Genomic DNA, 57,671 nt, shown 5'->3' on the forward strand with positions numbered 1-57,671 from the left:
TATGCATAATTGATGTTCAGTTTTAGGATAAACTGCTTGTATTGCTTCTGACATGCCTGTTAAATTATCACTACAAGCAATCAAAATATCATTTAAGCCTCGATTTTTCATTTCTGTAAAATTAGCTAGTCAAAATTTAGAACCTTCATTTTCACTAATTCATAAACCTAAAACATCTTTTTTGCCTTCTAAATCCACTCCTAATGCTATATAAACTGATTTGTTAATAATGCGTTTATCTTGCCGTACTTTAACTACTATACAATCAAAATAAACAATAGAATAAATACTTTCTAATGGTCGATTTTGCCACGCCTTGACATCATCTATCACATCATCAGTAATTTGACTAATAACACTTTCACTAATATCTGCACCATGATATAACTCTTGCAACTGCATTCTAATATCTGATAAAGTCATTCCTTTGGCATATAGTGAAAGAACTTGTTGATCAAAGCCATCAAATCTTCTCTGTCTTTTTGCAACTATTACAGGAGTAAAATCACTATTACGATCTCTTGGTACATTAATTTCAATTTTACCTTGTTGAGTTATTAATTTTTTTGAACTTATACCATTACGAGCATTTTCACTATTACTATGTTGATTTTTTTCATACCCTAAATAATTTTGCATTTCAGAATTTAACATCTTTTCTACTAATCTTTTTGTTAATTCTTTATATAATCCTCCTTCTTTAAATACTGTTGTTAAATCTTCAGTATTTTCTAGTAATAAATCTACTGCTTTTGATATTGGATCATTATTATTAATACTTTGTTTTTTAGCCATCTGTAACTCACTCTTTCTAGTCATTTAATTATATTTACTAGAATTAATTAAACATAGTTATTTTTGTAAGTTACACAGATTACTAAACATTACCAGTTAACATGAATAAAAAATATTCTAAGTTATTTTCACCAATCAAAATTAAAAATTTTGTTTTTGATAATCGGTTTGTGCTTTCACCAATTACCTTAAATGTTTCTAGTTATGATGGTTTTGCTAGTAAAGAAGATATTGATTATGCTCTTAAAAGAGCTCATAGTGCATACTTAGCGATATCTAGTGCTGCTTATATTAATTTAGAGGGACAAATTTTTGAATTTGGTTTTTCTGCTGCTAATGACGAACATATTGATTCATTAAAACAAGTTGCTAATGCTATGAAATCAAAAGGTGCAAAAACTATTTTACAGTTAGCACATTCAGGTCGTTTTTCTATAATTAGTTTAAATCGTTTAGGTTATGTAGTTGGACCTTCTAAACAATCTTTTATGTATCCTTTTCCACATGAAGTTCAAGAACTGAGTATTAAGCAAATCAAAGAATTAATTAAAGATTATCAAAAAGCTACCTTAAGGGCTATTGAAGCTGGTTTTGATGGTGTCGAAATTTCTTCAGCACAAAAACTTTTAATTCAAGCTTTTTTTCAGTAATTAGTAATCAAAGAAATGACATTTATGGTAATCAAAATTTAGAAAATCGTTCACGTTTGGGATTAGAAATTTTACAAGCAGTAAGAGAAACAATTGATAAGCATGCTAGTGAAAATTTTATTTTAGGATATCGAGCTACAGCTGAAGAAACTAGAGGTCAAGAAATAGGTTATCCAATTGAAGATTTTTTACAATTCATGGATCAAGTATTAATAAACATTAAAATTAATTATTTAGCACTAGCTAGTTGGGGAAGAAATATATAGCTAACTAAAGTAATGTTTACTCATATATTGAAAAACAAAATCAATAGCTTTTTTAATATTTGGTCAATAATTTGGTAATATTTTTCTTATATAGCTAACTAAAGTAATGTTTACTCATATCTTGAAAAACAAAATCAATCGCTTTTTTAATATTTGGTCAATAATTTGGTAATATTTTTCTTATATTATGTTTTATAGCAAATCAAAAATGTTCAATTGGATTTAAATTAGGAGAATATGGCGGAAGAAATAATAGTTTGCATCCAGCATTTTCAATTAATTGTTGTGTTAATTTAGATTTATGAAACGTTGCATTATCTAAAACTATAATTTGTCCACGCTTTAATACTGGAATTAGTTTATTTTTAACATATGATTCAAAAATTTTACTATTGCAATGTCCTTCAAATGCTCATAAGGCTTTTAATTTACCTTTATTTAGTGAACCAATTATACTCATTCTCTTTATTTTATATGCGGGTTTATTATCAAATAATCTTTTACCTTTTTCAGATCAACCATATTTATAAAATTCATTATCATCAATTCCAGATTCATCAATATATACTAAATCTTCATTCATTATTTTAGCTATTTCTTTTAAAAAATCTTCTTGTTTATTTTTATCTCTTTGTTCATATAGAAAAGTTTTTTTATATGTATAATTTAGTTTTTTAAAATAGTTATAAACTGTTTCTTTAGTCATATTTCCAAATTTATCAATTACTTTTTGAACTGTAACATCTTTATTTTCTGCTAAATAATTTTTTAATTCATCTAAATCCTTTATTTTGTGGCTATGTCCTTTTTGATAATTCAAAATTGGTTTTATATGCCCAGTTTCTTTTTTTCTTTTTCTTCATAAAAATAAAGTCTTTCTAGTGATATTGAACACTTTACAAATTTCTTTAATTTTCATATTTTTACTTTCATAAGCTTCTATTACTTTTCTTCGTAAGTCTTCACTGTATGGTTTTGGCATAATTTAATCTTCCTAATCTATTTTAATTATTGCTGAATTGTACTTTTAAATTCAAAAACTGTTTAAATTACATATTATTATTTTACATTATTTATGAGTAAATATTACTTTAGTTAGCTATATATAAATATAAAGTTCAATCTCAGGGGAAATATTTTAATCAATTAGTGAATAAAGTTGTTTATCAACACATTAATCAACGTATTCCTGTTATTGTGAGTGATGGTATAAATAATCCTGATAAATGTTTAGAAGCCTTAGAATATGGGGATATGATAGGATTATCTTCTGTTTTTGTAGCCGAACCTGATTTTGTTAGAAAAATAAAAACTATGCAAATTGATAAAATTAATTTACATATTACTGAAAAAGATATTGAAAAATTAGTTATTCCTAAAGCTGCTTTTAAGGAAATGGTTAAACTTATGGATTATGGTGAAAGTTTACCTAAAGATACTAGGGATGAGTTAAGAAAGTTAGAAAATAATTATTCAACTAAAAATTAATATTTTGTTTAGAAAAAGGTAATAAAAATATGAAACAAAAATGAAAAATTAAAACTATTAATGAGTTAACTATTTTATAATATGAGGTCATTATAAATTCAGTAACGGAACTTCCTTTTAAAAATAAATATTGAGATAATAAGGAAAAGGGAATTTATGTCGATATTTTATCAGATGAACCATTATTTGCATCATCAGATAAATGTAATTTTGGTCATGGCTGACCAAGTTTTACAAGACCAATCAGTGAAATAGTTATCCTTAAAAAGGAAGATAACACTAACCTAATATTGCAGCGTACTGAAGTACGTTCTAAAAAAACTGATATTCATTTAGGGCATGTTTTTAAGGATGGTCCACAAAAAGAAGGCGGTTTACGCTATTGTATTAATTCAGCAGCTTTACGTTTTATTCCATTATCAGAAATGATTACAGAAGGATATGAAGAATATTTATCTTAGAACCTGTTTAGAATCTTTTTAATAAAACTGAAATAAAGGAAAGAACAACCATTTGTAAACTAGTATTTAGTTTTCTTTCACAATTTTTTCATAATCTTCTGTATTTTTCTAATCAAGCAAAGCTTCGTTCTACAATTCATCTTTTTGGTAATACTACAAAAGTATGTAGTTCATTGCGTTTTATAATTTCAACATTTGCATTTATGATTGTTTTGATTTCAGAAGCAAATTTTTCACCAGTATAACCAGCATCTACTATTATTTTTTGAACTGCAGAAAGATTTTCTTTTTCATTTTCAATCATTATTATAGCGCTATTACGATCTGTTTTTTCTGCTGTGGTTATGTAAATTGCATGTGGTAAACCTTGAGAATCAACAATAATATGACGCTTTATTCCTGAAATCTTTTTACCAGCATCATAACCTTTATTTTCAGTAGTATCTGTATTTTTAACACTTTGCGAATCAATTATACAAAAACTAGTTTGTTCTTTGCGATTATTGTTGATACGAACTTTTTTAACCAATTTTTTTTAAAATTAATTGCCATACACTAGCTTCTTTACCGTTATTTTTACTTCAAATTTGAAAATAATAATATACAGTTTGTCATTTTGGAAAATTTTTTGGTAGCATTCTTCATTGACAACCACTTTTTAATACATATAAAATTGCACAAAATACTTCATATAAATCTAAACTTCTTGGTTTTGTTTTCTTTTTGCTATTTTCTAAAATTGATTTTATGTTCTCAAATTGTTCTTTGGTGACATGACTTGGATAATTTTTATGCATAATATATACCTCTGATTTTAAAATATATAATCATTTTACATTATTTTCGAAAAGATTCTAAACAGGTTCTAAGACTGTAAAAAATAATATTGGTACACCATGTCAGTCACTATTATTAAACAAAATTTTATTATTTAAAGTTCCCCCACCAATAAAATCAACTATAACCTAAAATTGATTTAATAATCATAAAATTGGTTGAATAAATACAACATATAAAATTGCTGACATTGCTTCAATTACAGCTTTTACAAAATCATTTGCTGTTAAATTGGTTTGTAAAACTACATCATTTAAAATTGGATTTAAAACCCCCATATAAACATCTGGATGAAAAAAATGTCATACAGCAATAATTACAGCAAGTATAATAACTAACAAGAAAAAGATTGGTAAAAAAGATATGGCAAAAATAATTCCAATTTTTTGGATTATTTTTTGAATTATTCAAACTAATTCTTGAGAACTATTATCTTTTTTATATTTTTGAGATTTTTTACTTTTAAAATTAAAAGGTAAAGGTGATTTATTTTTTTCTTTTTGATTTTTGAAAAACATTTTATATTCCTATTGTTGTAAGAACCTGTTTAGAATCTTTTCGAAAATAATGTAAAATGATTATATATAGCTAACTAAAGTAATATTTACTCATAAATAATGTAAAATAATAATATGTAATTTAAACAGTTTTTGAATTTAAAAGTACAATTCAGCAATAATTAAAATAGATTAGGAAGATTAAATTATGCCAAAACCATACAGTGAAGACTTACGAAGAAAAGTAATAGAAGCTTATAAAAGTAAAAATATGAAAATTAAAGAAATTTGTAAAGTGTTCAATATCACTAGAAAGACTTTATTTTTATGAAGAAAAAGAAAAAAAGAAACTAGGCATATAAAACCAATTTTGAATTATCAAAAAGGACATAGCCACAAAATAAAGGATTTAGATGAATTAAAAAATTATTTAGCAGAAAATAAAGATGTTACAGTTCAAAAAGTAATTGATAAATTTGGAAATATGACTAGACTTACTGCATAACTAGTTAACTTTTCATTTTTTTGTTATTATTAAAATAAAATTTGAATAGTTAAGGATAAATTTTATGACATATTTTGAATTAAAAGATAAACCGGATCAATATTTTCGTAAAATAGTTGGTATTAATAAACTAGTTTTTAATGAAATTTTAAATATTTTATTAGATCATCAAAATCTAAAAAATACCACTGGTGGAAGGCCATATAAAATGTCAATAGAAGATAGACTAGTAATGACTTTAAGATATTTATATGAAAATCGTACATATCATAGTATTGGTGCTGAGTATGATATGGTTGATACTACTGCTTTACGAAATATTCGTTCAATTGAAGACATTTTAATAAATAATAATAAGTTTAATAATTTAACAAATAAAAATATTTTTTTAAAAAGAAGAATTCAAAAATAAAATTTTGATAATTGATGTAACAGAAGTAGAAACAGAACGACCAAAATATAATCAAAAAGATTGATTTTCTGGCAAAAAATGAATGCATACTGTTAAGTTTCAAACCATAATTAATGCACATACTAATGAAATTTTAAATATTTTTCCTGATACTGGTAAAAATCATGATTTTAAAACTTTTAAAAATTCAAAGTTAGAATTTTTGTCAGAAACTGTAATTCTTGCAGATAAAGGTTATCAAGGTTTACAAAAAATTCATAGTAATACATTTTTACCCATTAAAACTAGTAAAAATAATCCTAAAACAAGTAAAATTAAAATTTTTAATAAGATTATTAATAAAACTCGCAGAAAAATTGAACATGTTTTTGCATTTTTAAAATGTTTTAAAATTATTGGTTATAAATTTAGAAAAGCTAGAAAACGAATATTTTTAAGATTTAATTTAATTGCAGGATTTTATAATTTATCATTAAAACTTAAAAACGTTATGCAGTAAGTCTACTAAAGAAACAGTTTATAACTATTTTAAAAAACTAAATTATATAGCTAACTAAAGTAATATTTACTCATAAATAATGTAAAATAATAATATGTAATTTAAACAGTTTTTGAATTTAAAAGTACAATTCAGCAATAATTAAAATAGATTAGGAAGATTAAATTATGCCAAAACCATACAGTGAAGACTTACGAAGAAAAGTAATAGAAGCTTATGAAAGTAAAAATATGAAAATTAAAGAAATTTGTAAAGTGTTCAATATCACTAGAAAGACTTTATTTTTATGAAGAAAAAGAAAAAAAGAAACTGGGCATATAAAACCAATTTTGAATTATCAAAAAGGACATAGCCACAAAATAAAGGATTTAGATGAATTAAAAAATTATTTAGCAGAAAATAAAGATGTTACAGTTCAAAAAGTAATTGATAAATTTGGAAATATGACTAAAGAAACAGTTTATAACTATTTTAAAAAACTAAATTATACATATAAAAAAAACTTTTCTATATGAACAAAGAGATAAAAATAAACAAGAAGATTTTTTAAAAGAAATATAGCTAACTAAAGTAATATTTACTCATAAATAATGTAAAATAATAATATGTAATTTAAACAGTTTTTGAATTTAAAAGTACAATTCAGCAATAATTAAAATAGATTAGGAAGATTAAATTATGCCAAAACCATACAGTGAAGACTTACGAAGAAAAGTAATAGAAGCTTATGAAAGTAAAAATATGAAAATTAAAGAAATTTGTAAAGTGTTCAATATCACTAGAAAGACTTTATTTTTATGAAGAAAAAGAAAAAAAGAAACTGGGCATATAAAACCAATTTTGAATTATCAAAAAGGACATAGCCACAAAATAAAGGATTTAGATGAATTAAAAAATTATTTAGCAGAAAATAAAGATGTTACAGTTCAAAAAGTAATTGATAAATTTGGAAATATGACTAAAGAAACAGTTTATAACTATTTTAAAAAACTAAATTATACATATAAAAAAACTTTTCTATATGAACAAAGAGATAAAAATAAACAAGAAGATTTTTTAAAAGAAATAGCTAAAATAATGAATGAAGATTTAGTATATATTGATGAATCTGGAATTGATGATAATGAATTTTATAAATATGGTTGATCTGAAAAAGGTAAAAGATTATTTGATAATAAACCCGCATATAAAATAAAGAGAATGAGTATAATTGGTTCACTAAATAAAGGTAAATTAAAAGCCTTATGAGCATTTGAAGGACATTGCAATAGTAAAATTTTTGAATCATATGTTAAAAATAAACTAATTCCAGTATTAAAGCGTGGACAAATTATAGTTTTAGATAATGCAACGTTTCATAAATCTAAATTAACACAACAATTAATTGAAAATGCTGGATGCAAACTATTATTTCTTCCGCCATATTCTCCTAATTTAAATCCAATTGAACATTTTTGATTTGCTATAAAACATAATATAAGAAAAATATTACCAAATTATTGACCAAATATTAAAAAAGCTATTGATTTTGTTTTTCAAGATATGAGTAAACATTACTTTAGTTAGCTATATATCGTTGATTAAAACGTTTTGGTTTTTATTCACAAAAAACTATTAAGAAAAAACATTTGAGATATGAAGTAAAAGAAACTGGATTATTGCAGACTGATATTAAAGTAGTATCAGATAATATAACAGGAAGTAAAAGATGATATATTATTGATTTTATTGATGAAAAAACTCGAATTACTTATTGTTATCCATCTGAACAAGCACAAACCAGAGATATTGTAAATGCTACTAAAAATGCTTTAAATTTTTATGAAAAATTGGGAATTAAAATTAAAAGAATTAGAACTGATAATGGTAGTCAATATACTAATACATCTTGTGGAAAACCACAAAGGAATCGTTGATTTACAAATTTTTGTAATAAAAAAGGTATAGTTCATGAAACTACACCGTTTAGATCACCACAGAGTAATGGTAAGATTGAAAGATTTCACAGAAATTGAAGTAATTTATTTGAAATAAAACCATATTTAAATAATGATTTTAGTTTATTTCAAAAATTAGTGAATTCGTTTCAAGAATATTATAACAATTCTAAACCACATAAATCATTAGGATTAATGACTCCTATGGATTATTTTGATAAACTTTTATTAGATGGAAAATAGTCCAAAATGTCTGTACTACCTTACATAATTGGCTACTTTTCAATAAAAAAATAATAATATTATATTTAATATTATTTTGATATTTCATTATGTACCTTTAAGTAATATTTTTTTTAAAAAAATAAAATATTTTCATTTTTTTATATTATAATAATTTTTATAATTTAATAATTGTTCATTCCTAATATAGAAATAATTTCTATATTAGGATTTTTATTAAATTAAATATTGAAAAAGAAAAGGAAGAAAAATATTATGCATAGTGAAATAAGTACAAAAAGAAAAGTAATTGGTGGTGTCACAATAACTACAGGAACATTAACAACAACTGCAGGAATAACAACAGCTTGTGTTGCTGCAGCACCTATGACTGGTGGTGCTTCATTATTACCAGTTGCTATTGGTGCAATTGCTGTTGGTACAACTTTAATAGCTAGTGGAATGGCTACTACTACAAATTTTGGAAGAAAAGAATCAAGAATTAACAAATTTTTAAGAACAAATCCTACTATCCCCACAGTAAGAGTATCAAAAGAAAATGTTAATCCTAATGACATTAAAGAATCACAATTTAACGAATTTTTAAGATTAAGTGGTTTTGTTTCTACAAAAAGAGTATCAAAAGCAAATATTACTCCTGATTACATTAAAGTATCTAATGAACTAGCAAATTCATCTAAAGAACCAGTTATGAGAACCAGAAGTTTAACAGTAACTTCTGTCTAAAAAACAAATTACATATTCATTTAAAAAACATTAAATTATAATTCATAAAATGCATAATATAACAAAAATAATTAATTTATATTATAATTATTTTATAATTTAATAAATGTTCATACCTAATATAGAAATAATTTCTATATTAGGATTTTTATTAAATTTAAATGAAAAGGACAAAGATTAAAAGATATGCCTACAGAAAATCAAATATTATTTAGCACAACAGAACTTAAAGGGCTTACTAAAACACAAATACAATCATTTACAAACACTGTCAATAAACAAGAAATTGATAAATTTATTTTAAGTATCATTGAAGCAAATGATAATAATGGGTTACCAATTTGAAGACAATTATTGCAACTATTAAGTCCATATCAAGTTTCAACAATTAATTCCAACTTAATTCCCCGATTTATAAAAAATAATTTACTGCTTTATGCTTTTTCAAAAAAACAAATGAAAGCACTTACAAAAATACAAATACAAGCATTTACAACAGAACAAATAAAAAATTTCAGTTATAATAAGTTTTCGCTACTAGAAAAAGGAATAAGAAAAGTATCAAAAACAATTAAAAATAAATCAACAATAGAATATGATTTTTATGAATTTAAATTTCAAATTGAATCATTAACTCCAAAACAATTAGAATGATTTACTTCTAATCAAAAGGTAGCATTTACCAAAGAACAAATTCAAGTTTTTACAAAAGAACAAAAAAATCTTTTAATAAACCATCTATACAAACAAGAAATCAACAATTAAATTCAAATTTTAATGTAAATAATATAAATGCTATTTTTTTCATGATAAAAAGTAATGCCTAAATATTAGGCATTACTTTTTATTGTATAGCTAACTAAAGTAATATTTACTCATAAATAATGTAAAATAATAATATGTAATTTAAACAGTTTTTGAATTTAAAAGTACAATTCAGCAATAATTAAAATAGATTAGGAAGATTAAATTATGCCAAAACCATACAGTGAAGACTTACGAAGAAAAATAATAGAAGCTTATGAAAGTAAAAATATGAAAATTAAAGAAATTTGTAAAGTGTTCAATATCACTAGAAAGACTTTATTTTTATGAAGAAAAAGAAAAAAAGAAACTGGGCATATAAAACCAATTTTGAATTATCAAAAAGGACATAGCCACAAAATAAAGGATTTAGATGAATTAAAAAATTATTTAGCAGAAAATAAAGATGTTACAGTTCAAAAAGTAATTGATAAATTTGGAAATATGACTAAAGAAACAGTTTATAACTATTTTAAAAAACTAAATTATACATATAAAAAAAACTTTTCTATATGAACAAAGAGATAAAAATAAACAAGAAGATTTTTTAAAAAAAATAGCTAAAATAATGAATGAAGATTTAGTATATATTGATGAATCTGGAATTGATGATAATGAATTTTATAAATATGGTTGATCTGAAAAAGGTAAAAGATTATTTGATAATAAACCCGCATATAAAATAAAGAGAATGAGTATAATTGGTTCACTAAATAAAGGTAAATTAAAAGCCTTATGAGCATTTGAAGGACATTGCAATAGTAAAATTTTTGAATCATATGTTAAAAATAAACTAATTCCAGTATTAAAGCGTGGACAAATTATAGTTTTAGATAATGCAACGTTTCATAAATCTAAATTAACACAACAATTAATTGAAAATGCTGGATGCAAACTATTATTTCTTCCGCCATATTCTCCTAATTTAAATCCAATTGAACATTTTTGATTTGCTATAAAACATAATATAAGAAAAATATTACCAAATTATTGACCAAATATTAAAAAAGCTATTGATTTTGTTTTTCAAGATATGAGTAATCATTACTTTAGTTAGCTATAATTAAATTATTTTGTTTTTATTTTTTTATAACTAAAATTTCATACTTTTTTTATATAAGAATAAGAATTTTAATTAAGTTATAATTAAAATATGAAATTTGATTAAACATTAGAATAATGATTTAATATATTTTAATTAAAATATAGTTATTATTGTTAATTTTTTAGTATTAAGAGAGGGAAAAATATATGAACCAAGATTTGCAAAAACTTTTCCATGAAATGGATTTTAATGATGTTAATAATGAATTTAATCATGCCACTATTAAAAAAGTACAATATTTTCATCATAATCAACAAGTAATAATTACCATCAACTTACCTAATTTTCTAACAACTACTACTTTAAAAAGTTTTGAACAACATTTTGAAAAATTACCTGTTTCGAATATTAGTGTCGATTTTAATGTTTCTCTTACTGCTGATGAATCAACTGTATTAACATATTTTCATTATATTAAAACTCATAAATTGCAACTATTAGCTGGCATTTATTATTCTTTACCCGACTCAGCAATTAATTATAAAAATAATATTATTACCATTACTATTCATAATAGTATTGAAGAGAAATTGATAACTAATGAATTTTTACAATTTATTAATTACTTTCAACAATATGGTTTTAAAAAAATTCAATTAAAAACTAAAATAAATAAAGCAGAGCAACCATTTATTAGTTATGAAAATGAATCTAAAACAGAAATTAGCAAAATTATCAACAATTTAAAAACTAAAATTACTAAAAATAATGTAAGTAAAAATTTTAGTACCACTACTTATCGCAAAAAAACAAAAGTTAATTTAGAAATAACAGACCCAACTCATAGCATTAAAGATATCATTGGCGACGAACCCAATATTATTATTAGTGGTAAAGTTTTTAAAATTAATAAATTTTTAACCAAAACTCAAAAATGATTTTATTCATTTTGAATTACTGATTATAGTGATGCAATTACTTGCAAAGCATTTATTAATAGCGATCAACCAGATGAAAAATTTGATAATATTAAAGTTGATGATTGAATAAAAATTAATGCTAATAGTCGTTATGATAATTATAGTAAAGAACAAGTACTATGAATTGATGATTTAATTATTGATTTAAATAATAAAAATGCTAACAATAATGATGATGCTAAAACTAAAAGAATTGAATTTCATACTCATACTAAAATGAGTGCTATGGATGGTATTACTTCAGCAAGTGATTATATCAATCAAGTAGCTAAATGAGAACACCAAGCAATTGGTTTTACTGATCACTTAAATGTACAAGCATACCCAGATATTGCTAATGCTGCTAAAAAACATCCAAACTTAAAAGTAATGTATGGTGTTGAAATGGATTTAATCCCCAATAATATTAGTATTACTAAAAATAATATTAATACATCATTATTAGATTTAGAATACATTGTTCTTGACTTAGAAACAACTGGTTTATCAACCAATTACCACGAAATTATTGAATTTGGTTATACAATTGTTAAAGACAATATGATTTTAAAACAAGATACAATTTTAATTAAACCAAATAATCCCGTACCTGAACATATTACTGAACTTACTAGTATTACCAATGTTATGCTAAAAGATAAACAAACATTACAACAAATATTGCCAACAATTATTGAAATAATTGGCAATAAAACAATAGTTGCTCATAATGCTAACTTTGACTTTGGTTTTTTACAAGCAGCAATGAAACAATTGGATTTCATGCCTTTAAATAATCCTGTCATTGATACTTTGCAATTATCTAGAGCAATTCTACCACAACTAAAATATTATCGATTAGGTACTATTTGTCGTACTTATGGCATTAAATATGATGATGAAATTGCTCACCGTGCTGATTATGATGCTAATGTATTAGCACAAGTATTTTTAAAAATGTTACAACAATTAAAAACAGAATTTAATTGTATTAATTTACAAGAAATTAATAACTTAATTAATGAACAAATTAATTATAAACTTCGTGGTGAACATATTACTATTTTTGCAAAAAATCAATTAGGTTTAAAAGATTTATATCAATTAGTTTCACTATCTCATACAAAGTATTTTTATAAAACACCAAAAATCATATCAGAAGCAATTAATGAAAATAGAAAAGAATTATTAATTGGCAGTAGTTGTATAAATGGTGCTGTTTTTGAAACAGCATTAAATAAAAGTGAAGAAGAACTAATTAAAATAATGAAATGATTTGATTTTATTGAAATCCAACCACCTGCTGTTTATAAACATTTAATACAGTTGGGAAATATTACTAAAGAACAATTACATGATACTATTAAAAAAATTATTAATAATGCTCTTAAATTAAATAAATTAGTAATTGCTACTAGCGATGCCCACTATTTACATCCCCATGAAAAAATGTATCGTGATGTTATTATTAATAGCAAAGCAATTGGTGGTTTATTGCACCCATTATTTGATCGTAAAGGTAAAGTTACATCATATCCCGATCAACATTTAAGAACTACTAATCAAATGCTAACAGAATTTAGTTTTTTAGATGACCCTAATTTAATTAATGATATTGTTATTAATAATCCCTTGCAATTAGCTAAACAATTTGAAATGATTAAACCAATCAAAGATGGCTTATTTACACCAAGTATTGTTAATGTTGATACTAAATTACGTAATCTTTGTTATGAACAAGCATGAAATCGTTACGGTAATCCATTACCAACATATGTAGAAAAACGTTTAACTCGTGAATTAGATGCAATTATTACTCATGGTTTTGCTGTTGTTTATTGAATAGCACACAAATTAGTAGAAAAATCTTTACAAGATGGTTATCTTGTTGGTAGTCGTGGCTCAGTTGGTTCATCTTTAGTAGCTACTTTTGCTAACATTACTGAGGTTAACCCACTACAACCACACTATTTATGTCCACAATGTAAAACTAGTAAATTTATTAGTAATGGTTCTTATAAATGTGGTTATGATTTACCAAAAAAAATGTGTTCACAATGCAATATTGATTTAATTACTGATGGTCATGATATTCCTTTTGAAACATTCTTAGGATTTGATGGTGATAAAACACCTGATATTGATTTAAACTTTTCTGGTGAATATCAAAATAAAGCTCATGATTTTACTAAAGAAATGTTTGGTGAAGAAAATGTTTTTCGTGCTGGAACAATTTCAACAATTGCCAATAAAACAGCTTATGGTTATGTTAAAGCTTATGCAGAAAAAATTGGTCAATCAGATATGCGTGCAGCAAAACTAGAGTTACTAAGTCAAGGATGTGTTGGTATTAAAAGAACAACTGGTCAACATCCTGGTGGTATTATTGTTGTACCAAAAGAATATAATATTAACGATTTTACACCAATTAATTTTCCAGCTGATGATACTAGCTCTACATGAAAAACTACCCACTTTGATTTTAATGCCATTCATGATAATTTATTAAAATTAGATATTCTAGGTCACGTTGATCCAACAGCATTAAAAATGTTAGAAAATTTAACTGGTATTGATCCAAAAACAATTCCTAATCAAGATGAAAAAGTTTTATCATTATTTTCTAATTTAAGTGCCTTAAATATTACTAGTGATGATTTACTTGGCGAAAAAACAGGAGCAATTGGTATCCCTGAATTTGGTACTGGTTTTGTTCGTAAAATGTTAAGTGATACATTACCTACTTCATTTTCTGAATTAGTACAAATATCTGGTTTATCACATGGTACTGACGTTTGATTAAATAATGCTGATGAATTAATTTCACAACAAGGTTTAAAACTAAAAGATGTAATTGGTTGTCGTGATGATATTATGACTTATTTAGTATATCAAGGCTTACCAGCAAAAATTGCTTTTAATATTATGGAAGATGTCCGTAAAGGAAAAGGCATTAAACAAGAATATGAAAAGTTAATGCAAGAAAAGAAAGTTCCTAATTGATACATTCAATCTTGCAAAAAAATTAAATATATGTTTCCTAAAGCACACGCTACTGCTTATGTATTAATGGCATGAAGAGTAGCTTGATTTAAAGTTTATTATCCACATGAATATTATGCTACTTATTTTACAACAAGATGCGAAATTTTTGATATTAAAACTATGTTACAAGGTATTGGTGCTATTACTAATAAATTAAAAGATATTAATAACAGATTAAGAAAAAATGATGGTCAAAAAAATACAGTTACTACTAAAGAAAAAGATTTAATCCCATTATTAGAAGTAGCATTAGAAATGAATGCTAGAAATATTAAATTTAGCAATATTAGTTTAGAACATTCTGATGCTAAACTTTTTCAAGTTAAAATAATAAATGATGAAAAACAAATTTTACCACCATTTATTACTTTAGATGGATTGGGTGAAATTGTGGCTAATTCAATTGTTAAAGCAAGGAGTGAACAAGCAATTACTTCAAAAAATGATTTACAACTACGAACTAATATTACTAAAACTAATTATCAACTATTAAATGAGTTAGGAGTATTAGAACATTTAGAAGAAAATACACAATTAATGTTAGAATTATAATACAAAGAAAAAAGAAAAGATGTGGGATTATTATGTATAAATTAAGTAACAAAGCCAACTTTTATATACGTTTATCTGCATTAATAATGATAATTTTATTTTTAATTATTGATTTAATTAGTGCAATATATTATCCAATGGAAAAATTTGAACATTTAGGATATGGTGAACGAGTAAGTAAATACTATGCTTTTTTTACTACTGAGAGTAATTATATGGTTGTTATTTATTTTTGTGTTTATTTATTTGATTCTTATTTTCGTGGTACTAAACCAAGTTTTCAAACTCGATTAGCAGTAACTGTTTATATTACTATTACGATGTTAGTATTTTGAATAGGTATTGTCACTGCTGAGCAAGATCCAAAACAATATAGTGCTTATAATTGAATTGCAACATTAATTTTACACTTATTAATGCCAATAATTATGATTACTAGCTTTATTGTTACGTCAGGTCATCAATATATTAATATGAAACAACAACATAAAATATATTTATGATTAATTGTTATTTATCCAGCAATTTATTGTATTGTTATTCTAATTAGAGGTCATTTACGTTATTTAGATTTTATAAAAACTGGTCATCCACCAAGAGATACATGATATCCATATTTTTTCTTTGATTATTCAAATGGAGAATATGGATGATTAATCGCTGCTAGTGCCGTTGTTTTTGTTTTTGGTTTAGTTTTCAGTTTACAATATTTTTATATTTGAATTAATAACTTAATGTTCAAACGTTATCAAACTTCTGAACATCGTTTATATGATTTTTATCAAAAAATATTACGTCAACTTAATAAAAAAAAGAAAAGCAAAATTAAAAAGAAAAGAAAAAAGTAAAAATTTAAAACATATCTTATATTCCTTACATGATAAATATTATTGATATAATTAAATAAAAAAGAAAAGTTAGGTGATTGTAATTGAAAATTAACTTGAAAACAATGTTAAAACATGCACAAATTAACAAATACGCAATCCCAAGTTTTAACTTTGATAATTTAGAAATGTTAATTGCAATTACTAATGCAGCCGAAAAACAAAAAGCACCAATATGTTTAATGATAACACCTAACACTATTAATTGTATTGATTTAAAATATGTACTTGCTATTATTAATAATGTTATTAATCATGCAAAAGTACCAATTTTTTTACAACTAGACCACTGTCTTGATCCACACTTTATTAAAACTAAAATTACATCTGATTTTAGTTCAGTTATGTTAAATTACAGTAACTATCCAATTAAAGAAAATATTGAAAAAACCAAAGATATTGTTCATTTTGCTGCTCCTTTGGGTATTATTGTTGAATCAGAGATTTTTTACAATAATACAAAAGGAGATATTACTAATGATATTAATTTAATTGAACAAGCAATATTATTTAGAAATAAAACTAATATTAATGGTCTTGTATTTACTGCTATCAATAGTCATCATCAAGATAATAGACAAGATTTAAAAATTTCTCTAATTAAAGAAATTGCTATTAAAATGCCTGAAATTTTTTTAGTATTACATGATAATATTACTATTAATGATGAACAATTAACTCTAGCAATTAAAGCTGGTATTACTAAAGTTAATATTAGTAGTGATTTAAGAAAGATTTACGTTGAAAGTCTAAAAAAAAGTTTGCAAACTAATTCTAATTTGTCTAATCTTAATACATTAACAGAAAATGCAATGATAGATATTCAGAAATTTGTTGAAGAAAAAATAATTCTCTTAGGAGCAAATAATCGATATAAATTTTAGTTTTTATACTTATAAAGTATATTTCAAAATAAAATAAAAAGTGAAGAATATTGTTCACTTAAAATAGTAACTATTTTTTTTAAAATATAAATAATTAAGAAAATTGCTCAAAACTTTTTCATTCAAATTTATTATCCTATTTATAATAGGATTTTATTTTAAAGTAAATAATTAAAAAAATATATCTTTAATAGTAATAGCAATAAAGATAACTAAAAATAATATAGTTCCAGCAATAGTAACAATAATTTTATATTTTTCATTTAATTTTTTTCTTGTTACTGCTTCAACTGCATTTTCAACAAATTTATAACCATCCAATGGCGGAATTGGTAACATATTTAATAAAAATAAATTAGATGATAATAATGCTGCTCAACGAAAATATGTACTTGCTGCTTGTGTTGATGATAAATCAGGATTTAAAAAACTATTAGTTGATTTAACAATACCAACAGGTCCTGATAAATTTTGTCAATGAAAAGTAACTAATTGTCCCAATGCTTGTAAAAGACTGTAACTATCTTTAAAAGTATCAATGATACCATTACTAATAACTTGCCCTGCATTTAAATAATAACTACCTTGACTAACACCAATGAATAGTACCCCTTTTTGTTCTACTGGTTTAAAAGTAACAGTTTTATTTTCTTTATTATCAAAAGTAATTTCGTAATCAGCAATAACTGTACCATTAGTAGTCTTTTTATTATATTTACTTAATCATACTTGTAAATCATAATATGATTTAATTGATTGTTTAGATTCAATATCACCAGTATTATAAATACTAGTAATAGCATCAGTATCTAAAATTTTAAAAGTTGGATTATGTTCATTATATTCTTTAACTGCTTCATATAATGGTCCTGTTGTTGCATAAGTTGGTGGCAAGTTAGGATCATATTTATGTGGATAAATTCCATATCCAATCATTAATAAAATAAAAGCTAATAATAGATTCATTAGTGCACCTGCACTAATGAAAGTTGCTTTTTTACCACGTTGCAAGTTTTCCATCATTCGTTTACTATCAATTACTTCATCTTCTCGTCCTTTAGGAGCATCAGCAATTTCTGAAGCAATAGAAACATAACCACCCAATGGTAATAGTCTTAAAGTATAACGTGTTTCTTTTTTACCTCACTGCAAAAGTTTTGGTCCCATACCAATAGCAAATTCATATACATATGCTCCTGATAATTTAGCAATTACAAAATGAGCAAATTCATGCAAGGTAATTAAAAATAATATTGTAAATAAACCAATTAAAATGGCTAAAAATATATACATAACTTCATCCTTAAATTTTATATATTAAGCAATAGCTGCTAGAGTAATTAGAGAACCAAAAATAACTACTGTTGAAAATGAATCTAAACGATCTAATAATCCTCCATGTCCAGGTAGAATATTTGAAAAATCCTTAACATGATAATTACGTTTCAAATAAGAAAATAATAAATCACCCATTTGACTAACAATTGAAAGAATAAAACTAGTAGCAAGATAAGCAATATAGATTGGTACTTTACTATTAACTTCTAAAAAAGGTAATGGATTATAATTACTTGTTTCTAAAAAAACAGTTACTGTTATCATACTTAAAATAATTGCTGTTATTAAACCAGTAATAGCACCTTCTCAAGTTTTATTTGGTGATACACTTGGTGCCATTTTTGTTTTACCATAAATTATACCGCCAATAAAAGCACCAACATCATTAGACATAACAATAATGAATAAAAATAATAATGTTGGTCATCCTAGTTTTGAAAGTTTAATTTCTGATAACATTAAAAAATTAACAACCTTAACAACAAATACTAAATAAATAATTCAAGTAAAAATAAAAACAACATCACTTAATTGAAAATTTTTACTTCGTCAAGTAATTAAAAGAAAAATACAAATGAAAAATAATAAAGTTAATAAAGTCATTCAAGTTTCAAATCAATAATGATTATAAATATATGGGCCAAAAGTTTCCTTACCAAGTGGAACTCATAAAAGTATGACTCCTGTTAAAATTATAAAAATTTTAAGTACAAATGATCAATTTGATTGTTTTCTTAAATTAATAATTTCTCATAAACAACCAACTAAAATTAAAGTATTAATTATCATAAATGTATAGGCTGATCACTGTGGTTTATTACCAAAAATTGGTTCTAAATAAACTGCCCCAATAAACATTCATAATACGCCACAAGCAATTAACATAAAACTTGTAAGAATACGATTTCGATAGGTTCTAAAAAAATTACTAAGTTTTGCAAAAAAAGAAACTTTAGATTTTATATTTTCTTTATTTATTATCTTTTTTTTCACAATATTTAACCCCTAACTATTTATTGCTTTATTGCTAAATTTTCATTAAATCGGCTTTTTTATTGTTTTCTATTAATACAAGTTCTTTAATTTTACTATCAGTTAAATCTTGAATTGTAGTTTCTGCATGCTTTTCTTGATCTTCTGGTAATTTTATTTTTTTCAGATTTTGAACAGCATCACGTCGACAATTACGAATTTTAACTTTATATTCTTCAGTTTTTTTACTCAAATCTTTAACTAAAGATTTACGAACGTCTTCTGTTAATTGCGGGAAAATTAAACGTATATTCTCTGCTTCGCTTTTAATTTGTAATTTCAAATCAGCTTTTGTAACAGCTTCTGTAATGTCTTTAATTAAACTACGATCATATGGTTTAATTAATAATTGATGTGCTTCTGCTACTTTAACTTGCGCAATATTACTTAAACTATCAACACCACCATAACATTTAACATTAACTCCTTCTAAGATATTAGGATTAGCTCTTCCGGTGCGAATTTTGTTAATTTCATTTTTATAACGTAAAATTATTTCATTCATCAGATTTGTGGCTTCTAAAATAATAACTTCCATATTTGTTTTCCTCCTAGTTAATAATTTTAAGTTGTTTTTAAATCAAACTATAAAAATTATATAATAATTTTTATTAAAACCAATGGAAAACTATTTAAAAAAATAAAAAACATCATTAATTAATGATGTTTTTTTATTAATATCTTTGGATTTTATTTTCATCATTGTTTAAATCAACTAATATAAAAATACCACCAATAATACCTAATGCAGCACCAAAGATAATTCCTAATATTGCTAAAGCAATTTTTTGATCAGTAGTCGCTTCACCTTTACTTACTTTTTTGTATAAAATAAAACCGGGTATTGTTCATAATAAAGGAATTATAAATATTGATTCTAAAATAAAAACAATAAATATTAATATACTTCCTGCTTTTAACATATTTTTTCTCTTTCTTTAATTTTTATAATTAATAATATCACTTAATAAAATTGAAAGATACAATTGTGTCTTCATTTAAAGTTTAGTTTTTTAACTTATCAATGTTATAACTTTAATTTCTTCTGATTTCAAATTTCTAATTATTAATAATTTTCATTTGTATTAATAGTAACAAAAAAATATGATAATTAACAATAACTGTCATTATATTTTTTAAAATATTTAATGATTTAAACAGTTGGTGGTATACCACAATCTATTCTAGGTAAAAAATGAACACCACCAAAATATAGCTAACTAAAGTAATGTTTACTCATATCTTGAAAAACAAAATCAATCGCTTTTTTAATATTTGGTCAATAATTTGGTAATATTTTTCTTATATTATGTTTTATAGCAAATCAAAAATGTTCAATTGGATTTAAATTAGGAGAATATGGCGGAAGAAATAATAGTTTGCATCCAGCATTTTCAATTAATTGTTGTGTTAATTTAGATTTATGAAACGTTGCATTATCTAAAACTATAATTTGTCCACGCTTTAATACTGGAATTAGTTTATTTTTAACATATGATTCAAAAATTTTACTATTGCAATGTTCTTCAAATGCTCATAAGGCTTTTAATTTACCTTTATTTAGTGAACCAATTATACTCATTCTCTTTATTTTATATGCGGGTTTATTATCAAATAATCTTTTACCTTTTTCAGATCAACCATATTTATAAAATTCATTATCATCAATTCCAGATTCATCAATATATACTAAATCTTCATTCATTATTTTAGCTATTTCTTTTAAAAAATCTTCTTGTTTATTTTTATCTCTTTGTTCATATAGAAAAGTTTTTTTTATATGTATAATTTAGTTTTTTAAAATAGTTATAAACTGTTTCTTTAGTCATATTTCCAAATTTATCAATTACTTTTTGAACTGTAACATCTTTATTTTCTGCTAAATAATTTTTTAATTCATCTAAATCCTTTATTTTGTGGCTATGTCCTTTTTGATAATTCAAAATTGGTTTTATATGCCCAGTTTCTTTTTTTCTTTTTCTTCATAAGACTTACTGCATAACGTTTTTAAGTTTTAATGATAAATTATAAAATCCTGCAATTAAATTAAATCTTAAAAATATTCGTTTTCTACCTTTTCTAAATTTATAACCAATAATTTTAAAACATTTTAAAAATGCAAAAACATGTTCAATTTTTCTGCGAGTTTTATTAATAATCTTATTAAAAATTTTAATTTTACTTGTTTTAGGATTATTTTTACTAGTTTTAATGGGTAAAAATGTATTACTATGAATTTTTTGTAAACCTTGATAACCTTTATCTGCAAGAATTACAGTTTCTGACAAAAATTCTAACTTTGAATTTTTAAAAGTTTTAAAATCATGATTTTTACCAGTATCAGGAAAAATATTTAAAATTTCATTAGTATGTGCATTAATTATGGTTTGAAACTTAACAGTATGCATTCATTTTTTGCCAGAAAATCAATCTTTTTGATTATATTTTGGTCGTTCTGTTTCTACTTCTGTTACATCAATTATCAAAATTTTATTTTTGAATTCTTCTTTTTAAAAAAATATTTTTATTTGTTAAATTATTAAACTTATTATTATTTATTAAAATGTCTTCAATTGAACGAATATTTCGTAAAGCAGTAGTATCAACCATATCATACTCAGCACCAATACTATGATATGTACGATTTTCATATAAATATCTTAAAGTCATTACTAGTCTATCTTCTATTGACATTTTATATGGCCTTCCACCAGTGGTATTTTTTAGATTTTGATGATCTAATAAAATATTTAAAATTTCATTAAAAACTAGTTTATTAATACCAACTATTTTACGAAAATATTGATCCGGTTTATCTTTTAATTCAAAATATGTCATAAAATTTATCCTTAACTATTCAAATTTTATTTTAATAATAACAAAAAAATGAAAAGTTAACTAGTTATGCAGTAAGTCTATAAAAATAAAGTCTTTCTAGTGATATTGAACACTTTACAAATTTCTTTAATTTTCATATTTTTACTTTCATAAGCTTCTATTACTTTTCTTCGTAAGTCTTCACTGTATGGTTTTGGCATAATTTAATCTTCCTAATCTATTTTAATTATTGCTGAATTGTACTTTTAAATTCAAAAACTGTTTAAATTACATATTATTATTTTACATTATTTATGAGTAAATATTACTTTAGTTAGCTATATATTGCTAAATAAACTTTTAAATTTCTAAAATTTCCTGTTACTACTGGACCATCATCAACTCTAGCATGGAACTGAGTACTAACATTTATATTCAATATTTGAACTAGAGAATCAAATTGTTTTTGTTTACTTTCTGAATTTATTACTAATTTAAAATCAGCAACAGACTCACCTTGTTTAAATCCTTGCGCAGCAGTTAATTTTAAACCATTTTTATCACTAATAAGTTCAGTAATAACTATCTTTGAAATGTTTAATCCATCATTTTTAGCAGTATTGATAGTATAAGATTTTACTACACTATCATCATCTTTGCTTATAATATCAATTTGACAAGTACCAGCAAGAACTTTAAAATCAGTTCCTGTATTATTTTCTTCAGTTTTACCCGCTTCAGTACTTGTAATTTTTGCAGATAAGGTAGTAATTTTTTTAACATCATCAGATGAATATTCTTCATTTTCACTACCACTTGTAATTCCTAATTCTTTCAAAAATGCTGCAGCATCAGCATCTTTTGCTTGATTTGGATTTCTAATTTCATTTGCGTTTAATAAACTGTTCTTAAAATTAGTCATCATAATTGTTGTGTTATCAGCCTCAATTGAATACTTCTCAAGCATTTTATACTAGAAATCAAGTTGATGAATTAATTGAACAACAAAAAGAATTTACATTATCAAAACAAATTAAATTATATGATGATTTAGTTGATGATAATGAAAATGAAATATATAGAGGTCCTGTTAGTAAATTTATTAATAAAGGTTATGTTGCAACTGATTATGATAAAGAAACTGAAACAATGATTTTAGATTGACCTGATGAAATTGGTACATTACCACCCGAAGCATTACAAAATAATCCACAAATTGGTGATTATACACATGCACCAACTTGTGATTTTTCTGCTAAACAACAAAAACGAATTACTACTAATGAAAATAATATAACTAAATTGAATGATGAATTAACCAAAACTAATGAAAATATTGATGATATTAAAAATAATTGATTTAATATTGTAACTAGTCCTTTATGAAAAAAAATGTCTTCTTTTATTCCAAGTAATGAATTTGGAAAAATATATTTAGCAATATGGGGTTACATTTATCAACCACCTAGTACTCCTACTGATAATTACATATATAGTAATAAAAAAACTATATTTAATTTAGGTGGTGAAATTCAAAGAACAACACAAAAAACTATTAAGTTAGATGAGTTAATTGTAAATGATAATGTAAAAATCCAATTATTATTTACTAAGGAATCAAATGACATTACTGTTGTTTCTAATGATATTAATTATCAATCTAGTTCTATTGCATTATATCAATATATAGGAAAAGGAATACCAACTGAATTTATAGCAGAAGAAGGTACTGAACGTGATTATTATACAAAACTAGAAACTAATAATTTATTAGACTTACTGCATAACGTTTTTAAGTTTTAATGATAAATTATAAAATCCTGCAATTAAATTAAATCTTAAAAATATTCGTTTTCTACCTTTTCTAAATTTATAACCAATAATTTTAAAACATTTTAAAAATGCAAAAACATGTTCAATTTTTCTGCGAGTTTTATTAATAATCTTATTAAAAATTTTAATTTTACTTGTTTTAGGATTATTTTTACTAGTTTTAATGGGTAAAAATGTATTACTATGAATTTTTTGTAAACCTTGATAACCTTTATCTGCAAGAATTACAGTTTCTGACAAAAATTCTAACTTTGAATTTTTAAAAGTTTTAAAATCATGATTTTTACCAGTATCAGGAAAAATATTTAAAATTTCATTAGTATGTGCATTAATTATGGTTTGAAACTTAACAGTATGCATTCATTTTTTGCCAGAAAATCAATCTTTTTGATTATATTTTGGTCGTTCTGTTTCTACTTCTGTTACATCAATTATCAAAATTTTATTTTTGAATTCTTCTTTTTAAAAAAATATTTTTATTTGTTAAATTATTAAACTTATTATTATTTATTAAAATGTCTTCAATTGAACGAATATTTCGTAAAGCAGTAGTATCAACCATATCATACTCAGCACCAATACTATGATATGTACGATTTTCATATAAATATCTTAAAGTCATTACTAGTCTATCTTCTATTGACATTTTATATGGCCTTCCACCAGTGGTATTTTTTAGATTTTGATGATCTAATAAAATATTTAAAATTTCATTAAAAACTAGTTTATTAATACCAACTATTTTACGAAAATATTGATCCGGTTTATCTTTTAATTCAAAATATGTCATAAAATTTATCCTTAACTATTCAAATTTTATTTTAATAATAACAAAAAAATGAAAAGTTAACTAGTTATGCAGTAAGTCTATTATAAAAGTTATAGGTCAACATTATCAAGAATTACATGAAAAAGTCGATTTAGTAACTAATATTATTAAAAGCGAAGAATTAAAATTTTGAACAACATTAATAACAGGAAAACAATTATTATTACAAGTTATTAGTGATAATAAAAAAGTAGATGCAACTGCGGCTTTTAAATTATTTGATACCTATGGTTATCCTATTGAATTAACATTAGAGATTGCAAATGAAGAAAATGCTACTGTTGATTTAAAAGGTTTTCAAAAGTTATTGGATAACAGTAAAGATAATACAAGAAAAGTAAGAATTAATCATCAAGCATTAACAATTCAATCTTCATTACTAACTAATTTAAAAGTTCCTTCAACCTTTGTTGGTTATGATAAAGAACAAATAAATACAAATATTGTTTTTATGTTTAAATCAGAGCATGAGGTAAAATTTTTAAAAAATGAAAAAGGTTATTTAATTTTAAATGAAACGCCTTTTTATGCAGAAAAGGGGGGGCAAGCATCTGATGATGGTATTATCAAAGGAGAAAATGGAACGGCCTCTGTTATTGATGTACAACAAGGACCACAAAAACAGCATATTCATCAAGTGGAAGTAAAAGGTGAATTAACACAAACAGAAATTGTTGAAGCACAAATTAATAGTTCACATCGTTTTTATACAAGAAAAAATCATTCAGGAACTCATTTATTACATGCTGCTTTAAGAAAATTATTGGGTTTACATGTTATGCAATCTGGAAGTTTTAATAATTATCAATATTTACGATTAGATTTTAGTCATTATCAAATGTTAACTTTAGAACAAATTATAAGTATAGAACAACAAGTAAGTAAATGAATTAAAGGTAAATATCCTTGTGAAATTATTTATTGTACATATGAAGAAGCAATCAAAATTGGAGTTTTAGCTTTTTTTGGTGAAAAATATGAAGAAAAAGTTCGAGTAATTAAGTTTGGTGATTTTTCAATTGAACTTTGTGGGGGTACTCATTGTTATAATTCACAAGAAGTAGAACAATTATTAATAACTAATGTTGAATCAAAAGGATCTGGTTCTTATCGAATTCATGCTTTAATATCATTAAAAACTATTAATGAATACTTAACACAACAAATAATGATGATTAAAGAACAAAGCAATAATTTATTTATTCAATAGACTTACTGCATAACTAGTTAACTTTTCATTTTTTTGTTATTATTAAAATAAAATTTGAATAGTTAAGGATAAATTTTATGACATATTTTGAATTAAAAGATAAACCGGATCAATATTTTCGTAAAATAGTTGGTATTAATAAACTAGTTTTTAATGAAATTTTAAATATTTTATTAGATCATCAAAATCTAAAAAATACCACTGGTGGAAGGCCATATAAAATGTCAATAGAAGATAGACTAGTAATGACTTTAAGATATTTATATGAAAATCGTACATATCATAGTATTGGTGCTGAGTATGATATGGTTGATACTACTGCTTTACGAAATATTCGTTCAATTGAAGACATTTTAATAAATAATAATAAGTTTAATAATTTAACAAATAAAAATATTTTTTTAAAAAGAAGAATTCAAAAATAAAATTTTGATAATTGATGTAACAGAAGTAGAAACAGAACGACCAAAATATAATCAAAAAGATTGATTTTCTGGCAAAAAATGAATGCATACTGTTAAGTTTCAAACCATAATTAATGCACATACTAATGAAATTTTAAATATTTTTCCTGATACTGGTAAAAATCATGATTTTAAAACTTTTAAAAATTCAAAGTTAGAATTTTTGTCAGAAACTGTAATTCTTGCAGATAAAGGTTATCAAGGTTTACAAAAAATTCATAGTAATACATTTTTACCCATTAAAACTAGTAAAAATAATCCTAAAACAAGTAAAATTAAAATTTTTAATAAGATTATTAATAAAACTCGCAGAAAAATTGAACATGTTTTTGCATTTTTAAAATGTTTTAAAATTATTGGTTATAAATTTAGAAAAGCTAGAAAACGAATATTTTTAAGATTTAATTTAATTGCAGGATTTTATAATTTATCATTAAAACTTAAAAACGTTATGCAGTAAGTCTAATATCAAAAAAATAAAGATAATTGTATGCAAGAAGAAATTGAAAAAATATATGATGCTATTAATAACTTAAAAGTGGTAGCTGCTGATTGAAGAAAGGGAAAAATGTTATTACTAGAATTACATGGTTTATTTAAAAAATGACAAATTAATTTTGAAGAATTAAATCGTCAGAAGATAGTGAAAAAATATTTAACTTTAGTTCCAAAAAATGAAAATAATTATAAACTATTAATTGCAAATTTTGAAAATTTAGATATTAAAACATTAAGAGAAATAATTGAACATTATCGTAATCAATATCAAAATATTATTATTATTTTTATTAATAAAATTAATAATCAAGAATATTTAGTATTAGTTGCTTCAAGTAAAGAATTGCATAATAATAAACAATATCAAAGTAATAATATTTTACAAAAAATATTAAAAACATATAATGGTAAGGGTGGCGGTAGCCCAATCTTAGCGCAAGGGAAGATTGATAAGTTTATTACAGAAAAAGAAATTAATAAAATTATATATTAAACTTAATACTTATATGTATTAATTTATATAAATATTATGATATACAATAATATATGTTCAACATCAATAATGTTTTACAATCATATATAACATTATTATAGTAATTGCATAATCTTTTATAATTTCTTATTGATGAAATATAGGAAAATAGTAGTGATAATAATTTTGGAAAAAATATATTTTTTTAATTAATAACTTGTATTTTTTCTAAAATTTAATAAAATGAGTAAGTGTAAACTAAATATTGGTTTTTTAACTCATTATTTTAATTTAAAAAATAAATGAGTTTTTATTGTATTTAATAAATAAAAAACATAAAAAATACAATAGGTGTATTGGAAATACTCTATTGCTTAGACCAATAAAATAGATTTCAAATGTCCATCTTAAGTATAGAGGAGATAAATATTATGACATATATCAAACAATCTGATTTATCACATATTAATGGTGGTTTTTCTTCAACTTCATCAAATAATTCAAAAGATGAAGAAAAATTAAAAAAAGAGATTTGTGGTCAATTGTTTAGAAGTGAAATTTTACATCAAATTTATGAACTATGCGAATCCTCTCAACAAGAAGATTATGAATCTGCTTTAAAAATATTATCTAAAAAATGCAAGATGAGTCAAGAAAATGCAAAAGATTTATTAGAACCTGTTTAGGATCTTTTTAATAGAATTTAACTAAAACAAGAAATAATCATTTATAAATAGGTACTTAACCAATAATTTATTTTCTTTTTCATTTTTTTGTTAAAAAGATTTTATCATTTGAAAACTTATCGACTAAAAATCTATTTTTTATTATAAAATAACCATTATAATATAAATTTTATTAAAAATTAATCAAAAAAGATCCTAAACAGGTTCTTAGAAAAGATTACTAAAATATTACAATCATCAAGGTTAACAATTAATTTTGATTTTTCAAAAATATACGATATTGATAATAAATGATCAGAGGTTTTAAATTGTTTTGCTTATAAGGAAAAACCAAATGAAATTTCTAACTATAATGTAGGTCGAGCAAATGTAGAGGAAGTTGCATTTTATCTAAATCAATTATTTGATAATAGTAAATATGAAAAATTTGGACGTTTTTCAACCCCTACTGGCGATCAAACAAAAAAAAGTGCTAATTTTCAGTGAACAAGTAGACCTTGCTATGCAGCATTAGATTTTTTGGAAAATCCTATGGGTGGAGCTCCTATGTATGGAAAATCTTTTATTATACTAAAAGATTATGTAAAACATAATTGTACATATAGTCCTTATGATACGTATTCACCACCTACGTTCAGTGGTGGGAAATTAAAAGATAAAATATCTACTTTTTTTCACTTCCCAAGATTGATAAGATATTGTCAAAATGATTTATTTGGATATAATTGTTTAGAAAGTTTAATTAATAAAGCTAATGGAAAAAAAATTGTTCCTCATCGTAATTATGGTAAAAGTGAAGGAAATTATATAGAGGCTCATATTTATTCTAGAATCTTATTTGCACGTGATATAAAACAAATTTGCTTATCAAAAGCGGAATTTGATAGTCATACACCTAATAAACAAAAACAAATATTAGAAAAAATAAATGAAATAAACTCATGTCTAGGAACTTCATTTATTATATTCATAACTCAAGAAGAATACAAAATAAAACAAGAAGAAAGACATTTAGAAGATAAATTATCATTAAAACAAGAAAAAATAACAAAATTAAAAAGTGATATTGTCAAGCTAGAGAAAAAAAAGATAAATCCAATTTTAAATTTTGTTATTAAAGTTTTTAGTTTTGGATGTATTAATAAAAATAAAGAAATAAAAGAAATAATAAATGCTAAAAATATTGAAATTAAAAATTTGTTATTAGACATAAAAAATAATGAAACACCAAATTCACCATTAATTTCAAGGGAAACTATGCCATTATTACAAGATCAAAAAGTAACTGATGAAAAAAAATTTGATAAACAATTAGCAAATGATGAAGAATTAAATAATCCCTTTTTAAACAGTTGTTCAAATTCACAACAAAATCTTCTTTAATAAAATATATATTGAACCATTTTAATAACTATACTGATATTATTATTTTTCTATTTTTTTTAATTAAATATGGTAAAGTTAAATCATAAAAATTATATAGGTAATGTTTAGTAATCTGTGTAACTTACAAAAATAACTATAGCTAACTAAAGTAATGTTTACTCATATCTTGAAAAACAAAATCAATAGCTTTTTTAATATTTGGTCAATAATTTGGTAATATTTTTCTTATATTATGTTTTATAGCAAATCAAAAATGTTCAATTGGATTTAAATTAGGAGAATATGGCGGAAGAAATAATAGTTTGCATCCAGCATTTTCAATTAATTGTTGTGTTAATTTAGATTTATGAAACGTTGCATTATCTAAAACTATAATTTGTCCACGCTTTAATACTGGAATTAGTTTATTTTTAACATATGATTCAAAAATTTTACTATTGCAATGTCCTTCAAATGCTCATAAGGCTTTTAATTTACCTTTATTTAGTGAACCAATTATACTCATTCTCTTTATTTTGTGGCTATGTCCTTTTTGATAATTCAAAATTGGTTTTATATGCCCAGTTTCTTTTTTTCTTTTTCTTCATAAAAATAAAGTCTTTCTAGTGATATTGAACACTTTACAAATTTCTTTAATTTTCATATTTTTACTTTCATAAGCTTCTATTACTTTTCTTCGTAAGTCTTCACTGTATGGTTTTGGCATAATTTAATCTTCCTAATCTATTTTAATTATTGCTGAATTGTACTTTTAAATTCAAAAACTGTTTAAATTACATATTATTATTTTACATTATTTATGAGTAAATATTACTTTAGTTAGCTATATATTAGGATTGAAAGTTATTTTCTAGTTTTAGTATCTTTAAAATTTAAATTAAATTTAATAAATTTTATATTTTTTAAATAGAAATAACTAGTTAAAATAATTAAATTTTAACTAGTTAATTTTTTTTAATTTAAAGATAAAGAATAAGATAAAACTTTATAAAATTATGTAGTAGATATTAAAGCTGGTTGATGACAAATTAAACTATGAATACCACTTTTACCAAGAATAAGTTCTCGAGCATCAAATAAAACAATTTGTTTATTATTGAATACATTTGTTTTTGATAAAATATCTAGAAGTTTAGTTTCGCTTTCTTCATCATTGAAAGTAGGAATAATAACAACTTTGTTACTTATATATAAGTTAAGATAACTAGTGACAAGTTTTTGATTTGCTAGGATACGATTATGATAAATGTTAAAATCAATCATTTTAATATCATCACTATTACGAATGTCATTTTTTGGTAAAGGAATTTTTATAATTTTATATTTTTTGCCATGAGCATTTATTGATTTTGATAATACATCTCAACAATTTTTAACAGCAAGATAACGATCATCAATAGTATTTTCTGTTCAACTTAATAAAATAGTATTACTATCAACTATACACATGATATTATCTAATCTTCCTTTGGTTTCATCATATGGTAACCCATCCAAGGTATTCAAATAATATTTACAACATTTAGATAGTCTTTTAAATACATTTCTATTTGTTCTTGTGATAAATTAGGATTACGTTCTTGGCATAAAATACCTTCATAACTAGCAAAACAAGTACCTTCACCATCTAACATAATCATGCTAGATTCTAAAATGATTGGTAGAAAATAGTAATCAATTTTTTGTAGTTCAAATATTTTGTATGCTACCATATCATCATCATTTCAAGGTGAATAAATACCTGCTATTTCTCCACCTCAAGCATTAAAATTAAATTTTAAGCCTCTAATATTCTTTGTTTCTTTATTTTGAAGAAAGATTGGACCATAATCACGAATAAAGCAATCATTAGTAGACATTTCGATAATTGTAATATTTTTATTTAATAAATTTCTAGCATTATTAAATTGATTTTTACTAACAATCATATTTACATGTTCATGTTCACTAATAATATTAGCAAGTTTACTTATTTTTTCTTGTGCTGGTTTAGCGCCTAATCTTCAATTATCGGTTCTTTCTGGTCATACCATTCAACATTGTTGATGTTCTAAAAATTCAGGAATAACATAAAAATCATCACTATTTGGTGTTGAATAAATTTTTTGTGCCATTAATAGTAGCTTTCCTTTCTTACTTAGTAGCTACTGAATAATTCCCTTATTTTATTGATGATTCCTTTTTTATTATACTAATAATTTTATTTTTTTAAATAGTGTTTTATAGTAATTATTAAATAATTATTATAAAAAAATTTTAATTCTTTTTATTCATTTGAAGAATTATTATTTTTGATATTTTTTAATATTTCTTCAATGTTTTTAACTCTAGTGTTGGTATTATCATATTTAAAGCGTAATTCTGGAACTTTATATTTATTACTTGTTTTAGCAAGTGCGCTTCGACAAAAACCTTTCGCTTTTTCTAAAGCATTACTAATGGTTTTAATATCTAAATTATCTAAGTAAACTGTTCAATAAATGGTAGCATAACTGTTATCTTTTGTTATTTTTACATTAGTAATAGTGATATCTTTGAAAAGAATATTTTTTGATTCTTTTTTTAATATATTAGTAATTTCTTTTTTTAAGAAACTTTCTTGTTGTTCAAATTTAATTATAGACATCCTATTTTGTCTCCACTTCTTCTACTAAATATGATTCAATAATATCATTTTCTTTTAAGTCATTAAAATTTTTAATAGTAATGCCGCATTGAGTTTCTTTTTTAGCGATTTTTAAATCATTTTTTTCATGTTTTAAACCACTGATTTCACCGTTATAAATAACAACATCATCACGAATGATATGAACTTTGCTATTACGTTGAATGAAACCATTAATGACAACACAACCAGCAATTGTTCCTACTTTTGAAAAATGAAAAGTTTTAATAACTCGTGCTTGACCAAGAATTTTATCTTCATAAGTTGGTTCTAATAAACCTTTAGCAGCCAATTCTAATTCTTCAGTTATTTTATAAATGATATTATGTAATCTAATTTCAACACCGGCATTGTTAGCAGCTTCACGAATAACATGATTGGGGCGAACATTGAAACCATAAATAATACTTCCTGAAGTTTGAGCAAGTTTAATATCTGATTCACTAATACCACCAATAGTTGCTCTAATAAACTTAACAGTAATATCATTAACATTAATTTTATTTACTGCTTGAACGATTGCTTGCACTGAACCTTGAGTATCTGCTCGTAAAATAACATTAATTTGTTTTAATTCACCTGTAGCAACATCTTGTGTTAAATTACCTAAACTAATTTGTCGATTATTTCTAATTTTATTTGTTTCTTCTGTTTGTCGTACTAGTGCTACTTTTCTTGCTAATTTATCATCATTAAAAACAATAAAAGATTCACCAGGAGTAGGGGCTGTTTCAAATCCTAAAACTTGAACAGGCATTGAAGGTCCGGCTTTAGTAATTATTTTACCAGTATCATTAATAAGGCGTTTAATTTTTCCTTTAACACTACCCGCAACTACAATATCAGTAACTTTTAGTGTTCCACCTTGTATTAATAAAGTACAAATTGAACCAACATTTTTATCATGATGAGATTCGATAACAGTTCCATTAGCAAATCGATTTGGATTAGCATTTAGTTCTTTTAATTCAGCAATTACTAATATTGCTTCTAATAATTCATCAATTCCTTGATTTTTTAAAGCACTACCATAAACAAAAATAGTATCGTCACCTCATTCTTCACTAGTTAAATCACAATTAGCTAGTTCATTCATAATGCGATCAGTATTAACATTTGGTTTATCCATTTTATTAACAAAAACAATAATTGAAACACCAGCTATTTTTGCATGGTCAATTGCTTCACGAGTTTGTGGCATCACACCATCATCACCAGCAACTACTAGAACAACAATATCAGTAATTTTAGAACCACGTGAACGCATTTCAGTAAATGCTTTATGACCTGGGGTATCAATAAAAGTAATTAATTTATTATTAGTTTTAATTTGATAAGCACCAATATGTTGAGTAATACCACCGTGTTCTTGATTAGTAACTTTAGAATTACGGATAGTATCTAATAGTGTTGTTTTTCCATGATCAACATGGCCCATAATTGTAACAACAGGTGGTCGAGTTACTAAATTTTTTTTATCATCTTCGAGATTAATATTTTCTAATAAGTTTTCATATGTTACCACTTTAGCTTTTTCAAAATCAATATTTCATTCCAAACAAAGTTCAAGCATTAATTCTTGAGTTAATATTTGATTTTGATTAAATAGTTTGCCTTGTTTCATGAAGTATTTAATAATGTCAGTTACTGGATGATGCAATGCTTTAGCAAATTCTGAAATAGTTAATGGTTCGTTATATAAAAATACTCCTTTTTCATTAATTTGAGATGTTTTTTGTTTTAGTTGTTGATTAATATTTTGTGTTTGTTGAGATATTCGTTTTTTTGCCATTTGCATCCCGCCTTTCGCTTGGGAAAATTAATCTCAATTTTTTTTAATTTCATTAATTAATTGTTCATAAAATTCATTTGGAATTTTTGTTTTTAATGCTCGTTCTAATGCCTTATTTTTAATAAGCAAAGGTATTAATTCAAGTTTAGGTTGGATGTAGGCACCTCGACCATTTTGTTTGCCAGTTTTATCAATGAATAATTGTCCTTCTTTATTAATAACAATTCTAATTAATTCACGTTTAGGTAAAATAGTATTTGTAACTATACATTTACGCATTGGTATTTTTTTACGTTGAATTAAAGGTATTTTATTCATAATGACCTACTTTATTGTTTATTGATTTTTATTTTTTCATTGTGTTTTTTTTAATAATTCAGATATAAACTTTTCATATTCACTTTCTTTAATATTACCATTTCAAGTAAATTTAATATTATTTTCATTTGCTTGTTCTAATGAAGTAATATTAATATTTCAGTGAGTTACACCGGCAACTAATTTAGCAGCCATACCATTTTTACCAATAGCTAATGATAATTGTTCAGTAGGAACAATAATATTTGCTTGTTTTTCTTCTTCATTAATATCAATTGAAATAACTTTAGCTGGTGTTAAAGCGTTAATTATATATTCTTTTATATTAGGATTTCAGGCAATAATATCAATTTTTTCGCCACTTAATTCTTGCGTAATTAGTTTTGTTCTTTCGCCTTTTGGGCCAATACATGCACCAATACCATCAATGCTTGGATCATGACTAACAATTGCAACCTTAGCTCTAATTCCAGGAATACGAGCAATATCTTTAACTTCGATTACGCCTTGTGCGATTTCAGGAACTTCTAATTCTAGTAAACAACGTAAAAAATTAACGTGAGTTCTTGATGCTAAAATTTGACCATAGTTTTTATTTTTAATAATATCTTCAACATAAAATTTGATATAAGTATTATTAGCAATTGGTTTATTTTTTGGTAAGATCTCATTAGGGATTTGATTTTGTTTTGGTAAGAAAGCATAGGCTCTACCAATTTTAATTAACATATAAGTTTCTTCAACGCTTTCAATAGTACCAATTAATATGTGATCTTTTTTATCAATAAATTCATCATAAATTGATGTTTTTTCTGCTTCACGAATTGATTGTTTAACTACTTGAATGGCTTTAAAAATTGATAAACGAGAGAATTGATCACTAGGAATTATTTGCGTATATGTATCACCAATTGTTAAACCGGGATTCTTTGTTTTAATAGTTGAAAGTGCAATTTCTAATTCAGGATCTTCAACTTTTGGAACAACAATTAAATCCTTTAAAATTTTAATAGTACCTTTATTTTGATCAATTTCAATTCTGATATTTGTACTATCATCACGATGACTTTGATATTCATATGCTTTTTTTAGTCCTTCTTTTAAAGCTTCAATGATATCTTCTTTTGCTATTTGTTTTTCTTCAGCAATTTCATTTATGGCATTTAAAATGATTTGACTAATTTCTTTGTCCACTTTTTCTCCTCCTTGTTTTTTATAAACATTGTTGTTTATTATTTAATAGTATTTGAAATAGATTTATTTTAAAATGAAAATATACTTAAATAAAAAAATAAAATATTGGAATGGCAACACTTTTTAGGACTATTTTTTGGTAGACATTTGTTTTTGATAATTAACTGGAGTTAAGTAGTTTAAAGTGCTGTGGATTCTTATGTTGTTGTATCAATTGATGTAATCAAATAATTCTAATTTTAATTGGATTAATGATCTAAAATTTTTATCATTAATAAATTCAGTTTTGAAAGTTTTAAAAGTTGCTTCAGCAACAGCATTGTCATAAGGACAACCTTTTTTGCTTAAAGAGCGAGTAATATTGAATGCTAGTAAAAGTTTATCAATAATTTTATTATTAAATTCATTACCACAATCACTATGAAATATTTGAATATCTTTTAAACAGCGATTTGATTGCATAAATGCTTGATGTACTAATAAGGCATCTTTTCTAGTACCTACACTATGTCCAATAATTTTGCGGTTAAATAGGTCAATTAATAAGCAAATATAGTTTCATTTACCATTAACTTGAACATAAGTTAAATCACTGACAATAACTTCATTTTTAAGCCTATTATTAAAGTTTCTATTCACAAGATTAGTGATTTTTTCATCATTTACTTTGTTATTATGATTTTTGAATGATAATTTAGTGTATTTTGATATTAAATTATGCTTATTCATAATTTCTTTAATTTTTCGTCTTGATAAATAAATTTCTTGGTTTTCTAATATTACTTTTAATCTTCTTGTTCCATAAACACATTTATTTTCTTTAAAAGCACTAATAATAGCTTCATCATAAATATTATTTTGAATTTTATTTTCTTTTTTCTTTAAATTAAAATAATATGTTGATTTAGAAATTTTTAAAAAATGACACATTGTGCGAATTTTATATTTAAACTTATTGTTTGTAATAATTTCTATTTTCTGCCTATTATTAGTGCTGCTTGCTTTAAAATATCATTTTCCATTCGTAATTGTTTTAATTCTTTTCTTAATTTAATTAATTCATTTTCTTCAACAGAACGATTATCTTTAGCTTTAAAACTACCTGAATTAGTAAATTGCTTAATTCAATTATAAGTAGCTGCTCTTGTAACATTATATTCTTTAGCAAGGTAAGATACTGATTTGCCGCTTTGATATAAAGCTACTATTTGTTTTTTAAATTCATCGGTATATGAATTAATATTGGCCATAATTATAGTTCCTTTCTTTCAACTAATTTGTTCACTTGTCTACGTAATTAGTGTCCAATAAAGTGTAACCCATCCATATATTACACTAGAAATAATAAAGACAGCTGGTAGCTGTCTTGCTATAATTCTAATTCATTGTTCATTATACAATATTATTAATTTGAAAACAATAGAAATTTATTAAATGATAGAGTTTTATTATCGTAGATTATATTGTAGAAATATTTTTCATTATATTAATGATAATTTTCAAGTTTTAAATTGATTAAATATAATTATTTATATAGTAGTAATTGTTTTTGTTCTATTATCATTGAAAGATATAACATTTATTTTAAAGTTTCTATTTTTTAAAATAAATGGTGTGGATGGGTTACACTTTATTGGACACTAATTACGTAGACAAGTGAACAAATTAGTTGAAAGAAAGGAACTATAATTATGGCCAATATTAATTCATATACCGATGAATTTAAAAAACAAATAGTAACTTAAAAATAAATGAGAAAGCATTAAATTTATTTGAATTATCTGAATATATTAAAAATAAACTTGTGGATGGGTTACACTTGAAGAAAATTCAGAAAAATGTACTTCTATTTCTAAGAACCTGTTTAGGATCTTTTTAATAGAATTTAACTAAAACAAGAAATAATCATTTATAAATAGGTACTTAACCAATAATTTATTTTCTTTTTCATTTTTTTGTTAAAAAGATTTTATCATTTGAAAACTTATCGACTAAAAATCTATTTTTTATTATAAAATAACCATTATAATATAAATTTTATTAAAAATTAATCAAAAAAGATCCTAAACAGGTTCTAAAACATAATATAGCTAACTAAAGTAATATTTACTCATAAATAATGTAAAATAATAATATGTAATTTAAACAGTTTTTGAATTTAAAAGTACAATTCAGCAATAATTAAAATAGATTAGGAAGATTAAATTATGCCAAAACCATACAGTGAAGACTTACGAAGAAAAGTAATAGAAGCTTATGAAAGTAAAAATATGAAAATTAAAGAAATTTGTAAAGTGTTCAATATCACTAGAAAGACTTTATTTTTATGAAGAAAAAGAAAAAAAGAAACTGGGCATATAAAACCAATTTTGAATTATCAAAAAGGACATAGCCACAAAATAAAGGATTTAGATGAATTAAAAAATTATTTAGCAGAAAATAAAGATGTTACAGTTCAAAAAGTAATTGATAAATTTGGAAATATGACTAAAGAAACAGTTTATAACTATTTTAAAAAACTAAATTATACATATAAAAAAAACTTTTCTATATGAACAAAGAGATAAAAATAAACAAGAAGATTTTTTAAAAGAAATAGCTAAAATAATGAATGAAGATTTAGTATATATTGATGAATCTGGAATTGATGATAATGAATTTTATAAATATGGTTGATCTGAAAAAGGTAAAATATTATTTGATAATAAACCCGCATATAAAATAAAGAGAATGAGTATAATTGGTTCACTAAATAAAGGTAAATTAAAAGCCTTATGAGCATTTGAAGGACATTGCAATAGTAAAATTTTTGAATCATATGTTAAAAATAAACTAATTCCAGTATTAAAGCGTGGACAAATTATAGTTTTAGATAATGCAACGTTTCATAAATCTAAATTAACACAACAATTAATTGAAAATGCTGGATGCAAACTATTATTTCTTCCGCCATATTCTCCTAATTTAAATCCAATTGAACATTTTTGATTTGCTATAAAACATAATATAAGAAAAATATTACCAAATTATTGACCAAATATTAAAAAAGCGATTGATTTTGTTTTTGAAGATATGAGTAAACATTACTTTAGTTAGCTATATAAGAAAAATATTACCAAATTATTGACCAAATATTAAAAAAGCGATTGATTTTGTTTTTCAAGATATGAGTAAACATTACTTTAGTTAGCTATAGTTCAAATGCTAACTCAGAGTTTTATTATATAAATCAAAAAGCACAATATGATTACTTTTCAATTACTGTAAATATTGAACAAAAAACGTTAAAATTATTTTTTTGTTCAAAAACTTTATACCTACAAGGATTTACTTTTGAAACAACTTATTATTATTTTGAAGATAGCACATTAATAAATCCTAATATAGAAAATATTATTTGCCAATCTTTACCTTTTGTAGGAAGTTATGTAGCAAGTAATGGACTCCAGGCACATAATAATTATTCTTGACAAACAATACATAATGATTTTTTATTGTTAACAAATTCTAACTTAAATGAAAATGAAATTAAATGCTCATTAATAGGAGCAATTCTAGCTACATCAGAAAGTATTCGTTTCAGAAGTGTTAAATGTTTTATTCTTCAAAGTCAAAGACCTATAAATCCAATAATACAAAGTTGATTTTTTTTTCAACAAATTATAAGAAATTGAGATCGCGGAACACATAATGCTATTAATTATCTTTTAAATAATAAAGGTAACTTAAATAAATATTTTCACCAAGAATTAAGTAATAATGGATTAAGAACCTGTTTAGAATCTTTTCGAAAATAATGTAAAATGATTATATATTTTAAAATCAGAGGTATATATTATGCATAAAAATTATCCAAGTCATGTCACCAAAGAACAATTTGAGAACATAAAATCTATTTTAGAAAATAGCAAAAAGAAAACAAAACCAAGAAGTTTAGATTTATATGAAGTATTTTGTGCAATTTTATATGTATTAAAAAGTGGTTGTCAATGAAGAATGCTACCAAAAAATTTTCCAAAATGACAAACTGTATATTATTATTTTCAAATTTGAAGTAAAAATAACGGTAAAGAAGCTAGTGTATGGCAATTAATTTTAAAAAAAATTGGTTAAAAAAGTTCGTATCAACAATAATCGCAAAGAACAAACTAGTTTTTGTATAATTGATTCGCAAAGTGTTAAAAATACAGATACTACTGAAAATAAAGGTTATGATGCTGGTAAAAAGATTTCAGGAATAAAGCGTCATATTATTGTTGATTCTCAAGGTTTACCACATGCAATTTACATAACCACAGCAGAAAAAACAGATCGTAATAGCGCTATAATAATGATTGAAAATGAAAAAGAAAATCTTTCTGCAGTTCAAAAAATAATAGTAGATGCTGGTTATACTGGTGAAAAATTTGCTTCTGAAATCAAAACAATCATAAATGCAAATGTTGAAGTTATAAAACACAATGAACTACATACTTTTGTAGTATTACCAAAAAGATGAATTGTAGAACGAAGCTTTGCTTGATTAGAAAAATACAGAAGATTATGAAAAAATTGTGAAAGAAAACTAAATACTAGTTTACAAATGGTTGTTCTTTCCTTTATTTCAATTTTATTAAAAAGATTTTATCATTTGAAAACTTATCGACTAAAAATCTATTTTTTATTATAAAATAACCATTATAATATAAATTTTATTAAAAATTAATCAAAAAAGATTCTAAACAGGTTCTAATAGTCAAAGAAATATAATGAATCAAATTATTTTAAATAATAATAATCCAGAAAACATTCAAATTCATAAAGAACAATTAGACTATTAAAAACACAGTTTATAAACGAACAAAATTTAATAAATAAATTAATTTTTCTAATAATCTTCTGTCCTTGAAATTTTAATTAAAAAAATGTATTTTTATTTTCTGTTCTTAATTTTTAAATATAAAAAAACCTGAAAAATTTTCAGGTCTTTTTACATTATATTACTCAATAATCTTGGAAGTAATGTAGAGTATATATAAAAAATAATAAGAATGTTCAGTTAATGAACAATTTAATCCTAACATTTTTGAAATTATTTTCTTAAAAAAAGCAAAATAACACTTAATAATGAAAAATATTATAAAAAGAACACCAAATAAAAAAGAATGTATAATTAATAGCAGAAAATAGTTTATATTTTTCAGAAAAATTATCTAAGGGGGAAAAACAATATGAGAAATATGAAAACATTACTACGACTAATGGGTGCTGCTGCTTTAACAACAGTTGCAGCAAGTTCAGTTGTTGCATGTGGAACTCAAACAAAAGCGCCAGCATTGAATGGCAAATATGCAGCATTACTAGGATGATATAGTAATGAAAATACAAGTACAATTAATCAAGAACTAAAAAAGGACGAAAGTACTACTGGTAAAGAAAATTATTCAGTTGCTATTGTTGCTACTGATAATACAAAAATTACAACAACTAAATTTAATGAAAAATTATTAAAAGCAGGTACTGGTACTGATTCTGATAAATTTCAAGCAATAAGTGATGATGCTGCAGCCTTTTTAAAAGATTTAGGATTTACGCCTGATAGCAAGAAGTTTTATTCAGCTGATGATGTTAAAGGGATTACTGCTTTATCTGCAAAAGTTGAAAGTACTGAAGCAGGTAAAATTGAAGCAAATAGTGGAAAAACTGATTTTAATGTTGCTGCTGGTACTTGTCAAATTAATATTATGGATAAGGCAACTGGAGATGATGCCAAATCTGTAAAAAAATATACTATTAATACTCTTAAGAAAGATACATTAGGTGTTCCTGCTGAAGTGGCAGCAATTGTTATAAAGACCAATTTAGCATTGACTAAAGAAAAAAAATTTAAAAAAAATGGAGATGTTCTTACATGTTTACCTTGAGCTGATGGAAAAACTAAAGAAAAAAATCTATATGATTCTTTAGTTAAGTTAGTTGGTGGTCAAAAATTAGTTTGATCTACTACTGATGGTGGAACTGCTATAAACAAGTACCCTAATGATGTTACTACTGATGTATTTTTAAGAGTAATGTTTGGTGAAGCAAAGGAAGTAAAGGTAGTATCTTTAAAAGTTGACAAAATGCCTGCTTAAATTTTGGGAGCGTGGCGAAGATGTCGATAACTAAAAAGTTTTAAAAATAACTCCTTTCTTTTTTAAACCCTTAAATTAAAAATAAATGACAAAAGACGAGAATAAAAATCTTGTCTTTTTTTGTGTAATCGTAAAATTTTAAAATTTTTATTATTAACACCCTTTAAATATCTACTACACGCAGTGACCAAGTAGGAGAAAGTTAATAATTAATAACCCTCTTTAACGCTATTATCAACACGTGTTAGGGAACTAAAAAAGTGAACTACAACACAGTTGTTAAAAATAGTAGCCAGAGCATGTGGACTTGCATGTATAAATAAAAAGTGGAGTGATACCTAAGAACCTGTTTAGAATCTTTTTAATAAAACTGAAATAAAGGAAAGAACAACCATTTGTAAACTAGTATTTAGTTTTCTTTCACAATTTTTTCATAATCTTCTGTATTTTTCTAATCAAGCAAAGCTTCGTTCTACAATTCATCTTTTTGGTAATACTACAAAAGTATGTAGTTCATTGCGTTTTATAATTTCAACATTTGCATTTATGATTGTTTTGATTTCAGAAGCAAATTTTTCACCAGTATAACCAGCATCTACTATTATTTTTTGAACTGCAGAAAGATTTTCTTTTTCATTTTCAATCATTATTATAGCGCTATTACGATCTGTTTTTTCTGCTGTGGTTATGTAAATTGCATGTGGTAAACCTTGAGAATCAACAATAATATGACGCTTTATTCCTGAAATCTTTTTACCAGCATCATAACCTTTATTTTCAGTAGTATCTGTATTTTTAACACTTTGCGAATCAATTATACAAAAACTAGTTTGTTCTTTGCGATTATTGTTGATACGAACTTTTTTAACCAATTTTTTTTAAAATTAATTGCCATACACTAGCTTCTTTACCGTTATTTTTACTTCAAATTTGAAAATAATAATATACAGTTTGTCATTTTGGAAAATTTTTTGGTAGCATTCTTCATTGACAACCACTTTTTAATACATATAAAATTGCACAAAATACTTCATATAAATCTAAACTTCTTGGTTTTGTTTTCTTTTTGCTATTTTCTAAAATTGATTTTATGTTCTCAAATTGTTCTTTGGTGACATGACTTGGATAATTTTTATGCATAATATATACCTCTGATTTTAAAATATAGCTAACTAAAGTAATGTTTACTCATATCTTGAAAAACAAAATCAATCGCTTTTTTAATATTTGGTCAATAATTTGGTAATATTTTTCTTATATTATGTTTTATAGCAAATCAAAAATGTTCAATTGGATTTAAATTAGGAGAATATGGCGGAAGAAATAATAGTTTGCATCCAGCATTTTCAATTAATTGTTGTGTTAATTTAGATTTATGAAACGTTGCATTATCTAAAACTATAATTTGTCCACGCTTTAATACTGGAATTAGTTTATTTTTAACATATGATTCAAAAATTTTACTATTGCAATGTCCTTCAAATGCTCATAAGGCTTTTAATTTACCTTTATTTAGTAGACTTACTGCATAACTAGTTAACTTTTCATTTTTTTGTTATTATTAAAATAAAATTTGAATAGTTAAGGATAAATTTTATGACATATTTTGAATTAAAAGATAAACCGGATCAATATTTTCGTAAAATAGTTGGTATTAATAAACTAGTTTTTAATGAAATTTTAAATATTTTATTAGATCATCAAAATCTAAAAAATACCACTGGTGGAAGGCCATATAAAATGTCAATAGAAGATAGACTAGTAATGACTTTAAGATATTTATATGAAAATCGTACATATCATAGTATTGGTGCTGAGTATGATATGGTTGATACTACTGCTTTACGAAATATTCGTTCAATTGAAGACATTTTAATAAATAATAATAAGTTTAATAATTTAACAAATAAAAATATTTTTTTAAAAAGAAGAATTCAAAAATAAAATTTTGATAATTGATGTAACAGAAGTAGAAACAGAACGACCAAAATATAATCAAAAAGATTGATTTTCTGGCAAAAAATGAATGCATACTGTTAAGTTTCAAACCATAATTAATGCACATATAGCTAACTAAAGTAATATTTACTCATAAATAATGTAAAATAATAATATGTAATTTAAACAGTTTTTGAATTTAAAAGTACAATTCAGCAATAATTAAAATAGATTAGGAAGATTAAATTATGCCAAAACCATACAGTGAAGACTTACGAAGAAAAGTAATAGAAGCTTATGAAAGTAAAAATATGAAAATTAAAGAAATTTGTAAAGTGTTCAATATCACTAGAAAGACTTTATTTTTATGAAGAAAAAGAAAAAAAGAAACTGGGCATATAAAACCAATTTTGAATTATCAAAAAGGACATAGCCACAAAATAAAGGATTTAGATGAATTAAAAAATTATTTAGTAGAAAATAAAGATGTTACAGTTCAAAAAGTAATTGATAAATTTGGAAATATGACTAAAGAAACAGTTTATAACTATTTTAAAAAACTAAATTATACATATAAAAAAAACTTTTCTATATGAACAAAGAGATAAAAATAAACAAGAAGATTTTTTAAAAGAAATAGCTAAAATAATGAATGAAGATTTAGTATATATTGATGAATCTGGAATTGATGATAATGAATTTTATAAATATGGTTGATCTGAAAAAGGTAAAAGATTATTTGATAATAAACCCGCATATAAAATAAAGAGAATGAGTATAATTGGTTCACTAAATAAAGGTAAATTAAAAGCCTTATGAGCATTTGAAGGACATTGCAATAGTAAAATTTTTGAATCATATGTTAAAAATAAACTAATTCCAGTATTAAAGCGTGGACAAATTATAGTTTTAGATAATGCAACGTTTCATAAATCTAAATTAACACAACAATTAATTGAAAATGCTGGATGCAAACTATTATTTCTTCCGCCATATTCTCCTAATTTAAATCCAATTGAACATTTTTGATTTGCTATAAAACATAATATAAGAAAAATATTACCAAATTATTGACCAAATATTAAAAAAGCTATTGATTTTGTTTTTCAAGATATGAGTAAACATTACTTTAGTTAGCTATAATATAATTTTTAAATAATTTAATTAACTACTAGATGAGAATTAAAAATAAATTCTTTATCTAATTGATTTTGATATTCTGGATTTGTTATTAATCTTTGTTTTAGTTTTGGTTTATAATAAGTAAAATAAATAATAGTAGCAATTATAATAAATACTCAAAACATTAAAAACTTAATCACAATTGCAATTAATATGATTCCTTTGTTGCTTACTAAATCATGAATCATATTATAATTAAAAATAATGAATTGACTAATTAAAAATAATAAACAAATAATAAACATAATTCATTCAATAACTTTTATTTTTATTTTTTTATAATAACCCATAACACAAGTTGCTGTTATAACAAAAAGATAAACAAAGATTGTTATATTAGTTGTAAATCCCAACATTTGGTTATAATTAAAACTAATTCCAATTAAATCCGGAATTATTAGCATAATAATACAAACTATAATTGTAATTATAAAATTAATAGTATTACCATACATTGCAATATTTTCTTTATTTAATTTGGCTATTTTTTCACTAATGTATCCTTCTTTGGCTAATGGTTGTAGCATAGCTCCAGAATATAGCGCTACTTGTATTACACCATTCAATTTAATTGATAAAGTACAAATAACTAGTAAAATGATACCCGTTGTACCAGCAATGCCAGCAATAACATTATTTGGGTTATAATTATTACCACCATTTGCTCATCCGTTATTACCATTAGGTCCCTGTGAACTGATGGCACCAATAATTAAAATTGTAATCATTAAATAAAAAATAGTTGTCAAAAATAAGACAATAATTGTTCCCCTACCTAAATTTTTATTAGGATTTTTAACATTTTTTCCAATAACAGTAAAGGTCTCAAAACCAAGGAAAAAGTAGAAAAAATTACTAAAAGCATTATTAAAAATATTAATTGTAAAATGAAGATGTTTAGTACCAACAAATGCTTGTTGATAAACTATAGTGCCGTTTTTGATTACCAGAATAATGGCACAAATAATCAAAAAACAAGTTGACAATCATTTAATGATTCCTGAAATATTAACAAATCAACGAAAACCTCTTAATCCAAAATATATACAACTTGTAACCAAACAATAAACTATAATTCCTAAACTATCAATAAATAAATTAGATCATCTATCAGGTAATCAAGAAAAAAATGATAATTGGTTTAAGTTAATTCTAAACATTGAAATAATACCACCAATAACAGTAGATGGTAAAATGATATATTGCATAAAGCCGATTATTCATCCTCAAAAACGACCAAAAGTTGCTCTAACATAAATATATGCTCCAACCATTATTACCAGCATAAACTTTACTACATTTTAAAAAAGCACATGCACTAATACTAGCCATTATAGCACCTAAAATCATAATTCAGATTAGATGTAATCCAACTCCGCCATTATTTCAATAATATATTCCTATAAAAGACATAGGAAAAGCTATTGTGCAAGTATAATTAAATCCAAAGTCACACCAGTTCTCCTAAGCCTATTTTTTGCTGCTTTGTTTTTTGTTTTAAAGACTTATTTAAAACTTTTTGTGTGTTCATAGAATCCTCCTTTGAATTTATTTAATATTAACGATAATTATATAGTATATTTTATTTGAAATACAATAAAAACTATTTCTTTTTTGTAGAAAATAAATATTAGCAAATAGTTTAATAACATTGATTGATAATTAACAAAATATTTAAAATATAATTTAATCAATAAGTAAACATTGCAACTTGTTAAATGATTATGATATTATGGTTTTATGATTACTTTACCTGAACATATTAAAGGAGAAAAACATGAGTTATAATCACCAACAAATAGAAAAAAAATGACAGCAGTATTGATTAAAAAATGAAACTTTTAAAATAAACATTGATGATAATAAAAAACCAAAATCATATATTCTTGATATGTTCCCTTATCCTTCAGGATCAGGTTTACATGTTGGCCATCCTAAAGGTTATTGTGCTACTGATGTTATTTCTCGAATTAAAATAATGAATGGTTTTAATGTTTTGCATCCAATTGGTTGAGATGCTTTTGGTTTACCAGCTGAGCAATATGCCTTAAATACAGGTAATAATCCAGAGACATTTACTAAACAAAACATTAATAATTTTCGTAAACAATTACAAAGTATTGGTCTAAGTTTTGATTATAATAAAGAAGTTAATACTACAGATCCTCAATATTATAAGTGAACACAATGAATTTTCATTAAACTTTATGAACAAGGGTTAGCTGAAATTAAAGATGTTGAAGTTAGTTTTTGTGAACAGTTAGGAACTGTTTTAGCTAATGAAGAAATAATTAACATTAATGGTCATATGGTTTCTGAACGTGGTAATTTCCCAGTTATTAAAAAACCAATGCGTCAGTGGGTTTTAAAAATTACTAAGTATGCTGAAAAATTATTAAAAGGATTAGATAATTTAGACTGACCAAATAGTGTTAAGGAATTACAACGTAATTGAATTGGTAAAAGTGTTGGAACACTAGTTGATTTTATAGTTGAAAATAATAAATGTAAGGTTTCTATTTTTACTTCAAGGGTTGATACTATTTTTGGTGTTTCATTTTTAGTACTTGCTCCTGAACATCCATTAATTCATGATTTAACAACTAGTGAATATTCGCAAGCAGTTACTCAATACTGTTTAGATGCTAAAACTAAAACAGATTTAATGCGTCAAGGAGATGATACTTTAAAATCTGGTGTTTTTACTGGAAGTTATGCTATTCATCCTTTTACTAAAAGTAAATTACCAATTTGAGTTGGTGATTATGTTTTAAAACATTATGGGACGGGAGCAATTATGGGTGTTCCTGCACATGATAGTCGTGATTTTATTTTTGCTAAAAATAAAAATTTACCAATCAATTTTATTATGAAAACTAATAATAAAAATGAACCATTTTTGGGTACTAGTGAATATATTAACTCTGATTTTATTAATGGTAAGGATTTAGAAACAGCTACTAATTTAATTGTTAAAAAATTACTAACTTTAAAACAAGGAAAAGTACATACTGCATATAAGTTACGAGATTGACTTTTTTCTCGTCAACGTTATTGAGGTGAACCTTTTCCGATAATTTATTGAGAAGATGGTACAATGTCAACAGTAGATGAACAACAATTACCAGTATTATTACCAAAAATGACTAATATTAAGCCATCTAATTCGGGGAATGCACCTTTAACTAATGCACCAAATTCCTGATTACATGTAACTAGAAAAGATGGTGTAAAAGGAAAAAGAGAAATTAATACAATGCCACAATGAGCAGGTAGTTGTTGATATTATTTAGCATATATTTTAAAAAATGATGATGGTACTTATTGTGATTTTAATAGTGCTATTGCGCAAAAACGTTTTAACTATTGATTACCGGTTGATTTATATATTGGCGGTCAAGAACACGCTGTTTTACATTTATTGTATGCTCGTTTCTGACATTTAGTACTATATGATTTAAAGTTAGTTAATGTTAAAGAGCCATTTTTAAAATTGGTAAATCAAGGTATGATTCTTGGTGAAAATAATGAAAAAATGTCTAAATCACGCGGTAATGTTGTTAATCCAGATGATATTATTAATGAGTATGGTGCTGATACTTTACGAATATATGAAATGTTTATGGGACCATTAACAGCGTCTTTACCGTGATTAAATAGTGGTTTAGTTGGTTGTTATAAGTTTTTAATGCGTATTTATCGTCTTGTTAATAAAGATGAGTATAAAATAAAAATTACTACTAAGAATGATAAATCATTAGATACAATTTATCATCAAACTGTAAAAAAAGTAACTAATGATATTAACAATTTAAATTTTAATACTTCTATTGCACAACTTATGATTTTTATCAATGCTTGTTATAAAGCACCAACTATTTATCAACAATATTTAGTTAATTTTTTAAAATTATTAAATCCATTTGCTCCACATATTGCTGAAGAATTATGATTTCAATTTGGTAATAAAGAAAGTATTAATAAAAGTCAGTTCCCAAGTTATGATGAAAAATTTTTGATTACTAGTGAAGTTACTATTGCTATTCAGATTAATGGTAAAACGAAAATAACTTTAGTAGTAAAAGAAAATTTAAATAATCAAGAACTTTTAAAAGTAGTTAATAATGAAGAAAAAGTAAAATATTGATTGCAAGATAAAACAATTATTAAGACAATTTGTATACCAAATAAGATTGTTAATTTTGTTGTTAAGTAAAGGAGGAATAATGAAAGTTGCTATTATTTTTGCAGCAGGAATTGGCAGTAGATTACAACCTATCTCAAATAATGTTCATAAATCGTTAATTAAATTTAAAGGTTTAACTTTAATTGAACATATAATTAATCATTTAATTGAAATACATGATTTAAAAAAAATTATTGTCATTACTGGTCATTTAAAAGATGAATTTAATTTTCTTACTCATAAATATTCAAAATTAATCTTAATAAATAATCAACATTTCCTTGATTATAATAGTGGTTATGCTTTGACATTAGTATCATCATATTTTAATGGTCAAGATGATATTTTTATTATTTCTGGTGATATGATTAGTACAAAAAATATTTTTTTAAATAATTTTTCAACTAATATGATGGCCGCTATTAATCGTGATCATGATAATATCAAAGAAGATTGAAGTTATAAATTAAACAAGGATGGTAATATTATTGATATTATTAAAAGTAAAAAAAAGGATAGTTTCTTGGCAGGAGAATGAAGTTATATTACTAAAAAATGAGCAAAAGTTCTTGGTGAAGATTTAATAAATCCACAACAAGAACTTGTATTGCAAACAACAATGGTTGGTAAATATTTAATTAGTAATAGTATTAAACATAATTTTGAATTAAAACCTTATGTTTTATCATTTGATTGCCATTGGGATGTTGATAATATTATTGATTTAGAACGAACTAATAAATATTTTAAATAATTTAAGTAGTTAATTTTTTTCCAGAAGTTGTTGTTGAAACTACTGGAATTTCTTCACGATTACAACTATGTGCAACATTTTGGAATGGATTAGTAGTATTACCTTTTAATTTTAGTGCTTCTGCTGTTGTTTCTGCTACTGATTCATTTTCTGGATCTAGTGCATCTACTTCTTTAAAACTAACTTGTCCATTACTATTTATAGAAACATTATTGTTTTGATTAACATTATCTTTATTTTTAATAATATTAACTGACTGATTTAGTTTAGGCTTTTTAGTTCGATTATTAAATAGTGAAACTAAAAGTTTTTTTAATCATATGTATGGAAAAAAAGAAATATAAGCAACATCTTTTGCAAATTTTACAATTCAATTTCTACTACTAGCACCAGAAGAAGTATTTGCTTTTTCTTTTTTATCTTTTTCACCTTGTAATTTATCAAAAATTTCTTTATTTGGTTGTTGCTGTTGTTGTGCTGACATAATTTTTCACATCCTTTTTTATTTAAAAATAATTAGGTTCCACTTATCTAATAAAAAAGAATAAGTCGAACCTAATGGTCTTTAATAATTTAGTTTATTATGATGTTAGTATAACATATTTTCAATTTTTAAGCACAATAATTAAAAAAATAAAATCCTTACTTTTGAGTTAATAAATCATAATTTTATTTAAAAATATTTATTTTATCTTTTAATTTTTATGAAAAATTTTATACTGTATTTTGGATATTTTTAAAAATAAATATTTAAAAGAAAGGGAGAAAAAATATTATGAATGAAAAAGAAAAAGCAGCAAAATTATTACATGATGCAGAATAAGAAAGTAGAAAACTTGATTTATTACTTGCAAAAGCTAAGAAACAAGAAGAGACATTAAAAAAAATTGAAGAAGAAAAACAAATAAACAAACATAAATCAAGAAATCCGAAAATTTAAATCTCATTATTTAATTTTAGATAAAAACTCATGCAATAAAATTGTAATTTTATATAGTTTTAATATTATTGGGAGCGTGTCGAAGATGTCAATAACTAAAAAGTTTTAAAAATAGCTCCTTTCTTTTTTAAACCCTTAAATTAAAAATAAATGACAAAAGACGAGAATAAAATTCTTGTCTTTTTTTGTAATTGTAAAATTTTAAAATTTTTAATAAACCTCTTTAACGCTATTATCAACACGTGTTAGAACCTGTTTAGGATCTTTTTAATAGAATTTAACTAAAACAAGAAATAATCATTTATAAATAGGTACTTAACCAATAATTTATTTTCTTTTTCATTTTTTTGTTAAAAAGATTTTATCATTTGAAAACTTATCGACTAAAAATCTATTTTTTATTATAAAATAACCATTATAATATAAATTTTATTAAAAATTAATCAAAAAAGATCCTAAACAGGTTCTTACATCAATTATCAAAATTTTATTTTTGAATTCTTCTTTTTAAAAAAATATTTTTATTTGTTAAATTATTAAACTTATTATTATTTATTAAAATGTCTTCAATTGAACGAATATTTCGTAAAGCAGTAGTATCAACCATATCATACTCAGCACCAATACTATGATATGTACGATTTTCATATAAATATCTTAAAGTCATTACTAGTCTATCTTCTATTGACATTTTATATGGCCTTCCACCAGTGGTATTTTTTAGATTTTGATGATCTAATAAAATATTTAAAATTTCATTAAAAACTAGTTTATTAATACCAACTATTTTACGAAAATATTGATCCGGTTTATCTTTTAATTCAAAATATGTCATAAAATTTATCCTTAACTATTCAAATTTTATTTTAATAATAACAAAAAAATGAAAAGTTAACTAGTTATGCAGTAAGTCTATTGAATAGTTTTTTGATAATTATTAATTTCTTTTTCAATTTTCTCACTTTTTTCAATAAGTTTTATTTTTTCTGCTTTTAAATTTAGTAGTTGTTTTTTAATTTTTTCTATAGTTTCATAATTTATTAAATAAGTTTTGTTAGTAAATAATTGCTCTTTTTTAATTATTTTCATTTTGTCCCCCTTTTAAAATAAAAACCTATTTGTTAAAAAATAAAACAATAGGTCAAAAACTATATTTTAGTTTACAAGTATTATATCTAATATTTTTTTATAAACGAAAAATTACTTTATTTTTAATATTTATTATAATAAATTATTTTAGTAATAAAATGAAATATTAAATTTTATTAAAATCAATATTTGTGATAGTATTATTAATAATTTAATATATGTTCATTACTAATATAAGTATTTTTTATTTATATTAGTTTTTTATTAAAAATAGTTGCCGGTACTGCTACAGTAGTAACATTAGCGGCTGGTGGAATTGATGGCTTTCAATGTTCTGATTTAGGAATAGCAGCTAGTGCAGGTACATCTGGTGCTATGATGGGTGCAGTTATTAAAGCTACGATTAAACAAAATAAACAAGAGAAAGTAGAATTAGAAGATGAGAATAATGAAAAATCAAGTATTCTTCAAAGAAAATTAGAAGAATTACAATTAGAAATAGTAAGAGCAAAAATTGTTAAAAAACAATTAGAAAGAACTAAAGTTGAACTTGAATTAGTTAAAGTAAGAGAAGAATTAGCAAAACTTAATAACATAACTAGTTTAAATATTACTTCATCACCGATCCCTCAAGAATTTAATTTAGCAAAAGTAGTAAATGTAGAAACAAGTAATAATTGTTTATTATCAATTCATAAAAAAATAAGTACATATATAGCTAACTAAAGTAATATTTACTCATAAATAATGTAAAATAATAATATGTAATTTAAACAGTTTTTGAATTTAAAAGTACAATTCAGCAATAATTAAAATAGATTAGGAAGATTAAATTATGCCAAAACCATACAGTGAAGACTTACGAAGAAAAGTAATAGAAGCTTATGAAAGTAAAAATATGAAAATTAAAGAAATTTGTAAAGTGTTCAATATCACTAGAAAGACTTTATTTTTATGAAGAAAAAGAAAAAAAGAAACTGGGCATATAAAACCAATTTTGAATTATCAAAAAGGACATAGCCACAAAATAAAGGATTTAGATGAATTAAAAAATTATTTAGCAGAAAATAAAGATGTTACAGTTCAAAAAGTAATTGATAAATTTGGAAATATGACTAAAGAAACAGTTTATAACTATTTTAAAAAACTAAATTATACATATAAAAAAAACTTTTCTATATGAACAAAGAGATAAAAATAAACAAGAAGATTTTTTAAAAGAAATAGCTAAAATAATGAATGAAGATTTAGTATAGCTAACTAAAGTAATGTTTACTCATATCTTGAAAAACAAAATCAATCGCTTTTTTAATATTTGGTCAATAATTTGGTAATATTTTTCTTATATTATGTTTTATAGCAAATCAAAAATGTTCAATTGGATTTAAATTAGGAGAATATGGCGGAAGAAATAATAGTTTGCATCCAGCATTTTCAATTAATTGTTGTGTTAATTTAGATTTATGAAACGTTGCATTATCTAAAACTATAATTTGTCCACGCTTTAATACTGGAATTAGTTTATTTTTAACATATGATTCAAAAATTTTACTATTGCAATGTCCTTCAAATGCTCATAAGGCTTTTAATTTACCTTTATTTAGTGAACCAATTATACTCATTCTCTTTATTTTATATGCGGGTTTATTATCAAATAATCTTTTACCTTTTTCAGATCAACCATATTTATAAAATTCATTATCATCAATTCCAGATTCATCAATATATACTAAATCTTCATTCATTATTTTAGCTATTTCTTTTAAAAAATCTTCTTGTTTATTTTTATCTCTTTGTTCATATAGAAAAGTTTTTTTTATATGTATAATTTAGTTTTTTAAAATAGTTATAAACTGTTTCTTTAGTCATATTTCCAAATTTATCAATTACTTTTTGAACTGTAACATCTTTATTTTCTGCTAAATAATTTTTTAATTCATCTAAATCCTTTATTTTGTGGCTATGTCCTTTTTGATAATTCAAAATTGGTTTTATATGCCCAGTTTCTTTTTTTCTTTTTCTTCATAAAAATAAAGTCTTTCTAGTGATATTGAACACTTTACAAATTTCTTTAATTTTCATATTTTTACTTTCATAAGCTTCTATTACTTTTCTTCGTAAGTCTTCACTGTATGGTTTTGGCATAATTTAATCTTCCTAATCTATTTTAATTATTGCTGAATTGTACTTTTAAATTCAAAAACTGTTTAAATTACATATTATTATTTTACATTATTTATGAGTAAATATTACTTTAGTTAGCTATATATATTGATGAATCTGGAATTGATGATAATGAATTTTATAAATATGGTTGATCTGAAAAAGGTAAAAGATTATTTGATAATAAACCCGCATATAAAATAAAGAGAATGAGTATAATTGGTTCACTAAATAAAGGTAAATTAAAAGCCTTATGAGCATTTGAAGGACATTGCAATAGTAAAATTTTTGAATCATATGTTAAAAATAAACTAATTCCAGTATTAAAGCGTGGACAAATTATAGTTTTAGATAATGCAACGTTTCATAAATCTAAATTAACACAACAATTAATTGAAAATGCTGGATGCAAACTATTATTTCTTCCGCCATATTCTCCTAATTTAAATCCAATTGAACATTTTTGATTTGCTATAAAACATAATATAAGAAAAATATTACCAAATTATTGACCAAATATTAAAAAAGCGATTGATTTTGTTTTTGAAGATATGAGTAAACATTACTTTAGTTAGCTATACATTAATATTTTAAACATTTGATAAGATAGTGTAAAATAATTAGTAGTTTAGTAGTTTAGAAAAGGCTTAAAAAATGACAGTAATCAACACATCTGTGAATCAAAAAATTTTATTAACTGGTTATAAAAGATTTTGTTATTCTTTTAGCAAAATTTTATTAGTTATTCTATTATTTCCTTTTGTTTATTTTTATTCAAAAAAATATCAAAAACAATTTTTAGAATTTTGCTTTTCTTATCAAAAAGAAGGTAAATTTAAAATAAATAACGAACAAACAGTTGATATTAATAGTTTTAATTATCATCAATATGATTGTCAAATTAAAAATCTTAATAAATATGGCTATCCAATTGATTGAAAAAAAGAAAATTATCAAGAATTTACCATTAAAAATGATAATAATCAAAACATTAGTTGTCTAACTGTCATTCAAAAAAAGAAAAGTGATAAATGAGTTATTGGTTTTCATGGTTGAACAGAAAATAAATATTTAGCATTAAGATTAGTCTCATGATTTTATGAAGAAGGATACAATATTGGATGGGTTACACTTTATTGGACACTAATTACGTAGACAAGTGAACAAATTAGTTGAAAGAAAGGAACTATAATTATGGCCAATATTAATTCATATACCGATGAATTTAAAAAACAAATAGTAGCTTTATATCAAAGCGGCAAATCAGTATCTTACCTTGCTAAAGAATATAATGTTACAAGAGCAGCTACTTATAATTGAATTAAGCAATTTACTAATTCAGGTAGTTTTAAAGCTAAAGATAATCGTTCTGTTGAAGAAAATGAATTAATTAAATTAAGAAAAGAATTAAAACAATTACGAATGGAAAATGATATTTTAAAGCAAGCAGCACTAATAATAGGCAGAAAATAGAAATTATTACAAACAATAAGTTTAAATATAAAATTCGCACAATGTGTCATTTTTTAAAAATTTCTAAATCAACATATTATTTTAATTTAAAGAAAAAAGAAAATAAAATTCAAAATAATATTTATGATGAAGCTATTATTAGTGCTTTTAAAGAAAATAAATGTGTTTATGGAACAAGAAGATTAAAAGTAATATTAGAAAACCAAGAAATTTATTTATCAAGACGAAAAATTAAAGAAATTATGAATAAGCATAATTTAATATCAAAATACACTAAATTATCATTCAAAAATCATAATAACAAAGTAAATGATGAAAAAATCACTAATCTTGTGAATAAAAACTTTAATAATAGGCTTAAAAATGAAGTTATTGTCAGTGATTTAACTTATGTTCAAGTTAATGGTAAATGAAACTATATTTGCTTATTAATTGACCTATTTAACCGCGAAATTATTGGACATAGTGTAGGTACTAGAAAAGATGCCTTATTAGTACATCAAGCATTTATGCAATCAAATCGCTGTTTAAAAGATATTCAAATATTTCATAGTGATTGTGGTAATGAATTTAATAATAAAATTATTGATAAACTTTTACTAGCATTCAATATTACTCGCTCTTTAAGCAAAAAAGGTTGTCCTTATGACAATGCTGTTGCTGAAGCAACTTTTAAAACTTTCAAAACTGAATTTATTAATGATAAAAATTTTAGATCATTAATCCAATTAAAATTAGAATTATTTGATTACATCAATTGATACAACAACATAAGAATCCACAGCACTTTAAACTACTTAACTCCAGTTAATTATCAAAAACAAATGTCTACCAAAAAATAGTCCTAAAAAGTGTTGCCATTCCATATTATTTATTTAATTATAAAGTAACCAGTTTAATTAACTGGGCAATTACTGATTGTGGATTCTCTAATCTACTTGTTCAATTTCGTTACGTCATGCAATATCGCTGCTATAAAAAACCTTGATGATTAATTAGTAATGGTTTAACAAAAAGATATCAAAAATTTACAAATACAAATATTTTAGAATATGATTTATTAAAAAAAAGCAAAACAGGTTTTCAAGTTCCTACTTTATTAATTCACGGTAAAAAAGATAATTTTGTCCCATTTTTCATGGCTAATGTCATTCATAATTATCAAGTTAAACTCCATTATAAAAATTATGATTATTTATTTTTGGAAAATATTGGTCATATTGAAACCTTACCAAATGCTTATCAAACTTACATTAATAAAATAAAAAGTTTTATCAATACATACGAAATAAAAAATAGAGATAGGAAAAAGACATGAAATTAAAAAAGAAGTATTCGTTTTGAGTAATATTAATGATGGCAATTTCTGCCACAGTTGGATCATCAGTACTAATTTCATTTGGACAAGTAGCATTTCAAAGTGGATTTAATCCGATTTTAATGATATGTGCCTGAATTTTAGGCGGTATTTTAATTTTGCCAGAAATGTTATTACTAGCAGAAACTGCTATTTCTTTTCCGGGAAATGGAAGTGCTTATTATTGATTAAAAAAAGCAAATTGAATGGCTTGTTCGTTTTGATTGGGATGGATTTTAGTTTTAATGGTTAGTGCCACTGCCGTTGCTTCTGCTACTTTAGCATTAGGTAATATTATCGGTACTTTAGCTCATATTACTAACCAATGGTTGATAAAATTATTTGGAATTTTAATTTTATTTGCATTAGCTATAGTCCAAATATTTATTAAAAATAGTTCTGGAAAAACACAAATTATTTTTACAATTTTAAAAGGATTACCAATTACTT

Annotated in this window: 74 protein-coding genes and 1 pseudogene (2 of these 75 cut by a window edge); 42 read left to right on the top strand and 33 right to left on the bottom strand. The window is 23.8% G+C overall.

The genetic code is table 4. The annotated features are described in order from the left end of the window. A protein-coding gene (locus tag ACQH26_RS03870) for an IS256 family transposase (protein WP_425383069.1) crosses the window boundary here: on the bottom strand, positions 1 to 795 show its 5' portion. The gene continues 444 nt to the left of window position 1, outside the view; only the first 795 of its 1,239 coding nucleotides appear in the window; it begins with the start codon at positions 793 to 795; the stop codon falls past the left edge of the window. A 101-nt stretch (positions 796 to 896) separates the two neighbouring features. On the opposite strand from ACQH26_RS03870, the pseudogene ACQH26_RS03875 reads away from it, so the two are divergent. Beyond that, positions 897 to 1,711: pseudogene (locus ACQH26_RS03875) on the top strand (hypothetical protein). Here ACQH26_RS03875 and ACQH26_RS03880 read toward each other — a convergent pair. Together ACQH26_RS03880 and ACQH26_RS03885 are read right to left on the bottom strand one after the other, a co-directional pair. Beyond that, positions 1,712 to 1,843: a hypothetical protein gene (locus ACQH26_RS03880; RefSeq protein WP_425382899.1), complete on the bottom strand. Its 132-nt coding sequence runs from the start codon at positions 1,841 to 1,843 to the stop codon at positions 1,712 to 1,714. Next, positions 1,806 to 2,693, bottom strand: coding sequence for an IS630 family transposase (locus tag ACQH26_RS03885; protein WP_425382094.1), 888 nt, complete (start codon positions 2,691 to 2,693; stop codon positions 1,806 to 1,808). The genes ACQH26_RS03880 and ACQH26_RS03885 overlap by 38 nt, the downstream gene beginning before the upstream one ends. A gap of 167 nt (positions 2,694 to 2,860) precedes the next feature. Between ACQH26_RS03885 and ACQH26_RS03890 the strand changes: the two genes are divergently transcribed. Beyond that, complete coding sequence (locus tag ACQH26_RS03890) at positions 2,861 to 3,199, top strand: hypothetical protein (protein WP_425382900.1); 339 nt, start codon at positions 2,861 to 2,863, stop codon at positions 3,197 to 3,199. 92 nt (positions 3,200 to 3,291) lie between these two features. After that, positions 3,292 to 3,660 (top strand): peptide-methionine (R)-S-oxide reductase MsrB, encoded by a 369-nt coding sequence (gene msrB / locus ACQH26_RS03895; RefSeq protein WP_425383076.1) that lies wholly within the window; start codon positions 3,292 to 3,294, stop codon positions 3,658 to 3,660. Between the two features lie 7 nt (positions 3,661 to 3,667). Here the strand turns inward: msrB and ACQH26_RS03900 are convergent. Together ACQH26_RS03900 and ACQH26_RS03905 are read right to left on the bottom strand one after the other, a co-directional pair. Beyond that, positions 3,668 to 4,457 (bottom strand): IS5 family transposase gene (locus tag ACQH26_RS03900; RefSeq protein ID WP_425382012.1). Its coding sequence is split into 2 segments (ribosomal slippage): positions 3,668 to 4,195 and positions 4,197 to 4,457, totalling 789 coding nucleotides; the frame shifts between segments, so codons are not numbered across the junction. A gap of 168 nt (positions 4,458 to 4,625) precedes the next feature. Continuing rightward, complete coding sequence (locus ACQH26_RS03905; protein ID WP_425382901.1) at positions 4,626 to 5,015, bottom strand: hypothetical protein; 390 nt, start codon at positions 5,013 to 5,015, stop codon at positions 4,626 to 4,628. 187 nt (positions 5,016 to 5,202) lie between these two features. Between ACQH26_RS03905 and ACQH26_RS03910 the strand changes: the two genes are divergently transcribed. The 13 genes from ACQH26_RS03910 to ACQH26_RS03970 all read left to right on the top strand — a co-directional run bounded on the left by ACQH26_RS03910 (position 5,203) and on the right by ACQH26_RS03970 (position 17,492). Further along, positions 5,203 to 5,499 (top strand): IS630 transposase-related protein, encoded by a 297-nt coding sequence (locus ACQH26_RS03910; protein WP_425382902.1) that lies wholly within the window; start codon positions 5,203 to 5,205, stop codon positions 5,497 to 5,499. A 64-nt stretch (positions 5,500 to 5,563) separates the two neighbouring features. Beyond that, positions 5,564 to 5,911 carry a transposase family protein gene (locus ACQH26_RS03915; RefSeq protein WP_425381897.1) on the top strand — a complete coding sequence of 116 codons (348 nt, stop codon included), beginning with the start codon at positions 5,564 to 5,566 and terminating at the stop codon, positions 5,909 to 5,911. 4 nt (positions 5,912 to 5,915) lie between these two features. Beyond that, the gene (locus ACQH26_RS03920; RefSeq protein WP_425381977.1) at positions 5,916 to 6,410 is read left to right on the top strand and encodes a transposase family protein; all 495 of its coding nucleotides are present in this window, start codon (positions 5,916 to 5,918) and stop codon (positions 6,408 to 6,410) included. Positions 6,411 to 6,577: 167 nt separating this feature from the next. Then, entirely contained in the window at positions 6,578 to 6,937 is a 360-nt protein-coding gene (locus ACQH26_RS03925) for a helix-turn-helix domain-containing protein (RefSeq protein WP_425381863.1), read from the top strand. 151 nt (positions 6,938 to 7,088) lie between these two features. Next, positions 7,089 to 7,976, top strand: coding sequence for an IS630 family transposase (locus ACQH26_RS03930; RefSeq protein ID WP_425382094.1), 888 nt, complete (start codon positions 7,089 to 7,091; stop codon positions 7,974 to 7,976). A 62-nt stretch (positions 7,977 to 8,038) separates the two neighbouring features. Next, positions 8,039 to 8,590, top strand: a complete 552-nt coding sequence (locus ACQH26_RS03935) for a DDE-type integrase/transposase/recombinase (protein WP_425382903.1) — start codon at positions 8,039 to 8,041, stop codon at positions 8,588 to 8,590. Between the two features lie 255 nt (positions 8,591 to 8,845). Beyond that, entirely contained in the window at positions 8,846 to 9,316 is a 471-nt protein-coding gene (locus ACQH26_RS03940) for a hypothetical protein (protein ID WP_425382904.1), read from the top strand. A gap of 186 nt (positions 9,317 to 9,502) precedes the next feature. Then, positions 9,503 to 10,081, top strand: coding sequence for a hypothetical protein (locus tag ACQH26_RS03945; protein WP_425382905.1), 579 nt, complete (start codon positions 9,503 to 9,505; stop codon positions 10,079 to 10,081). Between the two features lie 207 nt (positions 10,082 to 10,288). Continuing rightward, a complete protein-coding gene (locus tag ACQH26_RS03950) occupies positions 10,289 to 10,648 on the top strand; it encodes a helix-turn-helix domain-containing protein (RefSeq protein ID WP_425382906.1) in 360 nt (119 codons plus the stop codon). A gap of 40 nt (positions 10,649 to 10,688) precedes the next feature. Continuing rightward, on the top strand, positions 10,689 to 11,177 hold the full coding sequence (locus tag ACQH26_RS03955) for an IS630 family transposase (RefSeq protein WP_425382907.1): 489 nt from the start codon (positions 10,689 to 10,691) through the stop codon (positions 11,175 to 11,177). 194 nt (positions 11,178 to 11,371) lie between these two features. Next, positions 11,372 to 15,721, top strand: coding sequence for a PolC-type DNA polymerase III (locus ACQH26_RS03960; protein ID WP_425382908.1), 4,350 nt, complete (start codon positions 11,372 to 11,374; stop codon positions 15,719 to 15,721). An 86-nt stretch (positions 15,722 to 15,807) separates the two neighbouring features. Next, positions 15,808 to 16,569 carry a Pr6Pr family membrane protein gene (locus ACQH26_RS03965; RefSeq protein WP_425382909.1) on the top strand — a complete coding sequence of 254 codons (762 nt, stop codon included), beginning with the start codon at positions 15,808 to 15,810 and terminating at the stop codon, positions 16,567 to 16,569. Between the two features lie 83 nt (positions 16,570 to 16,652). Beyond that, positions 16,653 to 17,492 carry a class II fructose-bisphosphate aldolase gene (locus ACQH26_RS03970; protein WP_425382910.1) on the top strand — a complete coding sequence of 280 codons (840 nt, stop codon included), beginning with the start codon at positions 16,653 to 16,655 and terminating at the stop codon, positions 17,490 to 17,492. Between the two features lie 171 nt (positions 17,493 to 17,663). Here ACQH26_RS03970 and ACQH26_RS03975 read toward each other — a convergent pair whose 3' ends face one another. The 10 genes from ACQH26_RS03975 to ACQH26_RS04020 all read right to left on the bottom strand — a co-directional run bounded on the left by ACQH26_RS03975 (position 17,664) and on the right by ACQH26_RS04020 (position 23,604). Next, on the bottom strand, positions 17,664 to 18,785 hold the full coding sequence (locus ACQH26_RS03975) for a site-2 protease family protein (RefSeq protein WP_425382911.1): 1,122 nt from the start codon (positions 18,783 to 18,785) through the stop codon (positions 17,664 to 17,666). Positions 18,786 to 18,809: 24 nt separating this feature from the next. After that, complete coding sequence (locus tag ACQH26_RS03980; RefSeq protein WP_425382912.1) at positions 18,810 to 19,823, bottom strand: phosphatidate cytidylyltransferase; 1,014 nt, start codon at positions 19,821 to 19,823, stop codon at positions 18,810 to 18,812. Between the two features lie 34 nt (positions 19,824 to 19,857). Then, on the bottom strand, positions 19,858 to 20,400 hold the full coding sequence (locus tag ACQH26_RS03985; RefSeq protein WP_338960208.1) for a ribosome-recycling factor: 543 nt from the start codon (positions 20,398 to 20,400) through the stop codon (positions 19,858 to 19,860). 136 nt (positions 20,401 to 20,536) lie between these two features. Further along, a complete protein-coding gene (locus tag ACQH26_RS03990; RefSeq protein ID WP_252319735.1) occupies positions 20,537 to 20,785 on the bottom strand; it encodes a hypothetical protein in 249 nt (82 codons plus the stop codon). A 293-nt stretch (positions 20,786 to 21,078) separates the two neighbouring features. Beyond that, on the bottom strand, positions 21,079 to 21,567 hold the full coding sequence (locus ACQH26_RS03995) for an IS630 family transposase (protein ID WP_425382140.1): 489 nt from the start codon (positions 21,565 to 21,567) through the stop codon (positions 21,079 to 21,081). A 40-nt stretch (positions 21,568 to 21,607) separates the two neighbouring features. Continuing rightward, the gene (locus ACQH26_RS04000) at positions 21,608 to 21,805 is read right to left on the bottom strand and encodes a hypothetical protein (RefSeq protein ID WP_425382576.1); all 198 of its coding nucleotides are present in this window, start codon (positions 21,803 to 21,805) and stop codon (positions 21,608 to 21,610) included. A gap of 48 nt (positions 21,806 to 21,853) precedes the next feature. Further along, positions 21,854 to 22,348 (bottom strand): transposase family protein, encoded by a 495-nt coding sequence (locus tag ACQH26_RS04005; protein WP_425381872.1) that lies wholly within the window; start codon positions 22,346 to 22,348, stop codon positions 21,854 to 21,856. A gap of 4 nt (positions 22,349 to 22,352) precedes the next feature. Continuing rightward, positions 22,353 to 22,700 carry a transposase family protein gene (locus ACQH26_RS04010; RefSeq protein WP_425381897.1) on the bottom strand — a complete coding sequence of 116 codons (348 nt, stop codon included), beginning with the start codon at positions 22,698 to 22,700 and terminating at the stop codon, positions 22,353 to 22,355. A gap of 77 nt (positions 22,701 to 22,777) precedes the next feature. After that, positions 22,778 to 22,900, bottom strand: a complete 123-nt coding sequence (locus ACQH26_RS04015; protein ID WP_353306524.1) for an IS630 transposase-related protein — start codon at positions 22,898 to 22,900, stop codon at positions 22,778 to 22,780. Positions 22,901 to 23,013: 113 nt separating this feature from the next. Further along, on the bottom strand, positions 23,014 to 23,604 hold the full coding sequence (locus tag ACQH26_RS04020; RefSeq protein WP_425382913.1) for a hypothetical protein: 591 nt from the start codon (positions 23,602 to 23,604) through the stop codon (positions 23,014 to 23,016). Positions 23,605 to 23,609: 5 nt separating this feature from the next. On the opposite strand from ACQH26_RS04020, the gene ACQH26_RS04025 reads away from it, so the two are divergent. Next, complete coding sequence (locus ACQH26_RS04025) at positions 23,610 to 24,482, top strand: hypothetical protein (protein WP_425382914.1); 873 nt, start codon at positions 23,610 to 23,612, stop codon at positions 24,480 to 24,482. Here ACQH26_RS04025 and ACQH26_RS04030 read toward each other — a convergent pair. Further along, positions 24,456 to 24,950: a transposase family protein gene (locus ACQH26_RS04030; protein WP_425381872.1), complete on the bottom strand. Its 495-nt coding sequence runs from the start codon at positions 24,948 to 24,950 to the stop codon at positions 24,456 to 24,458. The two genes, ACQH26_RS04025 and ACQH26_RS04030, sit on opposite strands and share 27 nt — an antisense overlap. A gap of 4 nt (positions 24,951 to 24,954) precedes the next feature. Then, the gene (locus ACQH26_RS04035; protein ID WP_425381897.1) at positions 24,955 to 25,302 is read right to left on the bottom strand and encodes a transposase family protein; all 348 of its coding nucleotides are present in this window, start codon (positions 25,300 to 25,302) and stop codon (positions 24,955 to 24,957) included. An 82-nt stretch (positions 25,303 to 25,384) separates the two neighbouring features. Between ACQH26_RS04035 and ACQH26_RS04040 the strand changes: the two genes are divergently transcribed. The 6 genes from ACQH26_RS04040 (at position 25,385) to ACQH26_RS04065 (ending at position 30,054) form a co-directional block, all read left to right on the top strand. After that, positions 25,385 to 26,551 (top strand): alanine--tRNA ligase-related protein, encoded by a 1,167-nt coding sequence (locus tag ACQH26_RS04040; protein ID WP_425383077.1) that lies wholly within the window; start codon positions 25,385 to 25,387, stop codon positions 26,549 to 26,551. Between the two features lie 77 nt (positions 26,552 to 26,628). Next, a complete protein-coding gene (locus tag ACQH26_RS04045) occupies positions 26,629 to 26,976 on the top strand; it encodes a transposase family protein (protein ID WP_425381897.1) in 348 nt (115 codons plus the stop codon). A 4-nt stretch (positions 26,977 to 26,980) separates the two neighbouring features. Then, positions 26,981 to 27,475 (top strand): transposase family protein, encoded by a 495-nt coding sequence (locus ACQH26_RS04050; protein WP_425381977.1) that lies wholly within the window; start codon positions 26,981 to 26,983, stop codon positions 27,473 to 27,475. 30 nt (positions 27,476 to 27,505) lie between these two features. Next, complete coding sequence (locus tag ACQH26_RS04055; protein WP_425382915.1) at positions 27,506 to 28,006, top strand: DHHA1 domain-containing protein; 501 nt, start codon at positions 27,506 to 27,508, stop codon at positions 28,004 to 28,006. 410 nt (positions 28,007 to 28,416) lie between these two features. Beyond that, a complete protein-coding gene (locus ACQH26_RS04060; RefSeq protein ID WP_425382916.1) occupies positions 28,417 to 28,671 on the top strand; it encodes a hypothetical protein in 255 nt (84 codons plus the stop codon). Between the two features lie 399 nt (positions 28,672 to 29,070). Next, positions 29,071 to 30,054 carry a DUF3626 domain-containing protein gene (locus ACQH26_RS04065; RefSeq protein ID WP_425383078.1) on the top strand — a complete coding sequence of 328 codons (984 nt, stop codon included), beginning with the start codon at positions 29,071 to 29,073 and terminating at the stop codon, positions 30,052 to 30,054. A gap of 142 nt (positions 30,055 to 30,196) precedes the next feature. Here ACQH26_RS04065 and ACQH26_RS04070 read toward each other — a convergent pair whose 3' ends face one another. The 8 genes from ACQH26_RS04070 to ACQH26_RS04105 all read right to left on the bottom strand — a co-directional run bounded on the left by ACQH26_RS04070 (position 30,197) and on the right by ACQH26_RS04105 (position 37,276). Next, on the bottom strand, positions 30,197 to 30,763 hold the full coding sequence (locus tag ACQH26_RS04070) for a transposase (protein ID WP_425382557.1): 567 nt from the start codon (positions 30,761 to 30,763) through the stop codon (positions 30,197 to 30,199). Between the two features lie 287 nt (positions 30,764 to 31,050). Further along, positions 31,051 to 31,554: an agmatine deiminase family protein gene (locus tag ACQH26_RS04075; protein ID WP_425382917.1), complete on the bottom strand. Its 504-nt coding sequence runs from the start codon at positions 31,552 to 31,554 to the stop codon at positions 31,051 to 31,053. Next, entirely contained in the window at positions 31,515 to 32,171 is a 657-nt protein-coding gene (locus ACQH26_RS04080) for an agmatine deiminase family protein (protein ID WP_425382918.1), read from the bottom strand. Before ACQH26_RS04080 ends, ACQH26_RS04075 begins: the two co-directional genes overlap by 40 nt. 152 nt (positions 32,172 to 32,323) lie before the next feature. Next, a complete protein-coding gene (gene rbfA / locus ACQH26_RS04085) occupies positions 32,324 to 32,683 on the bottom strand; it encodes a 30S ribosome-binding factor RbfA (protein WP_252320089.1) in 360 nt (119 codons plus the stop codon). A gap of 1 nt (position 32,684) precedes the next feature. Beyond that, positions 32,685 to 34,514, bottom strand: coding sequence for a translation initiation factor IF-2 (gene infB, locus ACQH26_RS04090; RefSeq protein WP_425382919.1), 1,830 nt, complete (start codon positions 34,512 to 34,514; stop codon positions 32,685 to 32,687). Between the two features lie 27 nt (positions 34,515 to 34,541). Then, positions 34,542 to 34,832, bottom strand: a complete 291-nt coding sequence (gene rnpM, locus ACQH26_RS04095; RefSeq protein ID WP_338957115.1) for an RNase P modulator RnpM — start codon at positions 34,830 to 34,832, stop codon at positions 34,542 to 34,544. Between the two features lie 18 nt (positions 34,833 to 34,850). Beyond that, positions 34,851 to 36,026 carry a transcription termination factor NusA gene (nusA, locus tag ACQH26_RS04100; RefSeq protein ID WP_425382920.1) on the bottom strand — a complete coding sequence of 392 codons (1,176 nt, stop codon included), beginning with the start codon at positions 36,024 to 36,026 and terminating at the stop codon, positions 34,851 to 34,853. A 129-nt stretch (positions 36,027 to 36,155) separates the two neighbouring features. Next, positions 36,156 to 37,276 (bottom strand): IS3 family transposase gene (locus ACQH26_RS04105; RefSeq protein ID WP_425382921.1). Its coding sequence is split into 2 segments (ribosomal slippage): positions 36,156 to 37,006 and positions 37,006 to 37,276, totalling 1,122 coding nucleotides; the frame shifts between segments, so codons are not numbered across the junction. Positions 37,277 to 38,233: 957 nt separating this feature from the next. Here ACQH26_RS04105 and ACQH26_RS04110 point away from each other — a divergent pair. From ACQH26_RS04110 to ACQH26_RS04135, 6 genes are all read left to right on the top strand, one after another. Next, on the top strand, positions 38,234 to 38,593 hold the full coding sequence (locus ACQH26_RS04110) for a helix-turn-helix domain-containing protein (protein WP_425381863.1): 360 nt from the start codon (positions 38,234 to 38,236) through the stop codon (positions 38,591 to 38,593). A gap of 40 nt (positions 38,594 to 38,633) precedes the next feature. Continuing rightward, positions 38,634 to 39,122: an IS630 family transposase gene (locus ACQH26_RS04115; protein WP_425382922.1), complete on the top strand. Its 489-nt coding sequence runs from the start codon at positions 38,634 to 38,636 to the stop codon at positions 39,120 to 39,122. Next, positions 39,091 to 39,216 (top strand): hypothetical protein, encoded by a 126-nt coding sequence (locus tag ACQH26_RS04120; protein WP_425382923.1) that lies wholly within the window; start codon positions 39,091 to 39,093, stop codon positions 39,214 to 39,216. The genes ACQH26_RS04115 and ACQH26_RS04120 overlap by 32 nt, the downstream gene beginning before the upstream one ends. After that, positions 39,179 to 39,823, top strand: coding sequence for a ribosome-inactivating family protein (locus ACQH26_RS04125; RefSeq protein WP_425382924.1), 645 nt, complete (start codon positions 39,179 to 39,181; stop codon positions 39,821 to 39,823). The genes ACQH26_RS04120 and ACQH26_RS04125 overlap by 38 nt, the downstream gene beginning before the upstream one ends. 40 nt (positions 39,824 to 39,863) lie before the next feature. Then, a protein-coding gene (locus ACQH26_RS04130; protein WP_425382925.1) for an IS5 family transposase occupies positions 39,864 to 40,695 on the top strand; the annotation gives its coding sequence in 2 pieces (ribosomal slippage) (positions 39,864 to 40,133 and positions 40,135 to 40,695; 831 coding nt in all). A gap of 541 nt (positions 40,696 to 41,236) precedes the next feature. Beyond that, positions 41,237 to 42,139 carry a hypothetical protein gene (locus tag ACQH26_RS04135; RefSeq protein ID WP_425382926.1) on the top strand — a complete coding sequence of 301 codons (903 nt, stop codon included), beginning with the start codon at positions 41,237 to 41,239 and terminating at the stop codon, positions 42,137 to 42,139. A gap of 350 nt (positions 42,140 to 42,489) precedes the next feature. Here ACQH26_RS04135 and ACQH26_RS04140 read toward each other — a convergent pair. Both ACQH26_RS04140 and ACQH26_RS04145 read right to left on the bottom strand, forming a co-directional pair. After that, positions 42,490 to 43,279 (bottom strand): IS5 family transposase gene (locus tag ACQH26_RS04140; RefSeq protein ID WP_425382012.1). Its coding sequence is split into 2 segments (ribosomal slippage): positions 42,490 to 43,017 and positions 43,019 to 43,279, totalling 789 coding nucleotides; the frame shifts between segments, so codons are not numbered across the junction. 28 nt (positions 43,280 to 43,307) lie between these two features. Next, positions 43,308 to 43,679: a transposase gene (locus ACQH26_RS04145; RefSeq protein ID WP_425383079.1), complete on the bottom strand. Its 372-nt coding sequence runs from the start codon at positions 43,677 to 43,679 to the stop codon at positions 43,308 to 43,310. A gap of 56 nt (positions 43,680 to 43,735) precedes the next feature. Between ACQH26_RS04145 and ACQH26_RS04150 the strand changes: the two genes are divergently transcribed. The 4 genes from ACQH26_RS04150 to ACQH26_RS04165 all read left to right on the top strand — a co-directional run bounded on the left by ACQH26_RS04150 (position 43,736) and on the right by ACQH26_RS04165 (position 45,214). Beyond that, on the top strand, positions 43,736 to 44,083 hold the full coding sequence (locus tag ACQH26_RS04150; RefSeq protein WP_425381897.1) for a transposase family protein: 348 nt from the start codon (positions 43,736 to 43,738) through the stop codon (positions 44,081 to 44,083). A 4-nt stretch (positions 44,084 to 44,087) separates the two neighbouring features. Then, positions 44,088 to 44,216 carry a hypothetical protein gene (locus tag ACQH26_RS04155; protein WP_425381922.1) on the top strand — a complete coding sequence of 43 codons (129 nt, stop codon included), beginning with the start codon at positions 44,088 to 44,090 and terminating at the stop codon, positions 44,214 to 44,216. 109 nt (positions 44,217 to 44,325) lie between these two features. Then, complete coding sequence (locus ACQH26_RS04160; protein WP_425382927.1) at positions 44,326 to 44,685, top strand: helix-turn-helix domain-containing protein; 360 nt, start codon at positions 44,326 to 44,328, stop codon at positions 44,683 to 44,685. Between the two features lie 40 nt (positions 44,686 to 44,725). Then, positions 44,726 to 45,214, top strand: coding sequence for an IS630 family transposase (locus tag ACQH26_RS04165; protein WP_425381862.1), 489 nt, complete (start codon positions 44,726 to 44,728; stop codon positions 45,212 to 45,214). Between the two features lie 23 nt (positions 45,215 to 45,237). Here ACQH26_RS04165 and ACQH26_RS04170 read toward each other — a convergent pair whose 3' ends face one another. Continuing rightward, on the bottom strand, positions 45,238 to 46,533 hold the full coding sequence (locus tag ACQH26_RS04170; RefSeq protein ID WP_425382928.1) for an amino acid permease: 1,296 nt from the start codon (positions 46,531 to 46,533) through the stop codon (positions 45,238 to 45,240). 503 nt (positions 46,534 to 47,036) lie between these two features. Here ACQH26_RS04170 and leuS point away from each other — a divergent pair. Continuing rightward, entirely contained in the window at positions 47,037 to 49,475 is a 2,439-nt protein-coding gene (gene leuS, locus ACQH26_RS04175; RefSeq protein ID WP_425382929.1) for a leucine--tRNA ligase, read from the top strand. Between the two features lie 10 nt (positions 49,476 to 49,485). Then, positions 49,486 to 50,199 (top strand): sugar phosphate nucleotidyltransferase, encoded by a 714-nt coding sequence (locus ACQH26_RS04180; protein ID WP_425382930.1) that lies wholly within the window; start codon positions 49,486 to 49,488, stop codon positions 50,197 to 50,199. Between the two features lies 1 nt (position 50,200). On the opposite strand, the gene ACQH26_RS04185 is transcribed toward ACQH26_RS04180, so the two are convergent. From ACQH26_RS04185 to ACQH26_RS04195, 3 genes are all read right to left on the bottom strand, one after another. Then, positions 50,201 to 50,683, bottom strand: coding sequence for a hypothetical protein (locus ACQH26_RS04185; RefSeq protein ID WP_425382931.1), 483 nt, complete (start codon positions 50,681 to 50,683; stop codon positions 50,201 to 50,203). Positions 50,684 to 51,626: 943 nt separating this feature from the next. Next, the gene (locus tag ACQH26_RS04190; protein ID WP_425381897.1) at positions 51,627 to 51,974 is read right to left on the bottom strand and encodes a transposase family protein; all 348 of its coding nucleotides are present in this window, start codon (positions 51,972 to 51,974) and stop codon (positions 51,627 to 51,629) included. Positions 51,975 to 52,051: 77 nt separating this feature from the next. Next, positions 52,052 to 52,228: a hypothetical protein gene (locus ACQH26_RS04195; protein ID WP_425382932.1), complete on the bottom strand. Its 177-nt coding sequence runs from the start codon at positions 52,226 to 52,228 to the stop codon at positions 52,052 to 52,054. Between the two features lie 375 nt (positions 52,229 to 52,603). Between ACQH26_RS04195 and ACQH26_RS04200 the strand changes: the two genes are divergently transcribed. Together ACQH26_RS04200 and ACQH26_RS04205 are read left to right on the top strand one after the other, a co-directional pair. After that, the gene (locus ACQH26_RS04200; RefSeq protein ID WP_425382933.1) at positions 52,604 to 52,954 is read left to right on the top strand and encodes a hypothetical protein; all 351 of its coding nucleotides are present in this window, start codon (positions 52,604 to 52,606) and stop codon (positions 52,952 to 52,954) included. Between the two features lie 109 nt (positions 52,955 to 53,063). Further along, the gene (locus ACQH26_RS04205; RefSeq protein ID WP_425381863.1) at positions 53,064 to 53,423 is read left to right on the top strand and encodes a helix-turn-helix domain-containing protein; all 360 of its coding nucleotides are present in this window, start codon (positions 53,064 to 53,066) and stop codon (positions 53,421 to 53,423) included. Between the two features lie 61 nt (positions 53,424 to 53,484). Here the strand turns inward: ACQH26_RS04205 and ACQH26_RS04210 are convergent, their stop codons facing one another. Continuing rightward, entirely contained in the window at positions 53,485 to 53,973 is a 489-nt protein-coding gene (locus ACQH26_RS04210) for an IS630 family transposase (protein WP_425381862.1), read from the bottom strand. 40 nt (positions 53,974 to 54,013) lie between these two features. Beyond that, a complete protein-coding gene (locus ACQH26_RS04215; protein ID WP_425381863.1) occupies positions 54,014 to 54,373 on the bottom strand; it encodes a helix-turn-helix domain-containing protein in 360 nt (119 codons plus the stop codon). Between the two features lie 125 nt (positions 54,374 to 54,498). Between ACQH26_RS04215 and ACQH26_RS04220 the strand changes: the two genes are divergently transcribed. From ACQH26_RS04220 to ACQH26_RS04240, 5 genes are all read left to right on the top strand, one after another. Continuing rightward, positions 54,499 to 54,966: an IS630 family transposase gene (locus ACQH26_RS04220; RefSeq protein WP_425383080.1), complete on the top strand. Its 468-nt coding sequence runs from the start codon at positions 54,499 to 54,501 to the stop codon at positions 54,964 to 54,966. Positions 54,967 to 55,045: 79 nt separating this feature from the next. Beyond that, on the top strand, positions 55,046 to 55,546 hold the full coding sequence (locus tag ACQH26_RS04225) for a hypothetical protein (RefSeq protein WP_425382934.1): 501 nt from the start codon (positions 55,046 to 55,048) through the stop codon (positions 55,544 to 55,546). Positions 55,547 to 55,585: 39 nt separating this feature from the next. Next, a protein-coding gene (locus tag ACQH26_RS04230) for an IS3 family transposase (RefSeq protein ID WP_425381874.1) occupies positions 55,586 to 56,706 on the top strand; the annotation gives its coding sequence in 2 pieces (ribosomal slippage) (positions 55,586 to 55,856 and positions 55,856 to 56,706; 1,122 coding nt in all). A 116-nt stretch (positions 56,707 to 56,822) separates the two neighbouring features. Beyond that, positions 56,823 to 57,188: a hypothetical protein gene (locus ACQH26_RS04235; protein WP_425382935.1), complete on the top strand. Its 366-nt coding sequence runs from the start codon at positions 56,823 to 56,825 to the stop codon at positions 57,186 to 57,188. Further along, positions 57,179 to 57,671: the 5' portion of an amino acid permease gene (locus ACQH26_RS04240; protein WP_425382936.1), read on the top strand. It continues 362 nt past the right edge of the window; the window shows 493 of its 855 coding nt (coding positions 1-493); it begins with the start codon at positions 57,179 to 57,181; its stop codon lies beyond the right edge, outside the window. Before ACQH26_RS04235 ends, ACQH26_RS04240 begins: the two co-directional genes overlap by 10 nt.

Origin of the sequence: Spiroplasma endosymbiont of Melieria omissa (assembly GCF_964031175.1) — a bacterium.
Lineage (GTDB): Bacteria > Bacillota_I > Bacilli_A > Mycoplasmatales > VBWQ01 > Spiroplasma_E > Spiroplasma_E ixodetis_A.